Source organism: Nocardia sp. NRRL S-836 (assembly GCF_001279525.1).
Lineage (GTDB): Bacteria > Actinomycetota > Actinomycetes > Mycobacteriales > Pseudonocardiaceae > Lentzea.
Genome location: NZ_LGDY01000058.1, coordinates 1 through 57,671 on the forward strand (window position 1 = coordinate 1; position 57,671 = coordinate 57,671).

The 57,671-nt window shown below is 71.5% G+C and carries 48 protein-coding genes (1 of these 48 running past the window's edge); 17 read left to right on the top strand and 31 right to left on the bottom strand.

The window, feature by feature from the left end:
• Positions 1-904 (bottom strand): MFS transporter (locus ADL03_RS06910; RefSeq protein WP_197288161.1); only part of this gene is annotated, 904 nt, incomplete at its 3' end.
• Between the two features lie 98 nt (positions 905-1,002).
• On the opposite strand from ADL03_RS06910, the gene ADL03_RS06915 reads away from it, so the two are divergent.
• From ADL03_RS06915 to ADL03_RS06940, 6 genes are all read left to right on the top strand, one after another.
• A complete protein-coding gene (locus tag ADL03_RS06915; protein ID WP_053732518.1) occupies positions 1,003-1,428 on the top strand; it encodes a helix-turn-helix domain-containing protein in 426 nt (141 codons plus the stop codon).
• Positions 1,429-1,695: 267 nt separating this feature from the next.
• Complete coding sequence (locus ADL03_RS06920) at positions 1,696-2,142, top strand: hypothetical protein (protein ID WP_053732519.1); 447 nt, start codon at positions 1,696-1,698, stop codon at positions 2,140-2,142.
• A 704-nt stretch (positions 2,143-2,846) separates the two neighbouring features.
• Entirely contained in the window at positions 2,847-3,770 is a 924-nt protein-coding gene (locus ADL03_RS06925) for an epimerase (RefSeq protein ID WP_053732520.1), read from the top strand.
• Between the two features lies 1 nt (position 3,771).
• Entirely contained in the window at positions 3,772-4,023 is a 252-nt protein-coding gene (locus ADL03_RS50720) for an SH3-like domain-containing protein (protein WP_053732521.1), read from the top strand.
• Positions 4,016-4,285 carry an SH3-like domain-containing protein gene (locus tag ADL03_RS50725; RefSeq protein ID WP_053732522.1) on the top strand — a complete coding sequence of 90 codons (270 nt, stop codon included), beginning with the start codon at positions 4,016-4,018 and terminating at the stop codon, positions 4,283-4,285. The genes ADL03_RS50720 and ADL03_RS50725 overlap by 8 nt, the downstream gene beginning before the upstream one ends.
• Positions 4,278-4,868 carry a nitrile hydratase subunit alpha gene (locus ADL03_RS06940; RefSeq protein ID WP_053732523.1) on the top strand — a complete coding sequence of 197 codons (591 nt, stop codon included), beginning with the start codon at positions 4,278-4,280 and terminating at the stop codon, positions 4,866-4,868. The genes ADL03_RS50725 and ADL03_RS06940 overlap by 8 nt, the downstream gene beginning before the upstream one ends.
• A gap of 76 nt (positions 4,869-4,944) precedes the next feature.
• Here the strand turns inward: ADL03_RS06940 and ADL03_RS06945 are convergent, their stop codons facing one another.
• From ADL03_RS06945 to ADL03_RS06960, 4 genes are all read right to left on the bottom strand, one after another.
• Positions 4,945-5,550 (bottom strand): hypothetical protein, encoded by a 606-nt coding sequence (locus ADL03_RS06945; protein WP_157528268.1) that lies wholly within the window; start codon positions 5,548-5,550, stop codon positions 4,945-4,947.
• A 24-nt stretch (positions 5,551-5,574) separates the two neighbouring features.
• Positions 5,575-6,795, bottom strand: a complete 1,221-nt coding sequence (locus ADL03_RS06950; protein WP_157528271.1) for an MFS transporter — start codon at positions 6,793-6,795, stop codon at positions 5,575-5,577.
• A 100-nt stretch (positions 6,796-6,895) separates the two neighbouring features.
• Entirely contained in the window at positions 6,896-7,357 is a 462-nt protein-coding gene (locus ADL03_RS06955) for a hypothetical protein (protein ID WP_063798496.1), read from the bottom strand.
• A 58-nt stretch (positions 7,358-7,415) separates the two neighbouring features.
• Positions 7,416-9,080, bottom strand: a complete 1,665-nt coding sequence (locus ADL03_RS06960; RefSeq protein WP_231641592.1) for a heme peroxidase family protein — start codon at positions 9,078-9,080, stop codon at positions 7,416-7,418.
• A 270-nt stretch (positions 9,081-9,350) separates the two neighbouring features.
• Between ADL03_RS06960 and ADL03_RS48220 the strand changes: the two genes are divergently transcribed.
• Positions 9,351-9,692 carry an STAS domain-containing protein gene (locus tag ADL03_RS48220; protein ID WP_053732527.1) on the top strand — a complete coding sequence of 114 codons (342 nt, stop codon included), beginning with the start codon at positions 9,351-9,353 and terminating at the stop codon, positions 9,690-9,692.
• 30 nt (positions 9,693-9,722) lie between these two features.
• Here ADL03_RS48220 and ADL03_RS06970 read toward each other — a convergent pair whose 3' ends face one another.
• Positions 9,723-10,298, bottom strand: coding sequence for a chorismate mutase (locus tag ADL03_RS06970; RefSeq protein WP_369808946.1), 576 nt, complete (start codon positions 10,296-10,298; stop codon positions 9,723-9,725).
• Between the two features lie 29 nt (positions 10,299-10,327).
• On the opposite strand from ADL03_RS06970, the gene ADL03_RS06975 reads away from it, so the two are divergent.
• On the top strand, positions 10,328-10,687 hold the full coding sequence (locus ADL03_RS06975) for an RNA-binding S4 domain-containing protein (protein ID WP_053732529.1): 360 nt from the start codon (positions 10,328-10,330) through the stop codon (positions 10,685-10,687).
• A gap of 38 nt (positions 10,688-10,725) precedes the next feature.
• Here ADL03_RS06975 and ADL03_RS06980 read toward each other — a convergent pair whose 3' ends face one another.
• The 5 genes from ADL03_RS06980 to ADL03_RS07000 form a co-directional block, all read right to left on the bottom strand.
• A complete protein-coding gene (locus ADL03_RS06980; RefSeq protein ID WP_053732530.1) occupies positions 10,726-11,610 on the bottom strand; it encodes an NAD-dependent protein deacetylase in 885 nt (294 codons plus the stop codon).
• A 1-nt stretch (position 11,611) separates the two neighbouring features.
• Positions 11,612-13,318, bottom strand: a complete 1,707-nt coding sequence (locus tag ADL03_RS06985) for a cellulase family glycosylhydrolase (RefSeq protein ID WP_053732676.1) — start codon at positions 13,316-13,318, stop codon at positions 11,612-11,614.
• A 177-nt stretch (positions 13,319-13,495) separates the two neighbouring features.
• Positions 13,496-14,377, bottom strand: coding sequence for a class A beta-lactamase (bla, locus tag ADL03_RS06990; RefSeq protein ID WP_053732531.1), 882 nt, complete (start codon positions 14,375-14,377; stop codon positions 13,496-13,498).
• Positions 14,378-14,447: 70 nt separating this feature from the next.
• Entirely contained in the window at positions 14,448-15,278 is an 831-nt protein-coding gene (locus ADL03_RS06995) for a phosphatase PAP2 family protein (protein ID WP_053732532.1), read from the bottom strand.
• A 74-nt stretch (positions 15,279-15,352) separates the two neighbouring features.
• On the bottom strand, positions 15,353-16,030 hold the full coding sequence (locus tag ADL03_RS07000; protein WP_053732533.1) for a TetR/AcrR family transcriptional regulator: 678 nt from the start codon (positions 16,028-16,030) through the stop codon (positions 15,353-15,355).
• A gap of 70 nt (positions 16,031-16,100) precedes the next feature.
• Here ADL03_RS07000 and ADL03_RS07005 point away from each other — a divergent pair, with 70 nt between their 5' ends.
• Positions 16,101-16,664 carry an ester cyclase gene (locus ADL03_RS07005; RefSeq protein ID WP_053732534.1) on the top strand — a complete coding sequence of 188 codons (564 nt, stop codon included), beginning with the start codon at positions 16,101-16,103 and terminating at the stop codon, positions 16,662-16,664.
• Here the strand turns inward: ADL03_RS07005 and ADL03_RS07010 are convergent.
• Both ADL03_RS07010 and ADL03_RS07015 read right to left on the bottom strand, forming a co-directional pair.
• Positions 16,661-17,266: a response regulator transcription factor gene (locus tag ADL03_RS07010; RefSeq protein ID WP_053732535.1), complete on the bottom strand. Its 606-nt coding sequence runs from the start codon at positions 17,264-17,266 to the stop codon at positions 16,661-16,663. The two genes, ADL03_RS07005 and ADL03_RS07010, sit on opposite strands and share 4 nt — an antisense overlap.
• Positions 17,263-18,225, bottom strand: a complete 963-nt coding sequence (locus ADL03_RS07015) for a sensor histidine kinase (protein ID WP_231641594.1) — start codon at positions 18,223-18,225, stop codon at positions 17,263-17,265. Before ADL03_RS07015 ends, ADL03_RS07010 begins: the two co-directional genes overlap by 4 nt.
• 111 nt (positions 18,226-18,336) lie before the next feature.
• On the opposite strand from ADL03_RS07015, the gene ADL03_RS07020 reads away from it, so the two are divergent.
• Complete coding sequence (locus ADL03_RS07020) at positions 18,337-18,825, top strand: heme-binding protein (RefSeq protein WP_053732678.1); 489 nt, start codon at positions 18,337-18,339, stop codon at positions 18,823-18,825.
• A gap of 198 nt (positions 18,826-19,023) precedes the next feature.
• Here ADL03_RS07020 and ADL03_RS07025 read toward each other — a convergent pair whose 3' ends face one another.
• Positions 19,024-19,359 (bottom strand): hypothetical protein, encoded by a 336-nt coding sequence (locus ADL03_RS07025; RefSeq protein WP_053732536.1) that lies wholly within the window; start codon positions 19,357-19,359, stop codon positions 19,024-19,026.
• A gap of 117 nt (positions 19,360-19,476) precedes the next feature.
• Between ADL03_RS07025 and ADL03_RS07030 the strand changes: the two genes are divergently transcribed.
• Positions 19,477-20,325 carry a class II glutamine amidotransferase gene (locus ADL03_RS07030; protein WP_053732537.1) on the top strand — a complete coding sequence of 283 codons (849 nt, stop codon included), beginning with the start codon at positions 19,477-19,479 and terminating at the stop codon, positions 20,323-20,325.
• A 161-nt stretch (positions 20,326-20,486) separates the two neighbouring features.
• Positions 20,487-21,074 (top strand): DUF4360 domain-containing protein, encoded by a 588-nt coding sequence (locus tag ADL03_RS07035; protein ID WP_053732538.1) that lies wholly within the window; start codon positions 20,487-20,489, stop codon positions 21,072-21,074.
• A gap of 174 nt (positions 21,075-21,248) precedes the next feature.
• On the opposite strand, the gene ADL03_RS07040 is transcribed toward ADL03_RS07035, so the two are convergent.
• Together ADL03_RS07040 and ADL03_RS07045 are read right to left on the bottom strand one after the other, a co-directional pair.
• Positions 21,249-22,169 carry a LysR family transcriptional regulator gene (locus tag ADL03_RS07040; protein ID WP_053732679.1) on the bottom strand — a complete coding sequence of 307 codons (921 nt, stop codon included), beginning with the start codon at positions 22,167-22,169 and terminating at the stop codon, positions 21,249-21,251.
• The gene (locus ADL03_RS07045) at positions 22,169-22,705 is read right to left on the bottom strand and encodes a LuxR C-terminal-related transcriptional regulator (RefSeq protein WP_053732539.1); all 537 of its coding nucleotides are present in this window, start codon (positions 22,703-22,705) and stop codon (positions 22,169-22,171) included. Before ADL03_RS07045 ends, ADL03_RS07040 begins: the two co-directional genes overlap by 1 nt.
• A 344-nt stretch (positions 22,706-23,049) precedes the next feature.
• Between ADL03_RS07045 and ADL03_RS07050 the strand changes: the two genes are divergently transcribed.
• Entirely contained in the window at positions 23,050-26,724 is a 3,675-nt protein-coding gene (locus tag ADL03_RS07050) for a type I polyketide synthase (RefSeq protein ID WP_197288162.1), read from the top strand.
• Here the strand turns inward: ADL03_RS07050 and ADL03_RS07055 are convergent.
• Complete coding sequence (locus tag ADL03_RS07055) at positions 26,705-27,349, bottom strand: TetR/AcrR family transcriptional regulator (RefSeq protein ID WP_063798497.1); 645 nt, start codon at positions 27,347-27,349, stop codon at positions 26,705-26,707. The two genes, ADL03_RS07050 and ADL03_RS07055, sit on opposite strands and share 20 nt — an antisense overlap.
• A 568-nt stretch (positions 27,350-27,917) precedes the next feature.
• Between ADL03_RS07055 and ADL03_RS07060 the strand changes: the two genes are divergently transcribed.
• On the top strand, positions 27,918-28,352 hold the full coding sequence (locus tag ADL03_RS07060; RefSeq protein ID WP_053732542.1) for a cupin domain-containing protein: 435 nt from the start codon (positions 27,918-27,920) through the stop codon (positions 28,350-28,352).
• 69 nt (positions 28,353-28,421) lie between these two features.
• On the opposite strand, the gene ADL03_RS07065 is transcribed toward ADL03_RS07060, so the two are convergent.
• A complete protein-coding gene (locus ADL03_RS07065; protein WP_053732543.1) occupies positions 28,422-30,146 on the bottom strand; it encodes an L-aspartate oxidase in 1,725 nt (574 codons plus the stop codon).
• A gap of 117 nt (positions 30,147-30,263) precedes the next feature.
• Between ADL03_RS07065 and ADL03_RS07070 the strand changes: the two genes are divergently transcribed.
• Positions 30,264-30,860, top strand: a complete 597-nt coding sequence (locus ADL03_RS07070) for a phosphoribosylanthranilate isomerase (protein ID WP_053732544.1) — start codon at positions 30,264-30,266, stop codon at positions 30,858-30,860.
• Positions 30,861-30,946: 86 nt separating this feature from the next.
• Here the strand turns inward: ADL03_RS07070 and ADL03_RS07075 are convergent, their stop codons facing one another.
• The 4 genes from ADL03_RS07075 to ADL03_RS07090 all read right to left on the bottom strand — a co-directional run bounded on the left by ADL03_RS07075 (position 30,947) and on the right by ADL03_RS07090 (position 45,290).
• On the bottom strand, positions 30,947-31,459 hold the full coding sequence (locus ADL03_RS07075) for an RICIN domain-containing protein (RefSeq protein WP_197288163.1): 513 nt from the start codon (positions 31,457-31,459) through the stop codon (positions 30,947-30,949).
• A 214-nt stretch (positions 31,460-31,673) separates the two neighbouring features.
• Positions 31,674-36,077 (bottom strand): ricin-type beta-trefoil lectin domain protein, encoded by a 4,404-nt coding sequence (locus ADL03_RS07080; protein WP_053732546.1) that lies wholly within the window; start codon positions 36,075-36,077, stop codon positions 31,674-31,676.
• Positions 36,074-36,616: a hypothetical protein gene (locus ADL03_RS07085; protein WP_053732547.1), complete on the bottom strand. Its 543-nt coding sequence runs from the start codon at positions 36,614-36,616 to the stop codon at positions 36,074-36,076. The genes ADL03_RS07080 and ADL03_RS07085 overlap by 4 nt, the downstream gene beginning before the upstream one ends.
• Positions 36,594-45,290, bottom strand: coding sequence for a LamG-like jellyroll fold domain-containing protein (locus tag ADL03_RS07090; RefSeq protein WP_157528277.1), 8,697 nt, complete (start codon positions 45,288-45,290; stop codon positions 36,594-36,596). The genes ADL03_RS07085 and ADL03_RS07090 overlap by 23 nt, the downstream gene beginning before the upstream one ends.
• A gap of 211 nt (positions 45,291-45,501) precedes the next feature.
• Between ADL03_RS07090 and ADL03_RS07095 the strand changes: the two genes are divergently transcribed.
• Positions 45,502-48,180: a BTAD domain-containing putative transcriptional regulator gene (locus ADL03_RS07095; RefSeq protein WP_063798498.1), complete on the top strand. Its 2,679-nt coding sequence runs from the start codon at positions 45,502-45,504 to the stop codon at positions 48,178-48,180.
• Between the two features lie 15 nt (positions 48,181-48,195).
• Here ADL03_RS07095 and ADL03_RS07100 read toward each other — a convergent pair whose 3' ends face one another.
• The 8 genes from ADL03_RS07100 to ADL03_RS07135 all read right to left on the bottom strand — a co-directional run bounded on the left by ADL03_RS07100 (position 48,196) and on the right by ADL03_RS07135 (position 56,327).
• Complete coding sequence (locus tag ADL03_RS07100; RefSeq protein WP_197288164.1) at positions 48,196-49,215, bottom strand: alcohol dehydrogenase catalytic domain-containing protein; 1,020 nt, start codon at positions 49,213-49,215, stop codon at positions 48,196-48,198.
• A gap of 93 nt (positions 49,216-49,308) precedes the next feature.
• Positions 49,309-50,505 (bottom strand): MFS transporter, encoded by a 1,197-nt coding sequence (locus tag ADL03_RS07105; protein ID WP_063798499.1) that lies wholly within the window; start codon positions 50,503-50,505, stop codon positions 49,309-49,311.
• Between the two features lie 10 nt (positions 50,506-50,515).
• Positions 50,516-51,274, bottom strand: coding sequence for a sugar phosphate isomerase/epimerase (locus ADL03_RS07110; protein WP_053732551.1), 759 nt, complete (start codon positions 51,272-51,274; stop codon positions 50,516-50,518).
• Positions 51,271-51,987 (bottom strand): SDR family oxidoreductase, encoded by a 717-nt coding sequence (locus ADL03_RS07115; protein WP_053732552.1) that lies wholly within the window; start codon positions 51,985-51,987, stop codon positions 51,271-51,273. Before ADL03_RS07115 ends, ADL03_RS07110 begins: the two co-directional genes overlap by 4 nt.
• Entirely contained in the window at positions 51,987-53,096 is a 1,110-nt protein-coding gene (locus ADL03_RS07120) for an alcohol dehydrogenase catalytic domain-containing protein (RefSeq protein ID WP_063798500.1), read from the bottom strand. The genes ADL03_RS07115 and ADL03_RS07120 overlap by 1 nt, the downstream gene beginning before the upstream one ends.
• The gene (locus ADL03_RS07125) at positions 53,093-54,346 is read right to left on the bottom strand and encodes an ROK family protein (RefSeq protein ID WP_053732554.1); all 1,254 of its coding nucleotides are present in this window, start codon (positions 54,344-54,346) and stop codon (positions 53,093-53,095) included. Before ADL03_RS07125 ends, ADL03_RS07120 begins: the two co-directional genes overlap by 4 nt.
• Complete coding sequence (locus ADL03_RS07130) at positions 54,343-55,557, bottom strand: sedoheptulose 7-phosphate cyclase (protein WP_063798501.1); 1,215 nt, start codon at positions 55,555-55,557, stop codon at positions 54,343-54,345. The genes ADL03_RS07125 and ADL03_RS07130 overlap by 4 nt, the downstream gene beginning before the upstream one ends.
• 407 nt (positions 55,558-55,964) lie before the next feature.
• Positions 55,965-56,327 carry a hypothetical protein gene (locus ADL03_RS07135; protein ID WP_231641596.1) on the bottom strand — a complete coding sequence of 121 codons (363 nt, stop codon included), beginning with the start codon at positions 56,325-56,327 and terminating at the stop codon, positions 55,965-55,967.
• Between the two features lie 49 nt (positions 56,328-56,376).
• Between ADL03_RS07135 and ADL03_RS07140 the strand changes: the two genes are divergently transcribed.
• Positions 56,377-57,117 (top strand): DeoR/GlpR family DNA-binding transcription regulator, encoded by a 741-nt coding sequence (locus tag ADL03_RS07140; RefSeq protein ID WP_053732556.1) that lies wholly within the window; start codon positions 56,377-56,379, stop codon positions 57,115-57,117.
• 24 nt (positions 57,118-57,141) lie between these two features.
• Here the strand turns inward: ADL03_RS07140 and ADL03_RS48225 are convergent, their stop codons facing one another.
• Positions 57,142-57,671: the 3' portion of a response regulator gene (locus ADL03_RS48225; protein WP_053732682.1), read on the bottom strand. The gene runs 103 nt beyond the window's last position; the window shows 530 of its 633 coding nt (coding positions 104-633); its start codon lies beyond the right edge, outside the window; its stop codon occupies positions 57,142-57,144.

Here is a 57,671-nt window from a genome sequence, read left to right on the forward strand (position 1 = left end):
CCAAACCCCTCTCCGCCACCCCAACCCCACCCCCCCCCCCCCCCCCCACCCCCCCCCCCGCCACACCCGCACTCCCCACCCCACGCGCCGTGAACAGCCCGACAAACCCCACCGCGACCCCAAGCTGCGCAACCGCCAACACCACCCGCGGCTGCACCCGGTCCACCCTCCTGACCACCGCCGCCCCCAGGAGGAACCCCACCCCCAAAGCCGACAACACCACCCCGACCTGAGCACTCCCGCCCAGCTCCCGCACCCCGAACGGCACCAGCAGCGCCGACAACGACGCGTTCGCTGCCAGGAAGACCCCGCTCAACGGCAACAAAACCCGTGCCACCGGCAGTCCTTTGAGGACTCGAACCCCTTCCCTCAGCCCGGCCTTCCCTTCCCCTGCAACCTCCGGCCGTGCTTTCGTCAACGCAACCGCCACCGCCGACACCAGATAGCTCGCGACGTCCACCAGCACCAACGCCTCGAACCCCGCCCACACCAGCAGAACGCCCCCGAGCGGCGGCCCAGCCAACCGCACCACCCCGTCGGTGGCCGCGTTCCAGGAGTAGGCACTGCTCAACCGCTCCCCGACCCCCACCACCGCCGGCACAAAACCCTGCGCGGCCGGCCGGAACGCCACAGCCCCAACACTTTCCACCACGACCGCCACATAGATCGCAGTCGGCGTCCCCACCAACATCCCCGCCACCGCAGCACCCCGAACGAGGTCCGCCACCACCATCACCCGCCGCCGGTCCCACCGGTCGACCAGCACCCCCGCCCACACCCCGAACAGCAACGCGGGCAGGTACTCCGCCGCCAACGTCAGCCCCGTGGCGAAAACCGAGCCCGTCACCGCGTACACGTGCGCCGGCACCGCCACGACCAGCAGCCACGACCCGAGCAGGCTCACCGCACGCCCACCCCACAACAACCGAAAATCCCGAATCCCCCAGGCACTCATACCCACAAGATAGAGACAGCCACGCTGTGTTCTGTCAAGATACTGTCGTGAACGCATCCTCCGCGGACTCGCTGGGCGCAACCCTGCGCGCACTCCGCCAGTCCACCGGCCGCACCGTTGCCTCGGTCGCCGCCGACGCCGGCCTCTCGGTCCCCTACATCGCCAACCTGGAAAACGACCGCGGCAACCCGACCACCGGCGCACTCTCCCGACTGGCAACGGCCTTGGGCACCACCCTGCGCATCGAGTTCGGCGAACCGGACCCGGCTGGCGCGCCCCCGCCTCCCCTGCCACCGTCCCTGGTCCGGCTGCGCCGCACCGAACGGTTCCGCCGAGCCGCAGCCGAGCTCGACGCTGATCCAGCCGAACTGATCACGGCTCTGGCCGGGTTGGGGCGGCTGGTCGAGGCCAGCGAGCAGGATTGGTGGCGGGTGCTCGACGCTTTGGTGCTGATCGCGCGGCATCCAGCCTGACCTTGAGCACACTCGGGGTCCACATTGGACAGTTTCGTGGACGGATCCCCTGGACGTCTGGCGTGCCCAGCCCGTGGACGGTTTGGCAGGTCGGGCCCCGGACGGTCCGTCGGGGTGACCGCCGCACAACCCTGGGGCACAGCACCGGGTGGTTCAAGCGAGGCCAACGCCAGACAACTGGGCGAAGTGAACGCCGAATCAGTGGAAGGGACCGCCGGACAGCCGCACGAGGCGGGCACCGGACGACTGAGCGCAGCCTCTCCGGGCATGATCCTCATCGTGGATGAGGACACCTCGGCGGCTGTTGATGCCGTCCGGAGCTACGTTCTGGCGCTTCGCGAGATCCGGAGTCGACTGTTCGCCGATCTCCCCGGCATGGCGGGTGTGCAGGACATCATGGTCGCGGTGCGTTCACAGCGGACGATGGCCCGCGAGAGCCGGACGGCCGGCGGCATCGAGTACTCGGTGCACGGCGCGGGATGCCGCATGACCGACGAGGACGGCCGTGTGGTGGACGTCGACCTGGTTCGCGACCCTCACACGGCCATTGAGGTGGAGGCCTTCGACGTCTGGCGAATCAAGTCCTTCCTCTCCAGCAACAGATGCCACCCTCCGGCAGACGGGGAGCTCAACACCGCGTGCGAGCAGCTCGCCGCCCGCGGGGAACTGCGTGTGGTTCAGCCGGGTCGCTGGTTCGCGCTGCCGCTCACCTGACGGTTCCAGCATCGGGAATCACCCGTGCCGGAGACGTGCCTTCTCGGCGGCGTGCCGGTGGCGTGACGGGCGTGCCGGTGGCTTGGCGGGCGTGCCGGTGACTTGGCGGGCGTGCCGGTGGCCTGGCGGGCGTGCCGGTGGCGTGACGGGCGAGCCGGAAGGCCCTTTCTGCGGTGGAGAACCAGCGGGTCGCCAGACGACAAGGCGAAGCGAGCATCGCACATCCACGCGCACCTGGGCGTCAGACGCCCAGGCGGGGCAGGCACCAGCCGGGCGGGTGGAGCGGGCGCCTGACCGTGTCGGCGTCGGAGCGTGCTCCCGCAGGGCTGCGGCAGGGTCGGTCGAAGTTCACGGCGTCGTCTCCTTCGGCTTGACCGACACCCCGGCACCACGGAGGTGTGGGGCGCCCCTCCCGCGTTTCCTCATTGCGGGCGGCGGTCGGATCGAGTTCGGACAGGAGACAGACGAGGGCCCGGCCAGATCCGGACAAGCTTCACCCGTTCGAGTGAGTCCAACACCAGCAGGCACCGCGACAAAGCAAGAAGCACAGGGTACGTGAGCAGCCCAAACGCCGCTGAGCAGCCTCTCAGCAACCACGGCCTAACCTCAGCGAACGAAAGGGCGAGAGACGAGGCGAGCGAAGACGCGACGCACCGGGCCGAGCACAAGAACGAGGCCGGGCGCACGTGGCAACGGGGGGCGGAATGAAGATCGTGATTCCTGGCGGCACCGGCCAGGTGGGCAACGTGCTGCGGCGGGCGTTCGAAGGGGCCGGGCACGAGGTGGTCGTCGTCAGCCGGAGTCGAGGGGTGCGGTGGGACGGGCGCACGCTCGGGGAGTGGGCGGCGGAGGTCGACGGGGCCGATGTGGTGGTGAACCTGGCCGGGCGGAGTGTCAGTTGCCGGTACACCAGGGAGAACCTCGACGAGATGATGCGGTCGCGGGTCGAGTCGGCTCGGGTGGTGGGGCAGGCGATCGGGGTCGCGAAGAGGCCGCCGCGGGTGTGGTTGCAGATGAGCACGGCCACGATCTACGAGCATCGGTTCGACGCGGCCAACGACGAGGCGACCGGGCGCATCGGGGGTGGTGAGGCCGGGGTGCCGGGGTACTGGGGGTTCAGCGTCGACATCGCCAGGAGGTGGGAGGCGGAGCTGGAGAACGCCGACACGCCGCGGACCAGGAAGGTCGCGTTGCGGGCCGCGATGGTGATGAGTCCGGACCGGGGTGGGGTGTTCGACTACCTGTCGTGGCTGGCCCGGCTGGGGTTGGGCGGGACGGTGGCCGGGGGTGGGCAGTACGTGTCGTGGGTGCACGACGAGGACTTCGTGCGGGCCGTGGCGTTCCTGGTGCGGGAGGAGGTTGAGGGGGCGGTGAACGTTGCCGCGCCGGGGCCGTTGCCGCAGAGGGAGCTCATGCGGGAGCTGCGCAAGGCGTGGAAGGTGCCGGTGGGGTTGCCGGCGACGCGGTGGATGGCGGAGGTCGGGGCGTTCGTGTTGCGCAGCGACACGGAGTTGCTGCTCAAGAGCCGTCGGGTCGTGCCGGGGCGGTTGCGGGAGGCCGGGTTCGAGTTCCACTACCCGAAGTGGGGTCCGGCGGCGGAGAATCTGGTCAGGCGCAGGAGGGAGTGAGATGCCCAGGATCAACGACGTCGGCGGGCAGGACACGTTCGGGCCGGTCGAGGAGGAGTTGGACGAGCCGCCCTTCCACGCCGACTGGGAGGCGCACGTGTTCGCCATGAACCGGTCACTGATCGTGCGCGGGGTGTACAACCTCGACGAGTTCCGCGACGCGGTGGAACGGACGATGTCGCACGAGTCGTCGTACTACGAGAACTGGTTCCGGGCGATCAGGACGTTGTTGCGGGAGAAGGGCCATGTCTGAGCGGTACGCGCTGGGTGCGCGGGTTCGGACGTCCGGTGTGGACCCGGACCACCACACGCGGCTGCCCTGCTACGCGCGGGGCAAGCGCGGCACGGTGGTCGGGAGCGAAGGCGCGCATCCCAAGGCCGATGACAGGGCGCGGAACCTGCCTGCACGGCCGCAGCCGGTGTACTCGGTGCGGTTCACGGCGCGGGAACTGTTCGGGCACGGCGATCACACGGTGACGCTGTCCTTGTGGGAGGACTACCTCAGCGATGACTGACCATCACGACGACGCGCCCATCGCCGCCCAGGTGCGCGAGCTCGAAGCGCTGCTGGAGCAGAAAGGGCTGCTGGATCCCCGCGAGCTGGACCAGACGCTGGAGGCGTTCGCGGCGAACGCGTCGCCGGCCAACGGGTTCCGGGTCGTGGCCAGGGCGTGGGTCGACGGCGACTTCAAGGCCAAGCTGCTCGACAACGCGAACGAGGCGTTGCCCCTGATCGGGTTGTCGATGGGTGGCGGTCTGCAGGTGCAGACGCTCAAGGTGGTCGAGAACACGCCGGACGTGCACAACGTGATCGTGTGCACGCTCTGCTCGTGCTACCCGCTCGGGCTGCTCGGGCCGTCGCCGACCTGGTACAAGAGCCCGGCCTACCGCTCACGGGTGGTCAGTCACCCGCGCGAGGTGCTCGCGCAGTTCGGGTTCACGCCGCCGGACGACACGGAGATCCGGGTGTGGGACGCCAACGCCGAGATGCGGTACCTGGTGCTGCCACAACGGCCCGCCGGCACCGAGCACCTGACCGAGGAGGAGCTGCGGCAGCGGGTGACGCGCAACGGGTTGATCGGCACCGCACCGGTCTGACCCGGCACCGCGACGGAGGCGGCAGACGCCACGCCGGTCCGGGCAGACAGCGGCCCGGGCAGAACAGCGCGCCGGTCTAGTGCGACACCGGCTCGATGCAGCTGCCCTCACCGGTGGTGCCCTCGACGAAGAGCCGGATCACGCCCGCCGACATGTCGCCGTTCAGGCACGCCACCCGCTCCCCCGCCCGCGTCTCCATCGAGAAGAACACCAGTGTCGGCCGCTGCTCGACGTACGCGCGGTGCTCGGCGAGCGCCTTGCGGACGGGACCGGCGGACAGGTCGCCGGAGGCGCAGATCGGTTCGAGCACCGGCAGGACGCGCGTGATCAGGTCCCGGCCCGCCTGCACCCCGGCGGCGGGCAACGACCTGCGGTGCTTCCACGCGTTGTTCTCGGCGTTGTGCGGAGCGACGTCGGGAGCGGCACGGCCAGGAGCCACGTCGCCGGGAGCCGCGTTACCGGGTGCAGTGTTGCCGGGAGCGGGGTTACCGACAGTCGGCTGGCCCGACGGCGCGGGCGTCTCGGCCACCGGCTCCGGTACCTGCTGCTTGACCTCGCACGGCCCCGAAACGGCCACTGTCAGACCGGGCGGGTCCGGCGGTGGCGTCGGCACGACCTCCACGGTCGGCGCGCACGCCGCGCACAGCAGTACCCCGACCAGTGCCCCCAGCACTCTCCCCATGACCGCAGACTCTCGCACAGAACGTCAGCGCGCGGGCGCGGTAGCGGGAATGTTCTCCAGCGACCGCACCGACCGGCTGGCCAGCATCCCGGCGGTGGCCACGAGGTACACGGCCGCGGAGACCAGCAGCATCGCTTCGACACCGACGAGGTGCGACACGGGCCCGACCGTCAGCTGTGCCAGCGGGATCGCCACGATCGACCCGAGCATGTCGTAGGAGTACACCCGCGCGAGCCGGTCGGCCGGCACGTGCTGCTGCAGCGACGTCTCCCACGCCACGCCGAACTGCTCCAGCCCCACCCCGCACACGAACGCGACCACCACCAGCGCCCACGGCCGCGGGTACAGCGCCAGCACGACCGGCAGCCCGCCGAACGCCGCCACCCACACCACGCCGAACAGCAGCAGCCGCCGCACCCGGACCCGCATCGCGAGGAAGCCGCCCGCGACCATGCCCGCCGTCTGCGCGGCCAGCACGAACCCCCACGTCTCACGGCCCAGCGTGGTGTCGGCCAGCACCGGGCCGAGGATCATCGTGCCGCCCGCGTGTGCCGCGTTGACGAACGTGAAGGCCACCACCACGATCCACACCCACGGCCGTGACACGAACTCGGTCCACCCGACCCGCAGCTCGGCGAGCGCTCCCGGTTTGTGCTCGGCGGCCACGCGTGCCGCGGGCACCCGCACGAACCAGAAGCACAGCCCGGCCACCGCGAACGTCGCCGCGTCGGCCAGCAGCCCCCAGCCCGGTCCGGCGAACGCGATCAGCAGGCCGCCGGCCGACGCGCCGCCGATGTTCGCGGAGTTCAAGCCCAGGCGCAGCAACGCGTTGGCACGCTGCCGCAGCTCGGCCGGCACGGTCTGCGGTGCCAGCGCGGCCGAGGCGGGGAACGAGAAGGCGCTCGACATGCCGTTGACCGCGGACAGCACGACGAACCACGGCACCGACACCGTGCCCTGCAACACCAGCACCGCGATCAGCGCCTGGCTCGCCGTCGACACCGCGCACGACCCGACGAGCACCAGCTGGCGCGGCAACCGGTCCGCGAGCACGCCGCCCCACAGCAGGAACACGACGTTCGCCAGCGACCGCGCCGCCACGACGATCCCCAGTGACGTGACCGACGACGTCACGTCCAGCACCGCGAACGCCAGCGCGATCGGCGCCATCGCGTTGCCGGTCATGGTCGTCACGCGGCCGGCGAGCAACCAGCGGAACGCCGGATGCCGCAACGGTTCCCACACCTGAACCCCCAGCGCTGAGCCCCCAGCGGTGCCCCCAGCACCGGCCCCCAACCTACAACAGCGGGAGCCGCCCGGCCCCTGCGACCGGACGGCTCCCGTGTCATCGCACCCGCGGGTGCGATGAGGCGATGACCACCGCGGCGGCGACGGTCACCAGGTTCTTCAGGATGTACTGGCCCTCGAACGACGCCTGCATCGGACCGGACCACATCTCCGCCGGGAAGAGCACCAGCGGTGTCGACACCAGCACGACGTGACCGACGAGCAGACCCGCGCTCAACAACGGAACGCGGAAGCTCAGCAGAACCAGCGCGATCGCGATTTCGGTGATCGCGGCGCTCACCCTCGCGAAATCCCCGTGGATGATCCCGAACGTCAACGCGGAAACGGTGCGCTCGACGAGATCCTGGGCAGGGCTGCCACCGGGAAAGAGCTTCAGCACGCCGAACCAGAGGTACACGACCCCCAGTCCGATGCGCAGCAGCGGAATTCCGGCCTCACCCGCGAACCGGGTGAACCTCTCCTCCGCGCTGTGCCGGCGTGACAATCCTGGACGCAACATTGATCTCCCTCTCCTGTCTGGCTGCCACCACCCAGCCGGACAGGAGGAGCGAGGAAGATCAGCTGCCCGCCGGCGGTGCCACCGGGTCGCCCAGGGGGTTCAGCAGGTCCGCCTTGCCCTCGAACGCGAACAACAGCAGGTCGACCATCCGGAACGTCGTGCTGTCCGGGCCGAGCGTGGGCCGCCAGTACGGCGAGCGCACGATCGAGATCCGGCTGCCCTCGATGGCCCGGTGGAACACCTCGGCGGTGATGCGGCCGCCGACCGGTCCCAGCCGGCCGTTGTTGATCTCCGCCTCGCGCAGGACGTAGAACCACAGCGGGGTCGCCTCGACCAGCTGCGCCTTCTGCTCGTCGGTCAGCGCGTCGAGCGACACGCCACCGGCGCCGGTCAGGACCTGCTCGCCGGTGAGCGGCTCGACCTCCATGAGCTCCGCCATCTGCTGGCCGCTCGCGAGGCCCATCATGCTGGCGCGGGTCAGGTTGCGGAACGCGAGGTTGCGCTCGATCTCCCTGAACTGCGTGCCGCGGCCGCCGAACGTGCCCGCCGGCAACGCGGTGAGCGGGTTGACCAGCAGCGTGTCGATCTCCTTCGCGACGTTGCCGCCACCGAGCTCGGCGGGCGGTACGAGGTCGTCGCGGCCGGCCTCGGCGAAGTCGTAGAGCCGCCGGAAGTCCGCGATCCAGTTGCTGGGCAACGTGAAGATCGGGCCCCGGTTGACATCGTCGAGGTCGGCGGGCGTCTGCGAGCTCGGGTCGAAGTTGCCGGACACGCCGGTGAACGTGAACAGCGCGAACAGCGACGCGATCCCGCCGGGACCGGTCGAGTTGAACACCCGGTTCCACTGGTAGGCGCCGCGGATCATGCTGTGGCCCAGCCGGTAGGACGCCACCGAGAACTCGATCGGCATCGTCGGCGTGTTGTCGCGGCCGTAGTAGCGGCCGGGCACCTCGAAGAACCTGCGGCCGTTGGTGAAGACGTCGTCCACGATCGCCGGGTCGACGACGCGCGGCAGGAAGTCCGTCTTCAGCATGTACTGGTAGTGCCGGACCACCAGCTCCTTGGCCGCGCGGAACAGCCGCTCCCCGGTGAGGCCGGTGAGCGCGAGCTCGTCGACCACCCGGTTGTGGAAGCGGATGAACGCCAGATGTGTCTGCGCGATCACGAGGTTCTCGTCGTTGCGCGCGTCCGGGATCAGCGGCAGCCGCCGGTCGGCGGCCGTGCCCAGCTCACCACCGCGGCGCGGCAGGTCGAAGCCCTCGAACGGCACGTTGGTGCCCTCGTCGGGGAACGGCACCGGCGTCGTCGTGCCGACCTTGAGCTTGACGCCGTCCTCCGCGTAGAACGCCTGGTCGTCCTTGTCGCGCGGCCCCCGCCCGTACACCGAGTCGAGGTCCAGCGCGGGCGACCGGCCCTGCAGCAGCTCGTCGAGGTTGACGTCGCTGCCCAGCTGCGCCTCCGTGCGGTCCATCGTGAGGTCGTGGTCGACGAACTGGCCGAGGTAGGTGAACCCCGCCGGCACCGCCGGGTTCTGCGAGTCGGGCTGCGGCACGGCCGGGTCGGGCGTCATCGCCGTCGCCAGCGCCACGCGGAGGTCCTCGCTCGTCGGCGCCCCCTTCGGCCCCAGCCGTGAGAAGCGGAACCTGCGCAGCTCCTCCGTCGTGGAGGGCTGGCGTGCGGTGGCCGTGCCGTTCGCGTCGAATTCCAGCACACCTTCGCCCACGACGAAGAAACTGTCGCGCGAATGCCTTTTCATATTTCCCCCTGTGTCCCCTCATCCAAGCGACCTGTTCCCCAACAGGTGCCTGCCCCACCGCCAGTCTCCATACGGACGAAATTAGCGTCGAAGCTTTTGGGCAGAACCAAAACCTCGTCACCGAGCGGATACGAGGTGGCCGGAAACAATCTCGAACAACGGCGACCGGGCGCGTCGGGTTGGAATCCTCATGGGCGAACCGGGGTTGAACCGGCGCCGGACCGGGTACCCATCAGGATGCTCGTTGTCACGACCGCGAAGTCGTCCGGTGTCTCCACCCTCCTCACGGTTGCCGGAGTGCTCGACGCGAACGGCGCGGGACGACTCCTCTCCCGGCTCGACCGGCTCCTCGACCAGGGACACCGGCGGCTGGTGCTGGACCTCGGCGGTGTCGAGTTCTGCGACTCCAGCGGGGTGAGCGCCCTGGTACGCGGGCACGCGCGGGCGTCGGCGGCGGCCGGCGGGCTGCGGATCTCGACGGCCTCGCCTCAGGTGCTGCGGGTGCTGGAGATCTCCGGCCTGGCGAGGATGTTCGGCCTTCAGTCCACTGTGGACACCCAGGACACCGTCAGCCCGTGACGGCCGGCTGAGCGGACGGTGTGGCGCCGGTCAGGAGCAGACCGTGCGCAGCGCCTCGGCCAGCGCGTCCTCGTGCAGGCGGTCGAGGTGGTGCAGCACGACCGCGGACCGTTCCGCCAGCGCCGCGTGGACCTCGCACCGCGGCGAGGGGTGGCGGACCGATGTGGTGTCCCGGAGCTCGGCCAGGATGTCGGTGGTGAGCCGGTCCAGGACCGGGCGGACCTCGGTGGCGAGGTCGGGGCGGTGCAGCGGGACCTCCTCGGGATGCGCGGTCCAGCGCGCGTACAGGCCGCGTTGCACGAGTTTGTTCGCCTCGACCTGGGCGCGGAAGAACCGCACCGCGTTCTCCGGGTCGAGGCCCAGCCCGGCGGAACGGGCGCGCACGCCGTCGAGCACGACCTGTTCACGGGCCGGGTCGTCGATGGGCTGGGTCGTGCCGAACTTGGCCGCCGCCACCAGGTCGGCGACCCGCACGCGCTGCACGGCCAGGCCGGTGAGCTCGCCGAGAGGGCCGAGCGGGGTGAGCGACGCGGCGAGGGTGAGGGCGACCGCGAGGATCTTCATGACCCCCGAGCGTGCCACGGCGGTGCGGCGGGGTCCATCCACAAGATCCGCGGAGGTGTCATGATGGCGGGGTGGAGTCCACGCGCATCGACCGCTGGCTGTGGGCGGTCCGGCTGACGAAGACCCGCCCGGACGCCGCTGCGGCGTGCCGGGGCGGGCACGTGCGCATCAACGACAAGCCGGCGAAACCCTCCACGATCGTCGTCCCGGGCGACCAGGTGCGGGCCCGCGTGGGCGACCGGACCAGGATCGTCGAGGTGGTGCGGGTGATCCAGAAACGGGTCGGTGCCGCCGATGCCGCGACGTGCTTCATCGACCGCACACCGCCGCCGCCGAAGGACATCCCGGTGGTGGCGCAGCGCGAGCGCGGCGCGGGACGGCCGACGAAGCGCGAACGGCGCGTGCTCGACCGCTTCCGCTCCCAGGGTTAGCCACCCGCGCCGAGGTCTGCTCACCGGTGACCGGCTGGTCAGTGACCGTTTCCGTGCCGCAGAACGACGTCCGCGAGCTCGGTGAGCGACTGGCCCAGCGGCAGGTCCACGCGGACGCCGGCGAACTGGTCGCCGCGGGTCTCGCCGCGGTTGATGATCGCGACGGGCAACCCGGCCGCGGCGGCGCGGCGGACGAACCGCAGGCCGGACATCACGGTCAGCGAGGAACCCAGCACCAGCAACGACTTCGCGTTGTCGACCAGGTCGTAGCACTGCTCGACGCGGGGACGCGGCACGTTCTCGCCGAAGAACACGACGTCCGGCTTCAGCACGCCACCGCAGGCGAGGCAGTCCACGACCACGAAGTCGCGCACCTGCTCCTCCGGCAGGAACACGTCGCCGTCGGGATTGATCTCGTCGGTGGTCGCGGCGAAGTCCGGGTTGGCCGCGCGCAGGCGGCGGTCGAGCTCGACACGCGGTGAGACCAGGCCGCAGTTCAGGCAGATCACCCGGTCGAGGCCGCCGTGCAGCTCGACGACGTCGTGGGTGCCGGCGGCCTGGTGCAGGCCGTCGACGTTCTGGGTGATCACGCCGCACAGCCGGCTGCCCAGGCGGGTCACGGCGTGGTGGCCCGCGTTGGGGTGGGCGCGGGCGATGGTGCGCCAGCCGACGTGGCTGCGTGCCCAGTAGCGCTGCCGGCCGGCGGCGCTGGTGGTGAACTCCTCGTAGGTCATCGGCGTGTGGCGGCGCAGGGAGCCGCCCTCGCCGCGGTAGTCGGGGATGCCGGACTCGGTCGACAGGCCCGCTCCGCTGAGCACCAGGACCCCGCCGCTCTCGACCAGGGGCACGACCTCGGTCAGGTCGGAGGTGCGCGGCAGTGGAGGGCCCGAAGGCGACCAGGTCAGCGTGGGCCGTGTCCGCACCTCACCAGCTTACGTGCCACTGCCGCAGTTCGGCCTCAGCCGCGGCGACGTCACCGTTCGACGGGGCCGTGACCAGCGCGAACTGCCTTCCGGGGCCGCCGGTGAGGAGCAGCCTGTCGCCGCTGGCGGTGGCGTTCGCGGAGGTGACCACGAGCGGTGAGCGCAGCGACTCGGGCAGGTGGACCTCGGTGGGGGCGGGACCGCCGGTCGAGTCCCAGACGAGGACCGCGAACGGTGCCGAGCCGACCAGGGCGCGCACGGCGGGCAGCGGGATCTGCTGCCAGGTCTGATGGACGCGGTCCTCGTAGGTGAACGCGAGCGTGGTGCCCGCGACGGCCTGCGGGTAGACGCGGTCGACGACCGCGCGGTCCACGGTGAGCACGGGGTTGCCGGACGCGTCGAGCCTGATCGCCGAGAAGTGCTCGTCGTTCATCGCGTCGCCGTCGGTGCGGACCTTGTCCGGGTTGTCGTTCATCAGCTCGTGGTGGCGGTCGTAGTTGGTGTCCCAGTGCCACTGGCTGCCCGAGACCACCGTGCCGCGCGGCGCCGACCACCAGCGCGCACCCGGCGCGGCCGAGTCGAGGCCCTGGTACATCGCCTTGAGCACGGAGGCGTTCTTGTCGGAGGTGAAGCCGGCGACCGGATGGCCGAACTCGGACACGATGGCCGTGGTGCCGAGCGCCTGGGCTCGGGAGCGGATCGTGGTGAACGCCTGCACGTACTGGCCGTCCGCCGCCTTGCCGGGCATGAGGACGCCCGACTGGGCTTTTCCGTCGTAGAAGTGGGCGTTGAACACGAACCGGTCGCCGAGGGCGGGCACGAGCGGGAGGCCGCCGGACTCGGCGAAGAAGTCCACGTTCTGGTTCCAGAACACGAGCGGCTCGACGAACGCGGCCTTGTGCGCCCAGCCGGCCTCGTCCATCTCGGCGCGGAACCGCCGGTAGAACGGCATCAGGAGGTCGCGTTCCCACTGCTGAGAGGTCTGCCCCTGCTCGTAGCGACCCGCGTACGGCTCGTTGAGCGGGTCGACGCCGGCGACGAGCTTGAACTCGCCTGCGGGCAACGCTTCCCGCACGTGCTTCAACGCCTCGCCGGCGGCCGCGATGAACGAGTCCTGCACGCCGCCGCGGTTGTGCCAGAAGTCGTAGGTGGCGCCGGTGACGGCGTTGTTGTTCTTCATGTTCTGACCCCAGTGCGCGCAGAGGCCGCACGACTCCTTGGGATAGCCGCTCGCCGCCCACGCCGGTGCGCCGTCGCCGGTGTACCAGCTGCCGGGGTTGAACAGGTGACGCGAGTACAGGTCCTGGTGGAAGTCGAGGTAGACGCGGATCCCCTGGCCGGTGAAGGCGCGCAGCTGCTCGGTCATCCGCCCGAGGTAGGCGTGGTCGATCTGCCCGCGCCGCGGTTCGATCCAGGCCCAGGTGAGCAGGAACCGCACGGCGTTGGCGCCGGTCAGCCGCTTCATCAGCTCGGCGGACCCGCGGGCGTCGGCGGTCGTGGCGAACGGCAGGCCGCGGTGCTCGGCGAGCTTGGCGGTGCCGGAGACGTTGAACCCGCGCAGCACCACCTCGCGGCCGTGCTCGTCGCGGAAGACCCCGCCGGAGACCCGGAGCTCGGTGCCGTCGAACGACTCCGCCCGCACCGGGGCGGCCGGGGTGAGCACCGCCGACAGGAGGAACAGCACCGCCAGGAGAGCCGATCGCCGCATCGCCGCCACCTTAACGTGAACGAGGTTCACGTTGGACGGTAGTGGACGGGAACGGGCGCGGCTAGCGTCCAGACTGCGCAACGGGACCCGGCGAGCCGGGCGTGACCACGCGGGCTCCGTCGTGGTCACGCCCGGCTCGCCCCTGGTCCGCAGACCGTGGACGAACCCCGCGCGGGGTCAGCTCATCGCGTCGGCGACCAGCGCCGCGGCCTTGGCCACGAGCGGTTCGTCGGCACCGGCCTTCGGGTCCGCCGGCTTGGTCGCGAGGACCGCGACCACGATCGGCGCGCGGCCGGGTGGCCACGTGATGCCGACGTCGTTGGTGGTGCCGTAGCTGCCGGTGCCGGTCTTGTCGCCGAGCCGCCACTCGCCGGGCAGGCCGGCCCGCAGCCGGTTGGCGCCGGTGGTGTTCGCGAGCAGCCAGTCGGTCAGCTGCCGGGCGTCCGGCCGTTCGAGCGCGTGGCCGACCGTCAGGCGGGCGTACGACTGCCCGATCGCCCGCGGCGAGGTCGTGTCGCACTCCTGCCACGGCTCGGCGGAGTTGAGCTCGGGCTCCCACCGGTCCAGGCGCGTGACCGGGTCGCCGATCGAGCGGCAGAACCGGGTGACCGCGCTCGGGCCGCCCAGCTCGCGCAGCAGGAGGTTGGCGGCGGCGTTGTCGCTGTAGGTGATGGTGGCCTCGCACAGGGCCCTGACCGTCATGCCGTTCGCCAGGTTCTCCGGCTTGCCGGTGATCGGCCCGTACCCTGCCTTGTCGACCTCGGCCTGCGTGTAGCGCAGGACCTTGTCCAGCAACGCGCCGTCCTGGTCGCGCCGCAGGACCGCTCCCGCGACGAGCGTCTTGAAGACCGAGCAGATCGGAAAACGCTCGTTCGACCGGTACAGCACCGTTCGACCGCTTCCGGTGTCACTCGCGAACACGCCCAGCCGTGCGCCGTGCTGCTGTTCGAGGTCGCGCAACCGGCCCGTGATCGGTGAGGCCTGTGCCTGCGCGGGCACGGCGACGGCCAGCGCGGCCCCCGCCCCCAACGCCAGCGCTACCCGACGGTTAACTCCCAACGCTCTGTCCCCTTCCCGCAATACCTCTCCACCTCCAAGACGTCTCGGAGATCAACTGGTTGCTCCACGGTCAGGCGACCCGCCGCCAGCACGCCAGGAACGCGAGCGCCGCCGCGATCGACCCCGCGGACGCCAGCGACCCCGCACCCAGGTAGATCACCCACTCGTCCGCGCCGAGCCCTTCCCTGGCCAGAGGCACGCCCCACAGCACCGCGCCCAGGCCGAGCGACACCAGCCCTGCCAGCGCCCAGAACACGACGAGCACCACCCTCGGTTTCTTGCTCGGACCGTCGTACCGTTCGAGCGCTCCCCTGCGGGCCAGCCACCAGGACGCAAGCGCCGCAACGGAAAGCGCGATCGCGTCGGCCGCGAGCGTGTCGCTGAGCCGGTGCCACTTCGCGGTCAGCGTGTACTGCCCGATGCCGACCGCCCACGGCAGCACGAAGAACAGCAGCACGCCCCGCCACCGGTACGGCACCACGATCACCGCCGCGAACAGCACCGTCATCGCGATGGTCGTGTGTCCACTCGGGAGGCTGTTGTGCGCGTAGTCTCCGGTGACCTCGACCAGCGCCGGCCGCGGCAGCACGAACCGCTTCAGCACCTGCACCACGGCCTGGCCCGCGACGATCACCCCGACCGCGGCGGCGGCGAGGTCCCACCGCTTGCGCAGCACACCGACGAGCGCCACGGCCACGACCGCCGCCACGAGCGAGTAGACGGTGATCTGCCCGAGGGCCTGCCAGGCAGCGTCCGTTTCGGACACGTCGTCCTGGTCGGCGCCGCGCAGGGCGGCGTTCTCGATCGTCTGACCGGCTCTGGTCAGCACCGCGAACACGTAGACGAGCGCCGCCACCACGAAACCTGAGGCCGCGACCACCGGCCAGCGTCGAGAGTCCACGTGGCGAAGTGTGCGGCGGTTCTGATCAACTCGCCTGTCGAAGACAGGTGGGGCCGCAACGGTGGGTGCGGGGTCTACGAGGACGTGGACCCGAACCGGTGAGCGACGGCGGCGATGCGGTCGAGCACCGCCTTGACCGCCAGCGCCACGCTGTAGTCGAACTCGGCACGGCGGTCGAACCGCGCCAGCTGCGGCGCGAGCGAGGCCACGGCGGGCAAGCCGGACTCCGCGAGCACCGACCGGCGGGAGCCGTCCGGGTCGCCGAACGCCGGTGCCGCCGACACCTCACGCAGCAGGGTGCCGATCAGCGTCGCGAGCAGCATCCGCAGCAGGTGCACGGCCTCGTCGGCGGGGGCGCCGGCGTCGAGCAGCACGGTCAGCACCGCGTCGACCGGGGCGAGGCCCTCCAGCGAGCCGAGCTGGCGGGTCAGCACGAGCGACGCGGCCCCGGGGTGGCGCAGGGCGCGTTCGCGGAAGCTGTCGGCGATGGCGCGCAGGTCGTGGCCGGGGTCGCCGGTGCGCTCGGGCGGCACGAGGCCGGCGAGGAGGTGTTCGGCGACGGCGTCGAGGAGGTCGTCCTTGTCGGCGACGTGGTTGTAGAGGCTCTTCGGGTCCACGCCGAGCACGCGTGCGACGGAGCGCATGCCGACGGCGGCCGCACCCTCGGCGTCGAGGACCCGCAGCGTTGCCTCGACGATGGCGGCACGCGACAGCCCGCCCATACCCCTGGGAGGCCTTCCCCGACGCGTCATGACGACCCCTTGCTGAAACCCGCGGTGTGGAGATAGTTTAACCCACGCTGTGGGTAAAAGAGGAGAGATCATGCGATCGCGGTTCGACATGCCCGGCGAAGAGGTCCTGAAAGCACGCGAGAAGCTCGTGCTCGACCACTTCCACGACGAGGTGGCGCACGACTGGGACGCGACTCTCTCGACGTTCCCCCACCCTCACTACGAGCTCATCGCGCAGATGGTCGTGCACGACGGCGACGAGGACGTGCGGCAGTACTACACGGACACCCGCACGGCGTTCCCCGACCAGGACCACGAGCTGATCGCGCTCCGGCACAGCCACGACGCGGTGATCGTCGAGTTCTGGCTGCTGGGCACGCACCTGGGGCCGTTGGGCAAGATCCCGGCGACCGGCGGCAGGCACCGCACGCGGATGACGGCGTACTTCGTGTTCGACGAGGACGAGAACCTGGTCACCGAGCGCATCTACTTCGACCAGCTGACCGTGCTCAAGCAGGTGATCGGCGGCATCGACCGGCGCTCGCCGCGCGGGCTGGCCAAGCTGCTCAAGGTCTTCAGGGGGATGCTCGCGATGTCCGGCGGCCGGCCCGACCCGCGGCTCACCGCCACCACGCCGCCCGACCTCGGGAACTAGAGCCGGATCAGCTTGCGTTCCACGGCGGTCGTGACGGCCGCCGTGCGCGTCTCGACGCCGAGCTTGTCGAAGATCCGCACCAGGTGGGTCTTCACGGTGGCCTCGCTGATGAACAACGCCTTGGCGATCTCCCGGTTCGACAGGCCCTTGGCCAGGTTCTCCAGGATCTGCACCTCGCGCCTGCTCAGCCGCGGCGCCGGTCCGCGGACCTGGCGCAGCAACCGTTGCGCGATGTCCGGGGACAGCACGGTCTGGCCGCCGGCGGCGGTGCGGACGGCGGCGGCGAGCTCCTCCGGCGCGCAGTCCTTGAGCAGGTAGCCGATCGCGCCGGCCTCGACCGCGCGCACGATGTCGGCGTCCGAGTCGTACGTCGTGAGCACCACGACCTGCGGCGGCGACGGCAGCGCGCGGATCAGGGCGGTCGCCCGCACGCCGTCGATCCCCTTGCCCAGCTGGAGGTCCATCAGCACGACGTCCACACCGGACGCCAGCTCGACGGCCTCCTCGCCGGTCGCGGCCTCCACCACCGCGAAGTCGCGCGACAGCAGCCCGACCAGTCCGAACCGGACCACCGGGTGGTCGTCCACCACCAGCACCCTCATGGCGTCGGCACCGTCACGGCCACAGCGGTTCCCTCCCCCGGCGCGCTCTCCACCGACACGGTGCCACCCAGCTCGGTGATGCGCCCGTGGATCGACGCCAGCCCGTAACCGCGTCCCTCCGCCGGCACGACCGCCGCGGGGTCGAAGCCGCGGCCGTCGTCGACCACGTCCAGCGTCACCGCGTCACCCAGGTACGACAGCGTGATCGCCACCCGCCCGGCCCGTGCGTGCTCGGCGGCGTTGGCGACGGCGCCCTGGGCCACCCGCAGCAGCGCCACCTCGGTCTGCACGCTCAACGGGTACGGCTCACCGTCGACCTCCACGTGCGGGCACAGCCGGTGCAGCGCGTCGACCAGGGTGCCGCGGATCGGCGCCAGGTCGCGGACGAACCGGCGTGCCTCGGCCAGGTTCTCCCGCGCCACCGCCGCCGCCCGGTCGTGTTCGCCCAGCTCCAGCAGGAGGGTGATGCTGGAGAAGCCCTGCGCCAGCGTGTCGTGGATCTCGCGGGCGACCCGCTGCCGTTCCTGCACGGCGCCCGCCTCGCGCAGCAGCCGGGCGCGGTCGAAGAACACCGCCGCCGTCAGCACCGCCACCCCGATCGGCCCGAGCACCAGGCTGAGGTCGAACGCGGCCGCGAGCCGGATCTGCGCCAGCACCACCGCGCACGTCAGCACGCCCGCGATCGGCAGCGCGACCCGCGGCCGCAGCTGCCGCAGGCACTGGAAGAACAGCGGGATCGCGCACCACCCGAAGCTCGGGGCCACCCACACGAGCACCAGCCACACCGCGAGCACGACCGGCAACGCACGCGTCCACCGCACCCCCGCCGGGTACGCGAGCCCCAGCGCCACCGTCAGCCCGAGGACCAGCACGTCCGCGCCGTGGTACGTCACGTACCGCGCCGCCGACGCCGTCAACAGCACGTAGAAGCCCGCGTGCATCGCCCGGTGCAGCCACACGACGGCGACTGTAGGCGAGAGCGGACGGTCACCGGGTCAACCGATGGGTTGAACGCGCGTTCAACCGTCACCACCAGGTTCCGCCCGGCCGAACACACGATCGTTGACCGCATGGACATCAAGAAGATCGCGGTCGCCACCCTCGTCGTGCTCACCGTCGGCGGCGGCTACGCGGCCGCCGACCAGCGCACCACCACCCGCACCGAGAAGGTGCTGACGATCGACGCCGCCGTCCGCGCCGCCCAGGCCACGCTCGACGCCGCGGAGAAGGAGAACCAGCGGGTCACGGTCGCCGTCGTCGACCGCAGCGGCGACCTGGTCGTGCTGCTCGCCGGTGACGGCGCCGGCCCGCAGACCGAGGACTCCGCACGGCGCAAGGCGTTCACGGCGGTGTCGTTCAACGCGGCCACCTCGGAGCTCGCCGGCCGCGTCACCGGTCAGGGCGCGACGCTGCGGGACATCCCGAACACGCTGTTCCTGGGCGGTGGCGTGCCGGTGACGGTCGACGGCACGTCGATCGCGGGCATCGGCGTCGGCGGGGCGCCCAGCGGTGACCTGGACGAGAAGTTCGCACGCGCGGGGCTCGCGACCCTGCGTTGACGATGGAGGTGCACCGGCCGGGCGCAGGCTTGGGGTTGTCACCTCGGCGGCACCGGCCGGGGCACCCGGCCCGGCCTCGTCCTGCATCTGGACCCGCCGCGGTCGGCCGCACCGGCTTTGCCGCTCCGCGCTGGCCTGCGACTCGCCGATCACGAGCAGCCGGGACGGTCGCCCAGGCGCACCGGGACCGGTGAGGCGTCAGTCCTGCGGTGGCCGGGCGTGCCGGGCCACGTGCCGCCCGCGTTCGGGGCGCTTGCCCATCAGCAGCACGACCACGGCGATGATGAGGCCCGCGGTGGCGAGACCGGCGGCGACGGCGCGTGCGGCCGGGTGCTCCAGGACGAGCGTGCAGATCGTCAGCGCCAGCACCACGGCGGCGATGGGGCCGATGACGGCGATGTGGTCAGCGGTCTCGGGGCGTTCCTCGCGCTGGTCCAGCGGCTCGAGCGGCTCGAAGGGCGCCACGGGTTCGAACGGCGCCATGGTCTCGACCGTCTCGAAGTGCCCGCGGGAGGGCAGGTGAGGAAGCGTCACGTGCGCACCTTTGGTCGGGGGTCCAAACCATCGTGCCCGACGGGGCACGCCGGGGCAAACCTCGCACTCGCGCCCGGCGTCGTGGTCCCATGTGCGCCGGGACAACAGGAGGTCGACATGTGCCGGTGGCTCGCCTACTCCGGTTCGCCGGTGTTGCTGGAGGACATCCTCTACCGGCCGGAGAACTCGCTCGTCATGCAGAGCAAGCACGCCCGGCTCGGCGCGACGGCGGTGAACGGCGACGGGTTCGGCATCGGCTGGTACGGCGCGGTCAGCGGCACGCCGGGGCTGTTCCTCAGCACCGAACCGGCGTGGAACGACCGCAACCTGCGGGAGCTGGCGGCGCAGATCACCGTCGACCGGGTGTTCGCGCACGTCCGCGCGTCGACGGGAGCGGCGGTGCAGCGCACCAACTGTCACCCGTTCCGGTACAAGAACTGGCTCTGGATGCACAACGGCCTGATCTCGAAGTTCGCACTGGTGCGCCGCGAGCTCGCGCTGGCCGTCACGCCGGAGCTGTACCCGTTGATCGAGGGGTCGACGGACTCGGAGGTCATGTTCTACCTGGCCGTCGGGTTCGGACTGGAGCAGGACCCGCCGGCCGCCGTGGCGCGGATGGTGGCGTTCGTCGAGGACGTCGGGCGCCGCAACGGGGTCGAGTTCCCGGTCCAGATGACGGTCGCGACCACGGACGGCACGACGACGTGGGCGTTCCGGTACTCCAGCCGCGGCAAGTCGCGCAGCCTCTTCCACAGCGCGGACGTGTCGACGCTGCGGCACCAGTACCCGGACAACCCGGCGCTGCACGACCTCGCGGACGGCTCGCGGCTCATCGTGTCCGAGCCGCTGGGCGACCTGCACGGGGTGTGGCTGGAGGTGCCGGAGTCGACGTGCGTGGTGGTCAGGGCCGGTGTGGAGGAGTTCTTCCCGTTCAAGCCCGAGTCCGCGCTCCTGCGCCAGCCGTGACCGACCGGCGCTCCACCGATCGGCGCTCAGCCGACCAGCGCTGACGGGTCAGCTCCCGGCCGGTCCCGAATCGTCACGCAAACGTCAGATCGGCCCGGTCCCCGTCCGGGCACCCTGGTGCTGCCGCCGCACCCGAGCCCGGACCCCAGAGAGGTTCCCCCATGCTGACCACGGCAGCAGCGGCACTGGTCGCGCTCGCGACCCTCGTGCCGGCGAACACCGCGGAAGAACCTGCCCCGAGCATCGAGGTCGTGACCGTCAACGGTTCCGGCTGCGCGGCGGGCGACGCCGACGTCACGATCGACGGCAGGGACTTCACGATCGACTACCACTCGTTCCTCGCGCGGGCGGGCGGTGGTTCCTCGCCGGTCGACCTCCGGAAGAACTGCCAGGTGAACATCGCGGTGAGCGTGCCGGACGGTTACACCTACGGCCTGTGGCGCACCACCTACAACGGCTACGCGCACCTGCGGCCCGGCGTGACCGGGCTCCAACGCGTCACCGTCTACCTGCAGGGTTCGGCCGCCGACCAGACGGTCGACCACCCGTTCGCCGGGCCGGTGAGCGAGAGCTGGCAGACGTCCTACCGGCCCGGAACCGAGGACGTCCTCTGGGCGCCGTGCGGGGCCAGGCGCAACATCAACGTCAACGCCGAGCTGCGGGTGAACCTCGGCTCCGCGGACCCGGACCGGCTGAGCTTCCTGGTCGCCGAGTCGAGCCGCGGCACCGTGCGGGTCCAGCGCTGCTGAGCACAGCAGGGCAGGCCGGCCTGGCGGTGATCGGGTGGGCGATCACCGCCGGGTGCACCGGGCACCACGTCAGAAATCTCTGTTGTCCGATCGAACGCTCATACGACCACCGATCTCCTCTGTGCGAACAAACGGTCAAACGACGCTGCACCCGTCCGGCAACGCCACATCCGGTCAGCGGCGCTCGGCGGACGTCACCGCCGCTGCCGCCTCGAGTGCCCTGAGCACCGCCGCGAGGTGCGGTGCCTCCTCACTTCCCCTTCGCACGGCCGCGAACACGTGCCGGGTGGGCTGTTCGGCGTCGAGCACCCTGATGGCCACGTCCGCGCGCGGCGCCGCGGTGATCAACCGGGGCACCAGCGCGAGGCCCAGGCCGAGGCCGACCGCGCCCAGCGTGGTCTCCCAGTCGGCGATCTCGTGCACGATCTCCGGCGTGAACCCGGCCGCGACGCACGCGGCGAACGACATGTCGCGGCACGTGCCGGCGGTCGGGAAGATCCACGCCGCGTCCGACAGGTCCGCAAGCCGCACCACGGGGACGCGCGCCAGCGGGTGGTGCACCGGCAGCGCCACGTCGAACCGTTCGGCGAGCAGCGCGACGCGGTGGAACCGCCGGTCGGTCGCGGCGGGGCTCTCCTTGGACTCCACGCTCAGCACGACGTCCACGTCACCGCGCACCAGCTGGTCGAACGAGTGCGGCGGATCGGACTCCACCAGCCGCACCACGACGCCGGGGTGGGTGTCGCGCAGCTCGCGGACCGCGGGCAGCACCAGCCCGGACAGGGTGGCGGCGAACCCGGCGACCCGCGCCTCGGCCACAGAGCCCTCCGAGTAGGCGGCGAGGTCGGCCTGGACGCGTTCCAGCTCGGCGAAGATCTCGTTGGCACGCCTCAGCAGCACGCGGGCGGCGTCGGTCAGCCGGACGCGGCGGCCCGCGGGTTCGACCAGCCGGACGCCCGCCTCCTTCGACAGCGACACGAGCTGCTGGGACACCGCGGACGGCGTGAGGTGCAACGCCTGTGCCACCGCGGCGACGGTGCCGCGTTCGTCGAGCTCGCGCAGCATCCGCAGCTTGCGGACATCCAGGTCGGCCATCACGCGGCCAGCGCGCCGGCGAGCTGCGCCCTGCGGTTGATGCCGAGCTTGCGGTAGATGCTGGTGATGTGCAGCTCCACCGCGCGCACCGACACCCGGAACTGGTTCGCTATCTCGCGGTTGGTCCTGCCGTCGACGATCAGCGTGGCGATGCGCTGCTCGTGCGCGGTCAGCTGGCGGCCCCGCAACGACGACCCGGAGGGGCGGGAAGCCATAGCCATTCCCAATTGCCGCGGCTCAGCCTCCTTTGCGGACGGCCGGTGCAGGCCGCGGCCGAGCTCGAACCATTCGCGAATCCTGATGCTGCGCAACAATTTTCCGCGCACGAACGGATCCGCGGCCACCAAACGGCGCAACGCCACGTCGTCCGAGGCCTCGCACAGCAGCAGCCCGCCCGACTCGTCCGCGTACAGGCCACCACCGACCAGCACGCCGCGCTCGGCCAGGCCTTCCCAATACCGCCGGTGAGCGGGCCGAACGCCGGCTAACCGCTCGTGCTCGGACCCGAACACCATCTCGACCACGAACCGCGCCATGCGGATCCCCCCTGCCGAAGAGTTGACCGGACTAGTGAGTACGCCAGTACAAACTTGAACGCAAGACCGAGTTTTAGTGTAGGTCTCTCCGTTCCATCCTGCGAGACCGAGGTTGCCGGCGGTATCCGGCCAAACCGGCAATTGCGTAGTTTCGCTACCGGCTGGCCCGAAGGGGTGACTAAACTTGGTTCCGGGTACATAGTTGTACTGGGAACCACTTTGAACCCACACTCGGGGGAAACTTGACACGCCGTCACGCCTTCAGCGTCCGGAGGACCGGTGCGGAGCCCGCAGCGGAGGGTGCCACATCGGAGGGTGCCACATCGGCGGACCACGTGGTCGCCGTGGCGGGTGTGGCCTGCCGCTTACCCGGCGCCGGATCCGTCAGCGAGTTCTGGGACCTGCTGCTCGGCAACACCGATGCGATCAGTGAGATCCCGCGCGACCGGTTCGACATCGACGACTACTACTCACCGGAGCCCGCGCCGGGCAGGACGATCTCCCGGCACGGCGGCTTCCTCGCCGACGTCCGCGGCTTCGACGCGGAGTTCTTCGGCATCTCCCCGCGCGAGGCCCGCGCCATGGACCCGCAGCAGCGGCTGCTGCTGGAGGTCGCCTGGGAGGCCCTGGAGGACGCCGGGATCCGGCCGTCCGAGCTCGCGGGGCGCCGGGTCGGCGTCTTCGTCGGGCAGGCGACCGCCGAGTACGGCAAGGCCAGCCGCAGCGCCGGCAACCACGACGTGCGGCACGCCGCCGGTGGCGAGCTGCGCGCGGTCACGTCCGGACGGCTGTCCTACGCGCTGGACCTGCGCGGGCCCTCCATCGTGGTCGACACGGCCTGCTCGTCCTCGCTGGTGGCCGTGCACAACGCCCGGCAGGCGCTGCTGGCCGGCGAGTGCGACGTCGCGATCGCGGCCGGGGTCAACGTGATCCTGCTGCCCGACGACGCGATCGCCTACTCCCAGGCCTCGATGCTCGCGCCCGACGGCCGGTGCAAGTTCGGGTCCGTCAACGCGAACGGCTTCGTGCGCAGCGAGGGCGTCGGCGCGGTCGTGCTGGAACGCCACGCCGACGCCGTCGCGCACGGCGACCGGGTGCGCTCCCTGCTGCTCGGCAGCGCGATCAGCAACGACGGCCGGGGCAGCGGCCTGCTGCTGCAACCCGCCGTGCGCGGCCAGGTCGAGATGCTGGCCGCCGCCTACCGCGACGCCGGCGTCAACCCGTCCACTGTGGACTACATCGAGGCGCACGGCACCGGCACGAGCGTCGGCGACCGGGTCGAGCTGACCGCGCTGGCCGAGGTCGCCGGCGCCGGACGCGACCAGCCGCTGCTGCTGGGCTCGGTGAAGAGCAACATCGGCCACACCGAGGCGGCGGCGGGCATCGCCGGGCTGATCAAGGCGGTGCTGGTCGCGGAGCACCGGATGGTGCCCGCCTCGCTGCACGCGCAGGTGCAGGCCGAGCAGCTCACGGGCTGCTCGATGCGGGTCGTCACCCGCAACCAGCCGCTGACCGCCGAACGGCCGGTGATCGGCGTCAGCTCGTTCGGCATCTCCGGCACCAACGTGCACGTGGTGCTGACGGCGCCACCCCGCCCGGAGCCGGCCGCCGCGCCCGACGACCAGCCGCGCGTGCTCACGTTGTCCGCCAAGAGCCGGGCGGCGTTGCGCGAGGCCGCGCGGGCGTTCCTCGCGCACCTCGGCGAGACCGACGCGGTCCGGGACATCTGCCACACCGCGGCGGTCCGGCGCGACCACCACGAGCACCGCCTCGCGGTCACGGGCGTGAACACCGCGGAACTGTTGGCCGGACTGCGGGCGTTCCTCGCGGGAGCCGAGGCGAAGGGCACGGCGTCGGGCGCGGCCGCCGAACGGCCGCAGGTCGTCTTCCTGTTCCCCGGCCAGGGCTCGCAGTGGCGCGGCATGGGCCGCGAGCTCCACGCGGTCTCCCCCGCGTTCCGCGAGGCGCTCGACGAGTGCGACGCGGCCGTGCGGGAGGAGGCCGGCTGGTCCGTCGTGGACGTCCTGCTCGGTGCGGCGCCGTGGCCGGAGACGCTCTCCGTGCTGCAGCCGGTGCTGTGGGCGGTGCAGGTGGCGCTGGCGGCGCACTGGCGGTCGTGGGGCGTCGAGCCGGACGTCGTGGTCGGGCACAGCATGGGCGAGGTCGCCGCGGCCCAGGTCTCCGGCGCGCTCCCGGTGCGGGACGCGGCGGCGGTCATCTGCCGGCGCAGCGCGCTGATGCAGGAGACAGCGGGCAGCGGCGCGATGCTGTGGGCGGAGCTGTCCGCGGAACGCGCGGAGGGTCTGGTCGACCGGTACCGCGGCGAGGTCTGCGTGGCGGCGGACAACTCGCCGGGCACGTGCGTGCTGGCCGGTCCCGCGGAGCTGATGGCGGGCGTGGCGGAGGACCTCGACGCGTTCGGCATCGCGTGCCGGCCGGTGCGGGACGTCGACGTCGCATCGCATTCACCGTTGATGGACAAGGTGTCGACGGCGTTGCGCGAGCAGCTGGAGGACCTGCGCCCGAACGCGCCGCAGGTCGACTTCCGGTCCACTGTGGAGCACGGCAGGCGCGAGCTGGACGCCGGGTACTGGGCGGACAACGTGCGCCGGACCGTGCGGCTCAACGACACCGTGCGCCGCGTGCTCGCCGACGCGCGCACCGCGGTGGTGCTGGAGGTCAGCCCGCACCCGGTGCTGCTGGCGGCGGTCGCCGAGATCGGTGCGGCCGCGGGCTGGTCGGGCGTGGGCGTGCCGACGTTGCTGCGCGAGGAGCCGGAGCTGCGCACGGTCACGGCGGCGCTCGGGTCGCTGCACGTCGCGGGCGTGCCGGTCGACTGGGCGAGCCGGCTCGGCGACGGCCGGTGCGTGCCGCTGCCCGCCTACCCGTGGCAGCACCAGGACTACTGGTTCGAGTCGTTCACCGCCGACACCGAGGTCGTCCGCGACGTCGACGTGGCGGCGCTCGGGGTGGCGGAGGCGTTGCGGGGCCTGCGGTTCCGCGGGCTCACGCCGCTGCCGGCCGCGGTGCTGTTCGAGGCGGTGCTGTCGGTCGTGCGCGGCTCGGAGACCACGCACACGTTGCGCAACATCCGCTTCCACGAGCTGGTCACGGTCGATCCCGACGCGCTGCCCACGCTCACGGTCACGGTCCGGCCCGAACGCGGCGGGGCGCGGGCGTTCACCGTGCACACCGACGAGGGCGTGCGGTGTGTGAGCGGTGAGGTGGAACGCGGCGGCGCGGTCGGCGCGTTCGGGCTGGACTGGGCGCTGACGCGGTGCCGCGACTACGTGCGCGGCAGCGACTTCCACGACCTCGTGACGCGGCACGGGTACGAGTTCGAGGGGCCGTTCCGCGCGTTACGGCAGGCGTGGCGCGGGCCGGACGCGGCCGTGGCCCGGTTCACGCCCGGATCGGCGGCGGGCCCGGTGGTGCTGGAGACCGGCATGCAGGTCGTGATGCTGGCGCTGGGCACCTCGGTGATCCCGATGGGTGTCGACCGGGTGCGGGTCGTCGGCAGGGCGAGCGGCGAGTTCTGGGCGGTGGCCCGCAAACGGCGCGGGAAACCGGTCGTCGACGTGCGGTTGTTCGACGCCGGGCACGAGTGCTTCGCCGAGCTGACCGGTGTGACCGTGCGGACCGAGGCCGCCGGCCCGTTCGCGGGTCTGGTCAGCGGTGTCGCGAACCTGCTGCGGGCGAGCCGGACCGTCCGGCCGGAGCCCCGCCCGGCACCGGTCGTGGTGCGGGAACCGGTCCCGGCCGCTGCCGTGATCACCGCGTCGGACGAGCCCGTCCGTGACGCGGTGCTGGGCCACGTGGCGGCGGTGCTGGGCACGACACCGGAACGGCTCGACACCCGGCGGGCGTTGCGCGACCTGGGACTGGACTCCCTGATGGCCGCGCAACTCGCCGTGCGCCTGAAGAAGTCGCTGGGACGGACGATCCCCACGACCGTGCTGCTGGGGCCGGAGAACGTCGGGGCGCTCGCCGACCACCTGCTCACTGCCGGCCCGGCCTGACCAGCACGCCGTTCATCACGAGCCGCAGTGTCGTGACGAGCTCGTTCGCCAGCGTCGTCGGCTGCTTGCCACGGCCCACGTACCGGTAGAGCGTGCCCAGGTAGACGTCCCGCAGCATGTTGCCGACCAGGAGCGGGTCGACGTGCTCTCCCACGTCACCCGCCTCCTTGCCGGCGCTGACGATCTCGGCGAACAACGGCGTCGCGTACGGCTCCTCGAAGATGGGGTGGCCGCACCGCACCCAGGCCGTGAGCATGACCTGTGTCGTGCGCCACTCCGACTTGTTGATCCGCGCGAGCGCGCGCATGCAGTTCTCCAGCGAGGACAGCACGTCGAGACCGCCGTCCGCGATGGCGCCCAGCTCCCCCCGCAGGGTGTCCCTGCGCCGTGTGCCCCACGCGGCGATGACCTCCTCCTTCTTCTCGAAGTAGTTGAAGAAGGTGCCCCGCGCGACATCAGCCCGTTCGGTGATGTCCTCGATCGACGTCTCCTCGTACCCCTGCTCGGTGAACAGGTCGAGCGCGGCCGCGTACAACCTCTCGTACGTCGCCCGCTTGTGCCGCTCGCGCCTCCCGACAGCCTGAGTCGGCGCCGCGGGCTCGGCCACGCGTCGCGTCCCAGCCATACATGAACCCCCGTCTAAGTGTGTACCGGAGTACAGGCTAGCGGTACGCCGCGCCGAAAACACCGTCCGATAGTGCGATCACACTCTGCTACGAATGCGAGCCCGAGTGGCGGATGCCGGTACACGGGTGTCGCAACGTCCAGCACAACGTACGCACCGTGTGGACGCTGCCGCCACCCATGTTCCGCTCGGCGAAACGAGACATCGCACCGGCGGTCATGCGGTGATGAGACCACGAGCCGGGCACGGCACGCAGCCCACCTGGGCAGACTGAGTCCTTTGGTGCCATTGGAAATCCGTTGACGGCACGGATCGGGTTCGGTGGCTCTTCGTCCGCTACGTCCTGATCATCCTCTTCCGGCCGTCCGCCTTCCGCCGCGGAACGCCGGAAGGCTGGCCGTCCTGTCCGGTGCGAGCCGTGCGGCCGTCCACTTTGCCCCTTCGTCGTGGAATTCCGTGCGGCTGCCGGCCGGTGTTCCTCCCGGCAGCGAATTCTCCTTGCGACGCCCCACCGTCGAAGCGTTCCACCGGCTGTCACAGATCGCGGGGCTGTCCGGTCTGAGCTGGCATGAGCCACGAACACAGCCATCAGCTGGACAACCCCGGCAAGAGCGGCCCGCCGCCGCGCATCGACGTCATCGGCACCGTGCCCGGAGCGCCGCGGGTTCCGGACGGAGCCGAGGCGATGACGATCCTCGTGACGTTGCCGCCGAGCAGCCCCGGTGCGCCGCCGCACCGGCATTCCGGGCCCGCGTACGGGTACGTGCTCAAGGGCGCGATCGTGTTCGAGCTGGAGGGCGAGCCGGCGCGGGTGGTCGAGGCCGGTGGGACGTTCTGGGAGCCGGGCGGCGACGTCATCCACTACCAGGACGGGAACCACCTCGCCGACGAGGAGTCGGCGTTCGTGGTCACGATGTTCTGCGCGCCAGGACAGCCGATGCTGACGGTCGTGGAACCGGAGGAGCTGGCGGCGCGCAAGCACCTGCGGGCACCGCGGCCGTGACGCCGAGGGCGGTCGTGCCGGTGCGGCGGTGAACGTGCGTGGGCGGAGTGCTCCGCCCACGCACACCGGTCATTCGACCAGCTTGCCGGCCGTGTCGACCTCCCGCATCAGCGCCGCGATCTCGTCCGGCACCGGCGGGATCTCCTCCCGTTCGATCCGGCCCGGACCCGACCACACCAGGTTCACCTGGAGCGACGGGTCGAGCTCGGGGTGGTCCGAGCGGTTGTGGCAGCCGCGGGTCTCGCGCCGTTCCAGTGCGCACTCGAGCGTGGCGCGGGCGGCGAGCGCGGAGGCCTTGAGGTCGAAGGCGTGCGCGAGGTCCTGGTAGCCGGCGAGGTCGGGGTGCACGCCGACCTCGGCGACGCGGTGCTCCAGCTCGTCGAGCTCGGCGAGACCCTTGCGCAGCCCGGCTTCGTCCCGCACCACGCCCGCGTGCTCGGTCATCGTGTTGCGCAGTGACCGTTGCAGCGCACGGACGTTCTCCGGGCCGTCGGCGGCCAGCAGGGCGTCCACCTCGGCGCGGGCCTCCCCCAGCGCGGCCTGCGAACGGCGTTGCGCGGGCAGGGCGGCCGAGTACGCGGCGGCGGTCTCGCCGACGATCCGGCCGTAGACGAGCAGCTCGATGAGCGAGTTGCCGCCCAGCCGGTTCGCGCCGTGCAGACCGCTCGACGCCTCGCCGATGGCGAACAGGCCGTCGACACCGGTCGAGTGGTCGGCGGGCGACACCCACACCCCGCCCATGGAGTAGTGGGCGGTCGGCGCTATCTCGATCCGCTCGCGGGTGATGTCCTTCATCTGCAGTTCCAGCAGCGTCTGGTAGACCCGCGGCAACCGCCGCATGATCTGCTCGCGCGGCAGGTGGGACACGTCGAGCCACACACCGCCGTTCGGCGTGCCGCGGCCCTCCTTGATCTCGGTGTACGCGGCGAGCGCCACCCTGTCGCGGGTGGACAGTTCCCTGCGCACCGGGTCGTAGCGGCCCATGAACCGCTCGCCCAGCGCGTTGGTGAGGACACCGCCCTCGCCGCGGGCCGCCTCGGACACCAGCGTGCCGGCCGCGTTCTCCGGTTCGAGCAGCCCGGACGGGTGGAACTGCACCAGCTCGGGGTCGCGGATCCGGCCGCCCGCCAGCAGCGCCAGTCGGAACGAGTCGCCGGTGTTCTCGTCGCGGCGCGAGGAGGTGCGCCGCCAGATGCGGGTGTGACCGCCCGCCGCGAGGATCACGGCGTCGGCGTGGAACACGAACCGGGTGCCGTCGTTGAGGTCGAACCCGTACGCGCCGAAGACGACGTTGTCCCGCACCAGGATCCGCGTGACGTAGCACGAGTCGAGGATGGGGATGTCCAGCTGCGCGGCCCTGTTCACGAGCGTGCGCTGGATCTCCAGGCCGGTGTAGTCGCCGGCGAACGACGTGCGGCGGAACGTGTGCGCGCCGAAGAAGCGCTGCGAGATCCGGCCGTCGGCCTCGCGGGCGAACGGCATGCCCCAGCGTTCGAGGTCGGCGATGCCGCGCGGGGCCTGTTCCGCGACGATCCGGACGATCTCCGGGTTGGCGAGCAGGTAGCTCTCCCGGATGGTGTCGGCGGCGTGCTGCTGCCAGCTGTCCGCCTCGTCCATCGTGCCCAGCGCCGCGTTGATGCCGCCGGCCGCGAGCGCGGTGTGCGCGTCCGACCTGGGCCGCTTCCCGACCACCGTCACGTCGACACCGCGCTCGGCGAGCTCGATGGCGGCGCGCAACCCCGCGCCGCCCGTGCCGATCACCAACACCGATGTGGCTACCTGCTGTTCCGTCATCGCGGCCTCCGTTGCCCGTTGCTTCCATTAGGTAGGACCGGACAGCGCCGACGCTTGTGACTGTTAGCTGCGAGACACCGCGAGCCGCGTCACGTGCGCGCCACTAGGCTTGGGGGTGTGTTCGTGAAGCTCTGCGGTCTGCGCACCGAAGCCGACGTCGCCGTCGCGGTCGAGACGGGCGCCGACGCGGTCGGGTTCGTGCTGACCGCCAGCCCCCGCCAGATCGACGTGGACCTGGCCCGGCGGCTGGTGGCCGCGGTGCCGGAGCACGTGCTGAGCGTCGCCGTCGTGCGCGGCATCCCGGCCGCCGAGGCGGGTGAGCTGGCGCTGCGCGCGGGCGTGCGGGCGTTGCAGCTGCACGGCGACTACCCGAAGGAGTCGTTCGACCAGCTGGGCGGTCAGCCGTTCAGCCTCGTGCGCGCGACCGCCCTGGGGCCGGACACGGACCTGCGCACCGGAGCGTTCGGCGAGGAGCTGCTGCTGATCGACTCGCCGGTGGCCGGCTCGGGTGAGCAGTGGGACGTCACCCGGCTCGCGGAACGCCGGCCGGAGGGCAACTGGGTGCTGGCGGGCGGGTTGTCGCCGGAGAACGTGGCCGAGGCGGTCGGCGTGGCCCGGCCGTGGGGGGTCGACGTGTCGAGCGGCATCGAGTCCAGCCGCGGGGTCAAGGACCACGGCCGCATGCGCGAGTTCGTCGCGGTGGCTCGGGGCTGACCCCCGGACGCGCGTCAGGCCCGGCACGACGGCCGGGCCTGACGCGGGTCTTGTGCAACTCACGAGTGCGGGTCAGCCGAGCCCGATCACAACGTGAACAACTTCCACTGCTGCCACGGCTGGCCGTTGCAGTCCCAGAGCTGGATCTTCGTGCCCACTCCTGGCTGAGCGGTCGGGTTGTTCGGGTTCACCCGTATCTCGACGCACTTCCCCTGGGACGCGTGGATCTCGGCGTACCCGAGACTGCCGGAAGGCGGCGACTGGTAGCGGAAGTTCTGGTTCGTCGGGGTGGACACCTTGCAGGGGAACACCCCCACGTCCTGACCGTTGAACAGCTGCCCGGAGTTGCCGGGATCTCCGGCGTCCATGCACTTCTGGCTGGCCTGGTTGATCAGCTGGCAGCAGCTGGTCCCGCCGGGCGTCGTGTTGGCGAAACGCTGGTTGTCCCCGAAGTTGCAGTCCCAGACCGTCAGCGGAACCCAGGTCTGGCTGGCGTTGTCCACCATGTTGACGTCCAGGCACAGTCCTCCGTCCAGGCTCTTGAAGGTCGGGTACTGGTCACTGCGCTGAAGAACGTCATGCGCGGAGCGCGGACTCACGCCGCCTGGGCTCGCACCGAGCGTTGCCGCACTTGACACTCCGCCTGCGATGACGCTCAGAGCCACGAGCAGTGACACGGTCAGCGCGCTGACCGAGCGCCGTAGAAGGGATGACTTTGACATGTCTCCTCCTGATGTTTCGCTTGGGTGCAGGTGGCGGCAGGGGCCGCAGCCCCTACCGCCGGACCGGCTCCTCTCCGATCGGCGAGAGCGTTCAGCTCGCCCTGAGCGGCACCGACCACCGCTGCTGCGGCGTGCCGACGCAGTCGTAGATCTGGATCTTCGTGCCGTTGTCGACGAGCCCCGCGTACACGTCCAGGCAGCGCGAGGCCTCGACGTTGACGAACGTGGCGTCCGGGCGGGGGGTCCACTGCTGGCTCAGACCGTTGTGGCAGGTGGCCACCCCGGCCGGGGTGCCGTTGGGCAGCGCGCCGATGTCGAGGCACGTGCCCATGGACCGGATCGCGCCGTCGCCGATCGCGGCCCAGGTCTCGCCCTGCGGGCCGAAGCACTGCCACAGCCACACCGTGCCGTTGGCCGGGTTCTCCCCCTTGATGTCGGCGCACTTGCCCATGCCGACGAGGTTGCCGACCCACTGCGTCTGCGCGCTGAGCCGCCAGACCTGCGCCGGTGCCCCGGTGCAGTCCTGGATGGACTGTCCGGCCCCGTTGGCGGTGCCGGCCGCGGTCAGGCAGCGACCGGACGCCGGGTTGACGACGGTGCCGTCCGGCCGCGACTGCCACTGCTGGTTGGGCTGGCCGTTGCAGTCGAACGGGTTCACCGCGGTGCCGGCGGCCGTGCCGGCGTTGACGATGTCGAGGCACTTGCCGCTGCTGGTGATCCGGCCGTCACCGGTGATCGCCCACTGCTGCGCGGCGTTGCCGTAGCAGTCCCACGACTGTGCCTTGTTGGTGCGCGGGTCACCGCTCGCGATGTCCAGGCACCGCCCGGACGCGGCGTTGACGAGCGCGCCCTGCTGGCCGTGCTGGTCGGGCAGCCGCCAGACCTGGTCCGACCGCGCCGCGCAGTCCTGCAACCGCAACGCCGCGGAACGGTCGGTGGTCGCCGGGGTCAGGCACCGTCCGGATCGGACGTTGACCAGCGCGCCGTCCGGGCGCACCACCCACTGCTGGGAGTACTCGCCCGGCGTGCACGCCAGCAGCACGACGGCGGTTCCGTTGGCGGTGCCGTTGTTCTGCGCGCCCAGGCACTTGCCGACGTTGGTCACCAGGCCGTCGACGGTGGTGGTCCAGCGCTGGTTGGGGAAGTTGTTGCAGTCCCACATCTGCAACTCGGCGACGTTGGGGTCGTAGCCGGGCACGTCGAGGCAGCGGTCGTTGACGCCCCTGATCTCGCCGTTGCGCACCGCGGTGTTGTTCTTGACGCGGAGGTTGCGCAGGTACGTGGTGCGGTACTCGCCGTCGTTCTTGAAGCCGATGAAGCTGTTGACGTACGCCCGGCCGGCGTCGGTGACGGTGTGGCGGTTGACCTCCGCGCCATCGATCTTGACGATCACGGTGTTCCAGGCGACCGCCACCTCGGCGGTGTGCCAGTTGCCCGGCGATAACGCCTCCCCGCTGCGCGCCTTGCCCGGAGTGATCGAGCCGACGCTGCCGTCGGTGCCGATCTCGACCTCCACGCCGTTGCCGCGCGGCACGGCCGGGTTGGTGCCGGGGTCGGGGAACATCACGAACAGGCCGGTCCGCGCCAGCGCCTGGTTGCCGCGGAAGTCGAACTTCACCGTGTAGTCGTTGCCGAACGAGTGCGCGGCGTACCAGGACACGTCGTTGCCCTCGGTGGTCTGCAGCTCACACCCGTTGGCGGACAACGGGGTCATGCCCGCGACCCGCCACGCCGACAGGTTCGTCTCCGCCCGGCCGTCGAACATGCTGGTGTACCCGGCCTCGCCGACCGGCAGGGCGCAGGCGCCGTCGTCGGTGAACTGCGTGCCGCCGAGGAAGTAGCCCTGGGCGTCCAGCGCGAACTGGGCGTTGCCGCGTTCGTTGCGCACGGCCACCTTGCCGCTGGCGCCCAGCGGCGTCAGCACGGTCGAGGACGACCGGCCGCGCTGCTTCACGGCCAGGTTCGTCACCGGCGACCAGCCGATCTCGGCCGGTGCGACCGAGACCTCGGTGCCGAGCAGGTTCTCGGCGGCCGACGGCATCAGCACGGCGGCGGTGGCGGTGGCCGGGACGCCGGCCAGGCCGGTGACCTGGAACCGCGCGGTCTCGCCCTCGCCGAGCGGGCCGGTGCGCTGGCTGCCCGTCGCGGTGTCGGCGATGCGGGCCGGCTCGTCGAGCGGGACGTACTTGCCACCGGCACCGGCGGCGAACCAGCCGACGACGTCGAGCACGGCGTGCGCGCGGCCGGTGCTGTTGCGCAGCCGGATGTTGCCGTCCTCGCCGATGGCGACGATGGAGGCGTTGGAGCGGCGTTCGTTGCGGTTGGCGCTCAGCGCCGTGCCGCCGTTCTCCGTGCCGAACAGGCCCATCGCGGTGCCCAGGGTCGACTCGACGGCGGTGAGGTTGACCGCGACCGCCGTGGCGTTGTCCGGGACACCGTTGGCGCCACGGGCTTTCACGGTCACGACCTCGCCGGGACCGAGCGGGGTGGTGCGCGGGCTGCCGTTCAGGCCGCGGGTGTCGAGCACCCGGACCGGGCTGTGCTGCGGGAAGTAGGTCGACGCGCTGTTGGGGCTGAAGTAGCCGAGCAGGTCGACGTTGTCGAACACCGGGCCCGCACCGGCACGCAGCCGCACCGCGCGGTCGGCGCCGAGCTTGGCGATCACGAGGGCGTTGACCCAGCCGTCACCGGGCTGCACGCGCAGCGTCGTGGCCTTGCTGGTCGACCCGTTCTCCGGGAACACGTCCAGTCCGCTGGGCACGTCGACCGCACCCGACGCCGGGTTGGTGCGCAGGGAGATGTTGAGCGCCACCGCGGTGGTGTCGGTGGGGATGTCCGGGATCGCCAGGGTGAAGACCTCGCCGGCCGCGAACGCCCTGCCCTGGATCACCGAGATCTTCGGGAACGGCGTGTACCCGGACCCGGTCACGACCGGCACGGTGTCCGGCGTGCCCATTGCGAGAACGCCGGTGCCCCACTGGTTGTCGGACTTGCGCGGGTTGGTGCGCGTCTGCAGCGCGGTCTGGATCTGCGCGGCGTCGAGCTGCGGGTTGGCGGACTTCAGCAACGCCGCCGCACCCGCGACGTGCGCCGCGGCCGCGGAGGTGCCGCTGAGGTTCTGGCCGCCGTAGGTGGCGGTGCTGACCCTGGCGAACCCGGTGAGGTCGGGCTTGAGCCGGCCGTCGATCGTCGGGCCCTGGCCGCTGTAGTTCTCCAGGGTGCCGCTGCCGGGCTGGGTCGCGCCGACCGCCATGACGTACGGCGAGGTGGCGGGCTCGGTGACGCTGCCGGCCGGGGTGTTGTACTGCAACGGGTCGCTCGGCCCCGACACGAACAGGTCGAACCGGGTCGTGAACTTCGCGTTGTGGTTGCGCACGTACAGGTAGTAGAACTGCGCCGCCCCGGTCGAGTTGGTGAACGTCACCTCCTCGGTCGGCCGCGCACCACCCGAGACGTCGCGCTGGTTGGTCGTCGACGCCGCCACGATCGCGGAGTCGGTGGGACCGGTCGGCGCCTTGGGCTGCGACATGACGTAGAGGTCGAGGTCCTCGTTCGTCCTGGGCCAGCCGTCCCACCGCAACGCCACGGTGGTCGTGACACCGGCCGCGACGTTGAACCCGTTGTTCTGCGCGGTGCCGTCGAACTCGACGAACCCGTTGCCGTTGGCGTCCACCGCGTTGCCTGCGAAGTGGTCGCGCGCCAGGTTGCCGGCCGCCACGGACCACGTGACACCCGCCTCGCGGGCCTTGCGGACCACGTCGGCGGGACTGCCGGCCTCGCCGGTGCCGTCACCGCGCCCGGAGCTGAGGAACCCGATGGCGGCGGTGATCACCTGAACACCCTGCTGCCGCAACCAGTTCGTGGCGTTCTCGAAGTCGAGCGGCCCGTCGACGCACGCCCCGAACAGCTGCGCGTCGGGTGCCATGTCGTGCACCACCTCGGCCACGGCGGTGCCGTGGCTCGACGACCTGGTGGCGTCGTGGCAGCCGGAGCTGTCGACGGCGACGTTCGCCGGCAGCTCACCCTGCTGCTGCGCCTCGTCGAGCCCGGCGAAGCCGACGTCGATGACGCCGACCTTGACGCCCTGCCCCTTCTTGCCCGCGTTGATCCAGCCGTCGGCCCCCGACGCCTGCACCCCTTCGGAGGTGACGGCCATCGGGATCGCCCGCTCCGGCCGCTTCACCTCCACGATGGACTGCTCCTTGCCCAGCGCCGCCACCTTGTCCTGCGGGACGGCGACCTGCGCGCGTGAGCCCTGGGTGGCCGTGACCTCGCCGCCGAGCTTGGTGACCGCCGTGCGGACGGCCTTCTGGTCACGGCCGTCGACGTAGAGCAGGACCTTGCCGTCGCGGTCCTTCGGGACCGCCTCACCGGGTCGTGGAGCGCTGATCGACTGCGGGACGTCGGCTGTCGCGGCCGTCGGAACCGTTGCCACGCCTGCCGTCCCCAGCAGCAGCGCGACACCTCCCACGACCACGCGTCTCATGCGGTTCATGCGTTTCCTTCTTGTTGTTCGGGCTCGAAGTCGGGTTCGACGCCCTGCAGGTAGGGGTCGAAGAACTCGTGGGTGAACCGGCCGGTGAGCACGTCGCGCAGGAACTCCGACGCGGTGCCGGGGTACTCGCCCCAGCCGGTGAGCTCGTCGTCGCAGAACACCGTCGGCCAGCGCGCCGGGTCCCCGTCCCCGGTGCGCCAGAAGAAGACGTGCCCCTCGGTGCTGCTGGCCCACGGCAGCAGGCCGCCGGGCGCCGGGTACGCCGGATGCGCGGTGTCCGCCGCCTCGCGCAGGACGGCCAGGGCGTCCTGCGCCTCCCACAGGAACGGCGAGTTCCCGTTGGCCAGCCGCACCGGCGAGGGCACCGTGACGAACGAGCTGAAGTACCCGGTCGGGAACCGGTTCACCAGCGCGTGGAAGTCCGGCGGCAGGCCGATGCCGAGCGTGCGTTCCACGTCCCGCACCGCCTCGTCCGCGTCGACCGTGCCGTGCCAGCCGACCAGTGCGGCCAGTTCGTCAACAGCTGGGTCGTGTGCCATTGAGCTTTCCTCCCGGGTAGCCGGATGCCGGGTGCGGGTTGAAGATCCGCTGGCCACAGGTGAAGCCCTTGTCCCCGACCGCGTAGATGTCGATGGCGGAGGGCACCGCGTCCTCCGGCCGGGCGTAGATCGCCTCGACGCGGTAGAAGACCCGCTGGCCGCTCCTGACCGCGTCCGCGATCTCGTTCTCCACGCCGAGCATGTCCGTCTGGTTCACGTCGGCGTCCAGCGGCACGATGTTCTCGCGTCCGCCCTTGCCGAAGAACTGGTAGCCGATCAGGTGGCTCTTGTTGTGCTGCCCGTGCACGTAGCCGACCGGCTTCTGCTCGTAGCGGGGCCCCTTGGGCTTGAGGTCGGTCAGGCACACCGTGCCCACGGTCGCGCGCTGGGCAGGCCAGCCGCGGCTCTTGCCCGCGTAGGGTCCGGTCCAGTTCTTGATGTCCTCCATGTCGTCGTTGAACACCTCGTTGACCGCGACTCCCGGATCGCCTTCGAGACAGCCCTCCTCGTCGGGCTTGCGCTTCTCGTCGGCGCCGACCACCGCGTCGTACGGCTGGCCGATCAGGTCACCGACGATGTCGACCACGGTCGGCGTCACCTTGGTCGCGATGTCGATCAGGGTGTTCGCCAGGTCGGTGATGACGGTCAGCGGGCTGGTCGGGTCGTACGAGGTCGGCGGCCGCACGACGGTGCCGCCGGGTGGTGGCCGGAACGCGGGCTTGTGCAGGTCGGTCCACCAGCGCGGCGGGGGCGGCGGTGCGGGCCTGGAGATCGGCTTCGGCTTGCCCGCACCGGGTCCCCTGTACCCACCGGGACCGGCCACGCACGTCTTCTTCTGCCGGCAGTTGGGAGGCGGAGGCGGCACGACCTTCTGCCCACCCCGGTTGCAGCCGCCGATGTAGTACCTGCAGTTGCGGCCCACCGGGATCGGGTCCTCGTCACCACCGGCCTTGGCGTTGTAGCAGCCGTACCGGGGGCATTCGTCGTTCACCAGCCGTCCGGCACAGTCGGCGTCGAAGAGCGTGTGCTTGACCGGTTCCCAGAACGCGTCCCAAGGGGTCTTCACGTCCTTGGCCACGTTGTACAGGCACTGCGCCATGTCGTGGCCCGAGTCGTCCACTCCGGACAGCGGGCTGCTGTTGCCGTAGGCGTACCGGTTGGCGGCCGAGGACGGCGTCGGGTCGAGCGTCCAGTCGTCCCGGCTGGCGAACCGGCCGGTCTCCGGCAGGTACCAGCGCGCCGACATGTTCACCGCGCCGGTGCCGCCGTCGGTCCAGTCGCCCTGGAAGCCGACGGAGGCCGTGTCACCCGACGACGAGGTCACCGCACCGAACGGGTCGAAGGACCGCTGGCCGTCCACGGTGTTGCTCAGGTACCGGCCCACCACGTCGCCGTGGCTGTCGGCGTAGAGCATCCGCGCGGTACCGGTGCCCTTGTCGGAGAACGCCGACCCGTCCGGCAGCCGGCTGATCGTCCGCGCACCGTCGGACACCACCTCGTTGGTCTGTCCGAGGTAGCGGAACCCGGTGCCGTTGCGCGCGGCCACCCGGTCCAGCGAGTCGTAGGTGTAGCGGGCCGCGCCCATCGCGGTCAGCCGGTCGAAGGCGTCGAACGACGAGCTGTTCACCGCGCCGTCACGGGTCTGCGAGGACAGCGTGCCGCGTGCCGTGTAGTCGTAGGTGACCCCGTCGCCGGAGGTCAGCCGGTTCTGGGCGTCGAAGTCGAACGTCCGGTCGCCGACGGAGGTCCGGTTGCCGGAGTCGTCCCAGCCGTAGGCGGTGGCCTTGCCGGCCTGGTCGGTCCACGACGTCAGGCGGCCGGCGCCGTCGTAGCCGTAGGTGTTGGCGTTCTTGGCCGTCACCTGGTTGTCGCGGTCGTAGCCGTACGTGGTGCCGAGCAGCACCCGTGGCGGCACCCCGACGTCGATGGTCTGCTGCACCTGGTCGGAGACGAGCCGGCCGAGCTCGTCGTAGGCCATGCGCCGCACGGTGTAGCCGCCGAGCGCGCGGTCCGCGACCGAGGCGGCGCGGCCTGCCTTGTCGTAGCCGTAGTCGGCGGTGCGGCCGGTCAGGGCATCGGCCGCCGACGTCAGCCGGCCGGCCTTGTCGTAACCGAACGCGGCCGTGCCGGAGGCGTCGGTGCGGCTCGCGACGGTGCCGTCGCCGTTGTAGGTGTAGGTGGTGTCACCGCCGGGGCCGCGCGCGGTCAGCAGGTTGCCGCGGTCGTCGTAGCGGTAGAGGTCCGAACCGGCCGAGGCGAGCCGGCCCGCGGCGTCGTAGCCGAAGGTGCGGTCGGCGGTCTCGGACTCGGCACCGGAGCCCTGCTCCAGCGTCACCCTGCCCTGCGCGTCGAACGTGCGGGTCACCTCGACGCCACCGGGCTTCGCCAGCCGGACGGCCTGTCCCCCGGCGTCGTAGGACGACGTCCAGGTGGCACCACCGGGTTCGACGACCGACTCGGGCAGGCCCCACGGCGTGAAGGTGTAGGTGGTCGCGTTGCCCCGGCCGTCGACGAACCGGCTGCGGTTGCCCAACTTGTCGTACCCGGTGGTCGTGACGACCTGCTTGGTCGCGGAGACCCGTTCGGTCTGCTGGACGACACGGTCGAGCGCGTCGTAGCCGAAGGTCACGAGCCGGTCCTCGGCACTGCGGGTCGCGGTCACGTTGCCGTTGGGGTCGTAGTCGGTGACCGAGGCGCGCTTCTCCTGACCCGCAACGGACTGCGCGGTCCGCACCGCCCGGCCCAGCAGGTCGAACGACGTCGTGGTCGTGAGCCCGGTCGCATCGGTGACGGTGTTCTGCCGGCCGGCGATGTCGTAGCCGTAGCTGATCGCGCGGGACGTGGCGTCGGTGCTGGACGTCAGCTCGCCCGCCGCGTTGTGGGCCGCCGTGGAGACGTTGCCCTGCGGCGTCTCGACGGACACCGCGTTGCCGGCGTCGTCGTAGCCCGTGCGGGTCGTGTAGTAGAGCGTTCCCGACGGCGTGCGGTCCGCCTGCGTCACGGTGACCCGGCGGCCGAGCTCGTCGTAGGTGAACGACGTCTGCGCACCGCCGGCGTCCGTGCTGAGCAGCAGCTCGCCGTCCTTGGAGTACCGCGACGACAGCACGCTCGGCGAGGATCCGATCTGCGGCAGCGTCACGGTCGACACGCGGCCGTACGGGTCGAACGTCCGCGAGGTGGTGCGCTGCAACGCATCGGTCGTCTTGACCGGGTTGCCCGCGTGGTCGTACTCGGTGCGCGTGCCGGCACCCTTGATCGGCTGCCCGCCCGCCGGTGTGTAGTCCGGCAGCGCACCCGACACCGCACGACCCATCAGGTCGCGCTCGGTCGTGGTCACGTTCCCGGAGCCGTCCCGCGTCTGCGTGACCTCACCGAAGGCGTTGTAGCCCAGCACCTCCGCACGGCTGAAGCCGGTCGTGCGGACACCCGCGACCCACGCGTCGGCCGCGGGGTGCGTCGTGCGCACCAGCTGACCGGCGAGGTCGTAGTCGTAGAACGTGGTGATGCCGCGCCGGTCCGTCGAGCTGCGGACGAGACCGCGCTCGTCGCGGTCCACCGACGCCGAGACGGTGGACGAACTGTCGAGGAACGCGTCCTCGCGCACCTGCAGACCCGCGGCGTCGTAACCGAAGACGGTCGTCTCGACCCGCGAGGGGTCTGCCGCGCCCCGCAGCTCGGTGCGCGTGACGTTGCCGGCGAGGTCGTACTGGTTGGTGGTGACGCGGTTCAGCCCGGCCGGGTCGAACGCGGTCGTCACGACGTTGCCCGCCGCGTCGTGGGCGAACGTCGTCCTGCGGCCGCCCGCGGTGGTCCGCTCGGTCAGCTGCCCGGCCGGGTCGTAGACCCGTTCGTCGAGGGTGACGCTGCGGCCCTGGACGGTGCGGCGCACGTTCGCGAGCAGGTCGTCGTTGTAGTAGCTGTAGGAGGTCAACCGGCCCATGGCGTCCGTGACCGAGGCCAGCCGCCCGGCCGGGTCGTAGGCCCGCGCCTCCAGGGTCATCGAGGTGGCGGCCGGGTCCTCCGGGTTCACACCGGGACCGGAGGCGGCGCGGGACAGCAACCGGCCGCGCTCGTCGTAGCGGTCGGACCACGACGTTCCGCGCACGTCCTTCACGACCTGCGTCAGGCCGTTGTCGGAGTACGACCGCTCCTCGACACCGCCGTCGGCGAACTCGATGCGGGACAGGCGGTCCGCGGCGTCGTAGCCGTACTTCGTCGAACGCGCCGGATCACCGCCGGTGCTGTCGGACAGGGTGGTCTCGAGCAGGTTTCCGTTGCCGTCGAAGCGATGTGTCGTCACCGCGGTGTGCGTGACGCCGGTGACCTCGTTGCGCACGCCCGGTGCGGTCACCTTCACGACCTCGGAGCGCGGCGAGTACTCATACGTGGTCGTGCCCAGGGCACCGTCGCCGCTGTTGACCAGCGACTCGGTGGTCTGGCGGCCGAACAGGTCGTAGCCGTACCGCGTGCGCAGCCCGGTCGGTCCGGTCAGCTCGTCGAGGTCGCCGTTGGCGCGGTAGGTGCGCCTGGTCAGCTCGCCGCGCGGCCCCGTGCTGGTCAGGAGCAGGCCAGCAGGCGCCTTGCCGCCGCCCGCGGCGTCCTCCGCACCGGTCGTGTACGTCGTCGACTCGGTCGGCGCGGTCGTGTACCCGGCCGGGACCGGGCGGGTGACCCGCAATGGCCGACCGGCCGTGTCATAGGTGTAGGAGGTCCGGTACCGGGTGTCGGCCGGTCCGGACGAGCGGGCGTCCGAAGAGGACTCCAGCTTGTCGCGGCGCGGGTCCAGCACCACGTCGGACTTGATGTAGGTGAAGTACTCCGTGTTGCACGAACCGGCGGTGCGGCAGGTCTTGCGGCTCAGCACGTTGCCGCGTTCGTCGGTGGTCTGCTCGGTGCGGAACCCGTTCTCGTCGACGGACGCGGACGGGAACCCGGCGGTGTTGTACTCGTAGCGCGCGACCTCCCCGTCGTGGGTGCGCGAGGTGAGCCGGCCGCCGTTGTCGACGTCGAACGTGTAGGTCCAGTCGCCGTAGCCGGACGGGCCGCGCATCGTGACGGTGCGGGCGGCGTCGAGCACCACCGGGGTGTCGAGCGTCCACAGGCGGCCGCCGTGGTCGGTGAGCGTGCGCACCCGGTCGAAGACGTCGTCGTAGGTCAGGGCCGCGAACCGGCGTTGGTCCTGCGGCAGCTCGATCTTGCTCAGCTGCTCGGCCGGCGCGCCCGCCCGGAAGTGCGTGGCGGCCGCGAGCGAGCCGATGGTGTGCTGGTAGAGCGCCACCTCGTCGATGGCACCGGAGAAGTAGAAGTCGCCGCCGTTGGTGGCGGGCCAGCCCTTGGCGTTGCCCGCGCCGAGCGTCAACCGGCCCTGCCCGCGGTGGTCGACGAACCCGAGCAGCTCCTGGCCCACCGCGACGCCGTCGACGTACATGAGCTGCCGGTCGATCGCCGCGGACAGCACCACGTGGTGCCACCTGTCGTCGTCGACCTGCCGCGTGCTCACGATCTGACGCGGCCCGCCGTTGTCGCGCAACGAGAAACCGCCGTACAGCAAGCCGTCCGTGCCGACGTACAGGATGGGCGTCGACCTGCCACTCGCGGGGAACTCCTGGTCGGAGTAGCTGAGCAGGGTGCCCTGGCTGCCGGTCTTGAACCACAGCTCGACCGCGAGCGACATGGTCGAGGTGGTGAGCTGCTCGGGCAGCGTCACGTAGCTGCTGTTGCCGTCGAACGTGCCGGACTTGTCCCCCGTGCCGCCGAGCGCTCCGGTACCGCCGAACAGCACACCGTGCTGCTTGCCCGCGTCCGCGCCGTCGCGGCGGGCCACGGCGTTGCCGACGGTGTCACCGCCGGTCTCGCCCAGCCGCCAGTACGCGCGGGGCTTGTTGTCGAGCACCGTGCTGCGGTAGTGCGAACCCTGCTGGTAGCCGTAGGTGGTGCAGTTCGGCGCGGCTCCCGGCGCGCACGCCTTGGTCAGCCTGTCGCCGTCGTAGGTGTAGGTCCAGGTCTGGTCGCCGCCCGCGGTGACGGCCGTGACGTGCGTGCCCTGCCACGTCATGCGCAGGGCGCGTTTGCTGACGTCGTTAGTGATCACCGAGACCCGGTCGGAGGTGTCGTAGGTCAGCGTCTCGGTGAGCCCGGCCGGGTCGGTGATGGTGATCAGCCGCCCGAGCTGGTCGAACGTCCAGCGGCTGCCGGAGACGTCGCGCATCGTGTAGATGCCGGTGTCCGTGCGGTACACCAGGTCCACGTTCTGGCCGAGCGGGGAGGCGTAGCCGCCGTCGGGGTTGCGGCCGAAGCGCACCTGCCGCCCGGTCGGGAACGTCAGCACCTCGTTGCCGGACCGGTCGTCGTCGTGGCGCAGCCGCATGTCGAGCCGTGAGGCCCACCCGGCGCCGAACGCGGTGTCGCGGCGCGGGTCGAGGCTGTTGTAGGTGCGGGTGATCGTCAGGTCGGGGCCGACCGTGGCCACGGACGCGTCGGTGACGACGGTCGAGTAGTTGCCGATCTGCGGGTCCAGGCCCGGTCCCTCGTTGCCGTCCGGGCTGCCCGCGAGGTGCGAGGTGATCTCCGGCTGGTGCACGCGGGTGGTGAACGACAGCCGCACGCCGTCCTTGACGCTCACCCAGAACGGCGTCTCGTTGACGGTGTCGAAGACCTTGACGCCCCAGAAGTACGTGCGGCCCCAGAACAGGTTCGGCGGCGCCCACGACTGGGCGGTCCAGCCCGACTCCTGGCAGTCGCGGGTGAGATCGGGATCGGAGCAGACGCGGTACCGGTAGGTGAGTCCCTTGCCCGGCCAGCCGTCCGGGTCGGTGCCCTCGGCGTACAGCGTCGGTGTGAGCGTCTCCACGACGGCACCGGCGCCGGGCTGCTGCAGGTTCGACGTGGGCGCGACGTTGTTCACCTTCAGCGCGAACTCGCCGTACGGGACCTCGTAGGCGACGAAGAAGTCGTTGCCCTGCGGATTGAACATCGTGAGGAAGACCCGGTAGTCACCGGGGGTCAGCGGGTCGATCGGCACCTCGAAGGTGTTCGCCTGCCCCGGCGCGACGGTGGCCTTCCAGCCGCGCGCGGTCCGGATCTTCGCGCCGTTCTGCTGGATGATGTAGCCGAACTCGAAACCGTTGGTGGGCGTCCACGTCGTGGCGCCCAGGTTGGTGACCTTCGCGGTGATCTTGCCCGCGGTCGCGGCGGTGGGCAGCGTGATCGCGGGAACCTCGAAGCCGACGCCCTCCGGTGAGTAGCGCACGTCCAGGAACGGCTTCTTCGGCGAGTTCGCCGAGCCGAAGCGCATGCCGTTGGGGTCCGCCTCGTCGGACGCCCGCAGCCCGAACCCGTGCGGCACCGCCGTGCCGTGGGTCCACCTGGTCATCAGCTCGTAGTTGAGGGGGAACGCCTCCCAGGCCGACCCGCCGCACGCGGCGCCGTGGGCGAAGGACCTGGTGGACAGCACCTGACCGACGTCGGCACCCGGCCAGGTCGTGTTCGCGTCCCACGGCCTCGTCACCTCGAACACCGAGACCGACCGCGGCGCACAGGTGGTGGACTCGACGGCGAACACGTTCAGCGAGGCACCGAGGACGAACTGGTTGCGCAGCGTGCCCAGGGCGTCGGAAAAGCGCAGGTAGGACCGTGCGACGCCGCCGGAAAGCCGGCCCGTGCGCAGCTCCTCCGCCCCGGCGCCGGGGTTCAGGCCCTTCTGGACGTACAGGTCGTCCGCGTTGGCGTTGAACTGCGCGGCCGACGGGTCGACCACGACCGGGTAGGCGCGGGCCGGGTCGTGCAGCCAGGCCTGGTCCAGGTCGACCTTCAGCTGCCAGCCCTTGTCCACTGTGGACAGGTGGTAGCGGACACCGGTCGAGCGCGCGCCCGCGGCGTCGTCCATGAAGCCGGCCGGGACGACGCCGACGACCTGGTTGCCGTCGCGCAGCTCGATGGCGCCGCTGTCGGTCAGGCGGGGTTCGAGGTTGGTGAGGCGCAACGTGAACGTGTAGGTGGTGGCGGTGTCCGCGCGGTCGAGGACCAGTTCTTCCTTCAGGCCGGTGCGCTGGGCGGTCAGGCGCAGGCCGACGCCGGGGCGGACCTGCGGGTAGGTGATGGACGCGCCGGTGACCTGGCCGGGTGCGGCCGCGGCGTTGTCGAGGGTGAACTCCATGCGGTGGCGGTCGTCGAACGCGATCGCCGCGGTACCGTTGCCGGTGCGGGCGAAGGCGGTGCCGACCGCGCTGACCTTGGGTTCCCAGCGGTCGCCGCGCTGGGTCAGCGCGAGGTCGACGGGCTGCCAGGTGCCGTCGGGCTGCCGGACGTTGGCCGGTGTGCCGTGCAGGCGCAGCGTGCGCGTGCCGTCGGGGTTGTCGAACGTCTCGGTGGTGGCGGTGCGGTCACCGGGGCGTTCCTTCGCGGCGGGGTCGATGCCCGGCAGGTCCGGACCACGGGTCAGCTGTGGTGTGACCTGCTGCGGCACGGCCACGTCCGGATGAGCGTCGCCTTTGGACAGTTCTGCCCGGTCCGCCACGGCACCCGGCGGTCGTGGCTGGTCACGCCGGGGACCGGTCAGCGCGGCCGCGGCGTTGGGGGCGTCATGCGCCACACCGTCCGCTGTGCCGCTGACCTGCTGCGGAGCCTCGGTCGACGCGCCCGCGGGCAGCGCACCGGACAAAATGGACACTGGCATCGAACCGGTCGAACCGGTTGCGATGAGCAGCAACACGACTAGAACTGCGAGAAAACGGCGCGCGACAACGACATGTCTGTGCATGACAAAGCCCCCAGTGCCACCGGATGCCTCCCTCTGACACCCGAGCCGGGGCGAACATTGCTCGGCCGACCTTGCACGGACCTGTCACGGGTCTGATAGACACGAACCCACTGGGGGGAGGGCATCGGTGAGAGCACGGTTTCAACTACTGGGAGAAGTCGGCGTCACGGTGGCCGGTGAGCCGGTTCCGATCAAGCACGCACGTGTGCGGTGCGTCCTCGCGGCGCTGCTCGTCGACGCGAACCGGACGGTGTCGGCCGACACGCTGGTCGAACGGGTGTGGAGCGAGCGGTTGCCGCGGCAGCCGCGCGACGCCGTCTACAGCTACCTGTCACGGCTGCGGGTCGTGCTGGCCGGGGCGCAGGACGTGGAGCTCGCACGGCGTTCGGGCGGGTACGTGCTGCGGACCGATCCGGCGGCCGTCGACCTGCACCGGTTCCGCGCACTGGTGGCGGACTCGGCCGGGCGACCGGACCAGGTGCGGGCCGACCTGCTGGCGCAGGCGCTCGGGCTGTGGAGCGGCGAGGCGCTGACCGGCGTGGACTCGACGTGGGCGGCCGCGGTGCGCGAGGCACTGGAGGGGGAACGGCTGGCGGTGCGGCTGGACGACCACGACGTCCGGTTGCGGCTCGGGCGGCACGCCGAGCTGGTGGCACCGTTGAGCACGCTCGCCGCCGCCAGGCCGCTGGACGAACGGGTCGCGCACCAGCTGATCGAGGCGCTCGCCAGCAGCGGGCGGCAGGCGCAGGCGCTCGCGCACTACGAGACCCTGCGGAGGCATTTGGCCGACGAGCTCGGCGTGGACCCGAGCCAGGAGCTGCGTGAGCTGCACCGGCGGCTGCTGTCACCGGCGGAGGCGCCGTCGCGGGACGTGCCGCGGCAGCTCCCGCTGGCACCGGCGCACTTCCAGGGCCGGGTGGACGAGCTGCACGCGTTGTCGGCCGGGCACACCGTGCTGATCACGGCGATCCGGGGTGCGGGCGGGATCGGCAAGACGTGGCTGGCGCTGCACTGGGCGCACGGGCACGCCGGGGAGTTCCCCGACGGTCAGCTCTACGTGAACCTGCGCGGCTTCGACCCCACGACGTCGCCGACCGCGCCCGCCGTGGTGCTGCGCGGGTTCCTCACGTCGCTGGGCACCGCGCCGGACAGCCTGCCCGACGACGTGGACACGCTCGCCGCGATGTACCGCAGCGCGGTCGCGGACCGCAGGATGCTGGTGGTGCTGGACAACGCGGCCGACACCGCCCAGGTCGAGCCGCTGCTGCCGGGCACGGCGTCGTGCCGCACGCTGGTCACGAGCCGGCAGCCGTTGACCGGGCTGGTGGCCACGCACGGCGCGGTGCCAATGCCGTTGGACGTGCTGACCGACGACGAGGCGTCCGAGCTGCTCACGGCCCGGCTGGGCGCGCGGGAGCCGGAGGCGATGGCCGACATCGTGCGGCACTGCGGTGGTCTGCCGCTGGCGCTGGGCATCGTGGCCGCGCGTGCCGCCGTGCGCAGAGACCTCGGCCTGGCCGAGATCGCCGCGGAGCTGCGGTCGGCCCGGCTGGACGCGCTGGACACCGGTGACCTGAGCCTGCGGGCGACGATCTCCTGGTCGCACCGGGCGTTGAGCGCGCCCGCGTCCGTCCTCTTCGGACTGATGGGGCTGGCGCCCGCCGTGGACCTGAGCGTCGCCGCGCTGGACGCGCTGGCCGCGGCGGACTCCTCGGCCGCGGTGGCCGAGCTGGAGGCCGCGCACCTGGTCGTGCGCACCGGTCCCGGCCACTACCGCATGCACGACCTGATCCACCTCTACGCCAGCGAGCAGCCCGTGTCCGGTGGGGAGGCCGCGCTGACCCGGCTGGTCGACCTCTACCTGCACACCGCGCACATCGGCGAACGGCTGCTGGAACCCGACCGGCCGCCCTACGACCTGCCCGACCCGGCACCGGGTGTGGTGCCGGTCCCGCTGGCGGACAAGCAGTCCGCGCTCGCGTGGTTCGACGCCGAGCACGCCATGATCCTCGCGGTGCAGCGCATCGCCGCCGACCACGGCTGGCACCGCCGGGTGTGGGCGCTGGCCTCCACCACCACGTCCTACCACTGGCAGCAGGGCCACCGCGCCGAGCCGCTGCAGGTGCTGCGCCTCGCCGTCGCCGCCGCGAAGAACGCCGGTGAACAGGCGATCACGGCCCGCCTGCTGCACACGCTCGGTCACATGTGCGCCCGCGCCGGCCTGAACGCCGAGGCCCTCGCCCACCTGGAGGAGTCGGCGGCGACCAGCGCCGCCCTCGGCGACCCCCTCTCCGAGGGCCACGCCCAGCTGGTGCTCGCCCGCGTCTGGGGCCAGCAGGGCGACTACCGGCGGGCCAAGCAGCACGCGGGCGCCGGCCTGGAGCTCTACCGGGTCTCCGGCGAGCCGGGCGTGGAGGCGTTGGCGCTGAACAATCTCGGCTGGATCTGCGCCAACCTCGGTGAGTACGAGGAGGCGCTCGCCCACTGCGCGGCCGCCGTGCCGATCCACCGCGCTGCCGGCCGCTGGGCGGGCGTCGGCGAGACCCTCGACAGCATCGGCTACATCCACGAGCAGCGCGGCGCGCCCGCCGAGGCCGCCGTCGCCTACCGGGAGTCCGCGGACACGTTCTGGGAGGTCGGCCACCACTTCGAGGCGGCGGTCACGCTGGAACGGCTCGGCGGCGTGCTCGCCGCCGTGGGCGACCGGACGGGGGCGCGGCAGGCGTGGAAGCAGGCGCTGGAGGTGTTCCGCGGGCGTGGGCTCGCGGAGGCCGATGCGCTGGAGCAGCGGCTCGCCTCGCTGTGAGGGCGCTCGAGAACCTCACCGAGCGAGGTCGATGACCACCTTCCCGGGGTGGTCGACGGTCTCGGCCGCGATGGCGGTGACCAGCTCCGGGAACTCGGCGAGGCTGATCCGCCGGGACACCAGCCGGGCCAGCGGGAAGTCGTCCGGGTGCTCGGCGTGCAACCGGAACGCCTCCTCGTAGTCCTCCTTGCCGCACCCGTACGCACCGGACACGTGCAGCAGCTTGCCCTGGTGCGCAACGGGTTCGAGCAGCTCCCGGCGGCGGATCGTGTCGACGTCGGCGTCGGTGCCGGGGAACCGGTCGCCCTTGCGCGTGCCGCCGTAGACCTGCAGCACACCGCCGTCGGCGGCCAGGCCGCCCGCGACCGCGAGCAGTGCGGGCGTGGCGATCGTCGGCACCACGATCACGACGTCGAACTCGCCGGCGTGACCCGCCGCCTGGTCGAGTGGCGCGATCTCGTCCGCGGCCAGCAGTTTCCGGTCTGCGGCGAAGTCACGACGCATCTCGCCGCGGTTGAACACCACGACGGACGCACCGAGGTGCTTGGCGTACATGGCGAACATCAGCCCGGAGCAGCCCGCGCCGATGACGCCGACGCGCCTCCCGTCGAACGACGGCCACTCGACCAGTTCGAGCAGCTTGCGCACGGCGTGCACGATGCACGCGAACGGTTCGGGCATCCAGATGTCGTCGAGGATGTCGGGCGAGCGGACGACCGTCCGGTCGAGCGTGGGAGCGGTTCCGCGCACGAACAGGTACTCGGCGAACCCGGTGGTGCGGTTCGGCGTCACGTTCGGGTTGAACGTGACCCGCTCCCCCTCGGTGAACCCGGTGTCGGCACCGGCGAAGGCGACGAACCCGACGAGCTCGTGGCCGAACAGCGGGCCGCGGTCGGTGGGGATGTCGCGCGAGCCGACGACCTCCTTGGTGTCGGCGCGGCAGATCCCCAGGTAGCGCGGCTTGATCACGACGGTGTCGGCGCCGAGCGCGTCGTGCGGGAACGGAACCGAGCGGACGCTCACCGTTCCGTTCACCAGTTCGATCGTGGAGTAGGTAGCCGGAAGCACTGCGGTCCCCCAAGGGTGTGCGAGGCGGCGGCGTCCGGGGACGCCGCCGCCTCTGGCCGGTCAGTCGTGCGCGGTCGCGAGCTCTTCCCGCCCGGTCGGCGCGTTCTTGCGGTCGTTGCGCCACGACAGCAGCGTGAGCGCGAGGCTCACCGCCGCCACCAGCGACGCGGCCAGCGGCACCGCGCGGACGCCGAAGCCCTTGTCGATCACCACGCCGCCCAGCCACGCGCCGAGGCCGTTGCCGAGGTTGAACGCCGAGACGTTGACCGACAGGGCCAGCGTCGGCGCCGCGACCGCGACGGACTGGATGCGCGCCTGCAGCGACGGGATGATCGAGAAGCCGATCGCGCCGAACAGGAACAGCGCGACGGCCGACATCACCGGCACCGGGCTGACCAGCCAGAACAGCGCGAGCACGACGACGAGCGCGGTCAGCACGGTCGTGACACCGCGCATGACGTGGCCGTCGGCGAGCTTGCCGCCGGCGAAGTTGCCGATCACGGCACCGATGCCGAACACCACGAGCAGGGCCGCGACGGTGCCCGCGGTGAACTCGCTGACGTCCATCAGCAACGGCACGACGTAGGTCGAGGCGGTGAAGACGGCGCCCTGGGCGAGCACGGTGATGAGCACGGCGAGCTGCAGGTTGCCCTGGGTCAGGACCTTGACCTCGGCCTTCAGCGCGCCCTCCGCGGGCCGTTCGGGCGTCGGCAGGGCGGACGGCACGAACACCGCGATCAGCGCCACGGTGATCGCCGCGACGATCACGATGGCCCAGAACGTGGCCTGCCACCCCAGGCGCTGGCCCAGGAACGTGCCCAGTGGCGCACCGAGGGCGTTGGCCAGGTTGAAGCCCAGCGCGATCTTCGCCATCGCGGAGCCCTGCTTGTCCACCGGGGAGAGCATCGCCGCCATGTTGAACGCGACCGCGACGAATGTGCCGTGGCTGAGCGAGGTGAACACCCGCGCTGCCATCAGCAGGTTGTAGTCGGCGGCCAGCGCGGCGACGACGTTGCCGAGGACGAACAGCCCCATCAGGCCGAGCACCAGCGTCTTGCGGGGGACGCGGGTGGTCAGCAGGGTGACGAACGGGCCGACGATGGTGACACCGAGCGCATATCCGGTGACCAGCAGACCGGCCTGGGGCAACGTGACGCTCAGGTCCGATGCGACGACCGGCAGCAGCCCGGAGATGACGATTTCCGCGGTGCCAACGCAGAACACGCCGAGCATCAGAGCGAACAGGACTATTGGCACGGGTATCTCCTCAGTTCAACGCGAGGCGGACCCACTCGAGGTCCGCGCCGAGACGGCGCAGGTCGCCGTCCCGGTGGTCGTTCTCCAGCACGAACACGTCGGTGTGCTCCAGCTCCCTGATGGCGCCGAGGACCGCGGGGGCGTTGACGCTCAACGGCAAGCGGTCGTCGGGGTTCTTGAGGTGCACCTGGTCGGCGAGGGTGTCGCCGGCCGCTCTGATGACCTCGACCGGGTCGAGCCCGGCCTTCGCCGGGTTGCCGGTGTCCAGCACGATCCGGAACGCGGACGAGCCGACCTGCTCGATGAGCAGGCGCAGCTCGCTGGGCTGGAGAACGTTTTCACTGGCCAGCAGCAACCCGCGGCGCTCGGCCTCCGCGCACGCCCAGCGCAGGACCTCGGCGGTCCTGGCGAGCTGGCGCGGCCCGGTGATCGCGCTGCGCCGGAAGCTCGGCAGGAACACCAGTCCCGCACCAAGCTCGACGGCCGCGTGCAGGGCCCTGGTGATCACCTGCCGCACCTCGGCGGCGGCGTCGGCGACCGTGATGCCGATGTCGTTGAGCGTGTTGACCGAAACGGCGAGCGGGGCGATCCCGGTCCGGCTGAAGGCCTTGCGCACGGACCGCAGCCGTTCCGGCGCGTCGAGCGCGGGTGCGCGGCACGGTCCGCCGAGGTCGAGCTGGATGCCGTCGACGCCGAGCCGGGCCGCGAGCGAGACGGCGTCCGGACCGGTCACCGGCAGCCGCCAGTCGACCAGGCCGATGCGGGTCACAACCGGCTCCGGTCGCTCTGCGACACCGGGACGCCGCGCCGGACCGACTCCCACGAGCCGTCCGGGTTGACGATCAGGCTGTCGCCGTTGTGCGCCTTGCCCTTCGTCTCCGCGAGCTCGACGGCGAGCGGGCCGAACGTCTCCGGCCGCATGTAGCCGGAGTAGTCGAAGTCGCTGGGCCGGCGCTTGCGGATGCCGGGCGAGTCGACCATCCCGGCGGGCAGCACGGACACGAACCGGACGCCGTCCTCCTCCTGCCGGACCGAGTCGACCAGTGACGCGCCCGCCGCTTTCGTTGCCGCGTAACCGGAGCGGCCGGGGCCGCCGTTGAACACGACCTCGGAGGAGACGTTGACGAACAGGCCGTTGCCGGCGCGGAGTGCGGGCAGGGTGGCCTGGAGGGTGCGCCACAGCCCGGTGAGGTTGACCTCGACCTGGTGGCGCCACTGGGCCAGCGGCGTCTCGGCGAACGTCGCGCGCTTGTCGCCGTAGTACACGGCCGCGAACGCCACCGCGTCGAGCGGGCCCAGGTCGTCCAGTGCCGTCGCCGGTGCCGGGTCGGCGAGGTCGATCGCGGCCCACCTGAGGTCGTTGACGGGCTTGGTGCGGCTCAGGACGAGGACGTCCATCCCGTTGCGCGCCCAGGCTTCCGCGATGGCGGCGCCGATCCCGGTGGAGCCGCCCACCACCAGTCCGCGCTGTCCTGCGAGCATCAGGCACTCCCTTCCGGCGCGATGCGCACCGCGAGCTTGATCAGCCGTCGGCCGTGCACGGTCCGGTCCCGCGACCCGGCCAGGTGCCGCATCACGTGCGCGGCCTCGTCGAGGTCGACGACGTGCGTCACCAGGTCCCGGTAGCGCTCCGGGTGCTCGGCGAGCTCCCGCGCGGCCGTGCGCAGGTGCCGGTTCGCCACACCCCGATGACCGAGCAGCCGGACGCTGCCCTTCTCGGTCCGCACGGTGAACCGCAGTGCCGGGTCCGGTACGCCCGCGCAGTTCGCCGCCCGGATCGCGGCCAGGTCCGCACCCGGCAGCAGCGGCGTCCGCGCCCCCGGCGGCAGGCCGCCGAGCAGGTCGATCGTCACGTCGCCCTTCAGGCTGCGCAGGGTCGTGTCGAGGCAGCACAGCGTCGCGTCGCGCGGGGTGGCGAGCAGCACCGCGACCCGTTCACCGGCGGGCAGACCGGCCAGCAGCCCGACGCCGTCGACGTCGTGCAGCGCACGGACGACGCCCGCAACGGGGTGCTCGCGGCTCCAGTCCAGCCCGGCGCCGGTGTGGTGCAGGTGCACGACCCGCGGGACGCCCGCCGCGCGGACCGCGAGGTGGCCGACAATCCCGTCGCCGAACACCACCAGCGTGTCCGGCCGGTGCTCGGCCAGCATGCCCAACGCGTAGTGCACGACCGCGAGCGGTTCGAGCAACGCCGCCAGCTCCGTGCTGTCCGCTGTGGACAGAGGCAGCACCAGCCCGTCACGCACAGCGGAACCCGCGATGAGGACGCGTTCCTGCAGCAGGCCGTCGACGTTGTGCCCCAGCAGGAAGTCCGGATCGCCGGGGTGGGTCGGGTTGACGCACACCAGCGTGCCCGGCGCGAGCTCGGGCGCGACGCCGCCGCCCGCCGCGACCACGCGGGCAACGCCCTCGTGACCGATGACGGGACTCGGGTCGGACCGCAGGCCGCGCAGCATCTGGATGTCGGTGCCGCACAGGCCCGCGAACGTCGGCGCCACCAGGATCTCGTGCTCACCGGGGGTCGGGGTGGGCCGGTCGAGGACCGAGACCGTGCCGGGGCCGCGCACAACGGCCCGGTGGGTGGCGCTCATCCGGCACCACCGCCCGCCGCACCCGCGCCGACCGCGGCCTCCACAGCCCCCGCACCTGCGGTGACCACGCCAGCGGCCGTGCCCACACCCGCTGCCGCGCCAGCCGCAGCGCCCGCGCCCGTGCTCACGCTCGCCGTCCCGGTGCTCAGCACCGTGGCCGCACCCGCCGCCGTGGCCGCGCCAGCCGAAGCTCCCGCGCCCGCCGTGCCCACGGCCACCGCCCTCGTGCCGAGCACCGCACCCGCCGACGCGCCCGCACCGGCCGCCGCGCTGGCCGCGATCCCCGCCCCGACCAGGCAGTCGGCCTCCCCCGGTCCCACCACCACGATCCGGTCGGCGACCCACTCCGGCGTGTACCTGCTGGTCAGGTACAGCCCGGTCCGTTCCAGGTGCGCCAGCAGCGCCTCGCGGTAGCGCCCGCCGAACGAGGTCGCGACCCCGCCCGTCAGCACGATCCGGTCGAGGTCCGGGTCGAGGCACAGCGCGGTCCGCAGCACGTCCGCGACCGGCGCGGTCACCGCGGCCAGCAGCTCTGCCGCCAGCGCGTCACCCGCCTCGACCGCGGCCGTGAACACCCGCTCGAACGCCGCGCCGGTGTCCGCGAGCGCCGATGCCGCCCACTCCTGCGGGCGCCGCTGCCGAAGCACGTCCGCCATCCGAGCGATTCCACGTCCAGAGGAATAGGCCGCCAGGTGTCCCGGTTCGCCGCAGTCGCAGTGCAGCACCACCGGCGCGCCGGCCAGGTGCGCCACGGCGGGCAGGTGCCCGATCTCGCCCTGCAACCCGCTGGCGTCCAACGGGATCCGCCCGCGGTCGAGCGTCCGGCACGCGATGCCGGTGCTGATCGTCGCGAGCAGCACCTTCCGGTCGGTGGCGAACCGGGTCGAGGCGACGTGCAGCAACGCCGCCGTCACGTCGTTCACCACGTGCCAGTCCACATCGGACCGGACCGAGCGCAGGGCGCCCAGCAGGTCGAACGGTTCGTCGTGCGCGCCCCACAGCGGTGCCGAGGCGTACACCGTGGCGTTGTGCTGGTTCATCGCCGCGCCGAACGACACCCCGGCCACCGCGCCGTGCGGCACCTCCGCGCAGATCGTCTCCACGAGGAGCCGCCGCAGTTCGGTCACCGGCAGCGACGGGTGCGAGCGGAAGCTGGGAGCGGGCCGGCTGCGCCGATCGCGCAGCCCGCCCCCGGCGCTCCAGCTCGCCCACCTCAGGTGGGTGCCGCCGACGTCCACGACGGTCGTCACGCCAGCGCCGCGAGGGCGCAGTCGGCCTCGCGCTCGTACACGAACTCCAGTGCCGCGACGAGCTCCTCGTACTTGAGGTCGTTCACGAACACCGCCGCGCCGATGCCCTTGGTGAGCGGTACGCGCTGGAGCCCGTCGCGGTGCTTCAGGGCGTCGCCCAGCGCCTCGGCGAGCAGGTCCGCGGTGAACACCGGGTTCGTGATCGGCAGTCCGGCCAGCGACATCAGCCGGATCGCGCGGTCGGCGTCCACAGTGGAGATCAGGCCGCGGTTGTGCGCCAGGGCGACGCAGATGGCCATGTCGACGGCGACCGCCTCGCCGTGCAGCAGCGGCGGGTCGGCGCGCAGCTCCAGCGACGGGCTGAACGTGTGGCCGTAGTCGACCGAACGCTCCAGCTCGTGCTCCCACAGGTTGGGTTCTAGCTCGTCGAGCATGCCCGCGATCGACCGCGACAGCACCTCGCCGGTCGCGGAGCCGTGTCCGGCGAACGCGTCGGCGTTGATCTCGGTGACCGTCGCCTCCAGCAGCTCGAACAGCGCGACGTCCTTGATCAGCGCCATCTTGATGATCTCGGCGAGGCCGTTGACGACGTGCCGGTGCGGCAGCGTGCGCAGGAACTCGGGGTCGATCAACGACGTCTCGGGCGCGGCGTACGTGCCGAGGCGGTTCTTGTGGTGGCCGTGGTTGATGCCGGTCTTCACGCCGATGCCCGCGTCGATCTGGCCGACCAGCGTGGTGGGCACCCGCACGAACGGCACACCGCGCCGGTAGAGGCTCGCCGCGAGGCCCGCGACGTCGAGCACGACACCGCCGCCGATCGCGACGACCTTCTCGGTGCGGCGCAGGATGCCCATCCTGGTCATCGCCTCGGTCATCTTCACCGCGGCGTCGAGAGTTTTGGCGGCCTCGTCACCGGACACCGGCTCCACGAACGGCTCGATGCGCCAGGCGTCGAAGTACGCCTGGAGCCGCGGGCCGTACAGCTCCTCGACGACCGCGTCGATCACGACCAGGCAGCGCGTCGGCCTTCTGCCGTTCGCACCGCAGGCCTTGGCGAGCGCCGAGTTGTCGGGGTTGAGCAGGTTCCTGGTGATGCTGACCTCGTAGTCGATCAGCTGACGCGCCTGCACCCGCCAGTGCAGACCGGGCGGCTTGGGGAGCTCGAACACAGCGCCCATTCGTGGTGTGGCGTTGGGAACGGAGCTGGTCATGGTGGTGTTTCCCCCTAGCTGAGAATTCGTGAGTTGCGCATGCCCCGGTCGGGGAGCCTTGCGGTGCTCCGGAAAAGAGCGCACGCCAGAGATCCCCCGAAATTGCCGGCTTTCCCCAGTTGCGACACTGCAACGCGATTGGGCAGCATGGTGGTGACCGAAAGTTACTGCCCGAACTCATGACACCACGGGGTGTACAGGGTGTCAATCGGTTGACATGTCAACCGACCGTGACCTTCTTAACCCGCTTGAACGCGACTCACCTGCGGGGATTCGTATTGCCAGCGGGAGTCAGCGATGCTAGCCGGGGGCGGCGGCGGACGTAGGACGTTGCACACGCCGCCTACGCCCCCGGTCAACCACTACTCAGCGCAACAGTGTTTCGTTCTGTTTACAAAATCGTTCCATCAGGCGGCGCGATATCCGGGAATGTCCTCGATCCGGTGATAGACGGGCAGTCCGCGTTCCTGAGCGATCCGCACGTCCTGATCGGCTCCGGTCGACGCACCGGGCAATCGCAGCACGGCGTCGCATTTGTCGAGCAACCGCTCGGCGGTCGGGTACATGATCTCCTCGGCGATCGGGTCAGCGGGCGAGCCACCACCGGCGCCGCGCAGCACCGGCAGCGCCACCCACTCGCCGATCATCGGCACGTGACCGCTGCGGAAGATCGGCCACGCGGCCTCCTCCAGCCGTTCGAGGTTGCGCGCCATCAGTTCCGGGTCGTCCCCGGTGCCGGACCGGTAGGGCCCGGCGATCAGAATCAGCATGCCCCCGACCATAATGTGCAACACTCGGCAGAAACAAGGAGAAACGTGCATGCTGGCTGCCCAACGTCGTGACCTGCTGCTCGAACGCCTGCGCACCGACGGCCGGATCGTCGCCAAGGACCTCGCCACCGAGGTCGGCATCTCCGAGGACACGATCCGCCGCGACCTGCGTGATCTCGCCGCCGCCGGCCTGTGCCAGCGCGTCTACGGCGGCGCGCTGCCGGTGTCCCCCGCGATCGCCGACTACACGACCCGCCGGCAGGTCTCGGTCTCCGGCAAGCAGCGCGTCGCCGCCGCCGCGGCCGCCCTGGTCGAACCGGGCAGCACCGTGATCATCGACGGCGGCACGACCGCGTTGGCCGTCGTGCGCGCGTTGCCGTCAGATCTCGCCGCCACGGTCGTCACGCACAGCCCGACGGTCGCGAGCGCGTTGGAGAACCACCCGGACGTGGACGTCTATGTGATCGGTGGACGGCTCTTCAAGCACTCGATGGTCGCGTGTGGTGCCGCCGCCGTGGAGGCCGCACGGGGCGTGCACGCCGACTTGTTCCTGCTGGGCGTCACCGGCGTGCACCCGGAGGCGGGCCTGACCACCGGTGACGCGGACGAGGCGGCGATGAAACGCGCGCTGGCGCACCAGGCCGCGGACACCTACGTGCTGGCCAGCTCGGAGAAGATCGGTGCGGCGTCCCGGTTCTCCGTGCTGCCGTTCGCGGAGGTCGCCGGGGTCGTCACGGACGCGGACAACGAGGTCGTAGCCGCTCTGGAGGTGCCGATCATCCGCGCGTGAACCGACCGGCCGCGCGTGCGGCGGTCAGCCGGAACGGAGGTACGTCAGGACGGCCATCACCCGGCGGTTGGTGTCGTCGTCCGGCGGCAGGCCGAGCTTGGCGAGGATGTTGCCGATGTGCTTGCCCACCCCGGCCTCGGACAGGGTGAGCCGCCGGGCGATCGCGGCGTTCGAGTGCCCCTCCGCGACCAGGGCGAGCACCTCGGTCTCACGGCCGGACAGCGTCGCGAGCGGCGACCGGCGCACCAGCTTCCGCACGACGGCCGGATCGATGACCGTGCCACCGCCGACGACGTACCGCAGCTTCGCGACGAACTCCTCGACGTCGGCCACCCGGTCCTTGAGCAGGTACCCGATGCGCCCGCCGCTGTCGAGCAGGTCGGCGGCGTGCCGGTGCTCGACGTACTGGCTCAGCACCACCACCGGCAGCTCAGGATCGTTGCGCCGCAACGCGATCGCGGCGCGCAGCCCCTCGTCGGCGAAGTCCGGCGGCATGCGGATGTCGGTCAGCACGAGGTCCGGCCGGTGGTCCGCCACGGCCGCCCGCAACGCCT

Excerpts from the sequence above, each read along its gene's own strand:
- ADL03_RS06920 (WP_053732519.1), top strand. The coding sequence starts at position 1,696 with ATGATCCTCATCGTGGATGAGGACACCTCGGCGGCTGTTGATGCCGTC.
- ADL03_RS06925 (WP_053732520.1), top strand. The coding sequence starts at position 2,847 with ATGAAGATCGTGATTCCTGGCGGCACCGGCCAGGTGGGCAACGTGCTG.
- ADL03_RS50720 (WP_053732521.1), top strand. The coding sequence starts at position 3,772 with ATGCCCAGGATCAACGACGTCGGCGGGCAGGACACGTTCGGGCCGGTC.
- ADL03_RS50725 (WP_053732522.1), top strand. The coding sequence starts at position 4,016 with ATGTCTGAGCGGTACGCGCTGGGTGCGCGGGTTCGGACGTCCGGTGTG.
- ADL03_RS06940 (WP_053732523.1), top strand. The coding sequence starts at position 4,278 with ATGACTGACCATCACGACGACGCGCCCATCGCCGCCCAGGTGCGCGAG.
- ADL03_RS06945 (WP_157528268.1), bottom strand. The coding sequence starts at position 5,550 with ATGGGGAGAGTGCTGGGGGCACTGGTCGGGGTACTGCTGTGCGCGGCG.
- ADL03_RS06955 (WP_063798496.1), bottom strand. The coding sequence starts at position 7,357 with ATGTTGCGTCCAGGATTGTCACGCCGGCACAGCGCGGAGGAGAGGTTC.
- ADL03_RS48220 (WP_053732527.1), top strand. The coding sequence starts at position 9,351 with ATGCTCGTTGTCACGACCGCGAAGTCGTCCGGTGTCTCCACCCTCCTC.
- ADL03_RS06985 (WP_053732676.1), bottom strand. The coding sequence starts at position 13,318 with ATGCGGCGATCGGCTCTCCTGGCGGTGCTGTTCCTCCTGTCGGCGGTG.
- ADL03_RS07000 (WP_053732533.1), bottom strand. The coding sequence starts at position 16,030 with ATGACGCGTCGGGGAAGGCCTCCCAGGGGTATGGGCGGGCTGTCGCGT.
- ADL03_RS07005 (WP_053732534.1), top strand. The coding sequence starts at position 16,101 with ATGCGATCGCGGTTCGACATGCCCGGCGAAGAGGTCCTGAAAGCACGC.
- ADL03_RS07010 (WP_053732535.1), bottom strand. The coding sequence starts at position 17,266 with ATGAGGGTGCTGGTGGTGGACGACCACCCGGTGGTCCGGTTCGGACTG.
- ADL03_RS07020 (WP_053732678.1), top strand. The coding sequence starts at position 18,337 with ATGGACATCAAGAAGATCGCGGTCGCCACCCTCGTCGTGCTCACCGTC.
- ADL03_RS07030 (WP_053732537.1), top strand. The coding sequence starts at position 19,477 with ATGTGCCGGTGGCTCGCCTACTCCGGTTCGCCGGTGTTGCTGGAGGAC.
- ADL03_RS07035 (WP_053732538.1), top strand. The coding sequence starts at position 20,487 with ATGCTGACCACGGCAGCAGCGGCACTGGTCGCGCTCGCGACCCTCGTG.
- ADL03_RS07040 (WP_053732679.1), bottom strand. The coding sequence starts at position 22,169 with ATGGCCGACCTGGATGTCCGCAAGCTGCGGATGCTGCGCGAGCTCGAC.
- ADL03_RS07045 (WP_053732539.1), bottom strand. The coding sequence starts at position 22,705 with ATGGCGCGGTTCGTGGTCGAGATGGTGTTCGGGTCCGAGCACGAGCGG.
- ADL03_RS07055 (WP_063798497.1), bottom strand. The coding sequence starts at position 27,349 with ATGGCTGGGACGCGACGCGTGGCCGAGCCCGCGGCGCCGACTCAGGCT.
- ADL03_RS07060 (WP_053732542.1), top strand. The coding sequence starts at position 27,918 with ATGAGCCACGAACACAGCCATCAGCTGGACAACCCCGGCAAGAGCGGC.
- ADL03_RS07065 (WP_053732543.1), bottom strand. The coding sequence starts at position 30,146 with ATGACGGAACAGCAGGTAGCCACATCGGTGTTGGTGATCGGCACGGGC.
- ADL03_RS07080 (WP_053732546.1), bottom strand. The coding sequence starts at position 36,077 with ATGAACCGCATGAGACGCGTGGTCGTGGGAGGTGTCGCGCTGCTGCTG.
- ADL03_RS07085 (WP_053732547.1), bottom strand. The coding sequence starts at position 36,616 with ATGGCACACGACCCAGCTGTTGACGAACTGGCCGCACTGGTCGGCTGG.
- ADL03_RS07090 (WP_157528277.1), bottom strand. The coding sequence starts at position 45,290 with ATGCCAGTGTCCATTTTGTCCGGTGCGCTGCCCGCGGGCGCGTCGACC.
- ADL03_RS07115 (WP_053732552.1), bottom strand. The coding sequence starts at position 51,987 with ATGCTCGCAGGACAGCGCGGACTGGTGGTGGGCGGCTCCACCGGGATC.
- ADL03_RS07120 (WP_063798500.1), bottom strand. The coding sequence starts at position 53,096 with ATGAGCGCCACCCACCGGGCCGTTGTGCGCGGCCCCGGCACGGTCTCG.
- ADL03_RS07130 (WP_063798501.1), bottom strand. The coding sequence starts at position 55,557 with ATGACCAGCTCCGTTCCCAACGCCACACCACGAATGGGCGCTGTGTTC.
- ADL03_RS07135 (WP_231641596.1), bottom strand. The coding sequence starts at position 56,327 with ATGCTGATTCTGATCGCCGGGCCCTACCGGTCCGGCACCGGGGACGAC.
- ADL03_RS07140 (WP_053732556.1), top strand. The coding sequence starts at position 56,377 with ATGCTGGCTGCCCAACGTCGTGACCTGCTGCTCGAACGCCTGCGCACC.